Here is a 57671-nt window from a genome sequence, read left to right on the forward strand (position 1 = left end):
AAGATTTGTTCCCCGTTCATAAGTTGTAACGGAAGCGTTCCGAGTTGAATCGCCTGTTCATATCCGTTTCGAATCAAAAACAATCCTGTCATCCTATTTTCGTTCTTCTCGTTCCAAACATTCATGACATTGACTTCTTCATTCTTCAACGTCGGGGTTGAATAGAATGTCTGACGTACACGTCGCGCTTCAGTATCAAGGAAGTCCGGTGGAATCTCGAGATCATGCGTCTCTTCTAAACTAAATAAGAGACGAATCTTTTCCGGGAAATATTCTTCTTCCGTTAAGAAAAGTTCTTCCTCGGAAAAATCAAGCCAACATGGCATACTACTCATCGGTACGAACTCCGGAATATCTTCCGTCGTCAAAACCTTTCTGCCAATCAGACGATTGGCATCGTCTAACACGAGTAATGGAAGACCATCTACATGAAAACTATTTTCTAATGTATTTCGAAACAACGCGACGATTGAAATCGGCGAGGATGATAGGTCCACTTGCAGCGCTTCGACGGACAGTTGATTTAACTCCAAGTCTGGCAATTGATTAGCATGGTAACGGAAAAGATATTCATCTTCTTTCTCGATCAACATATCTTCTGTAAAAATCAATCGAGGCTTATACAGTCCTGTATTTTCTGGTGTCTCTGCTTCTAAAATGATTTGTTTTCTGCGATTAAACATCTAACTCCATCTCCTCGATTTCTTCATCTAGCATGATATATTCGGACAATCGTTGTAAGACATAGGCAACGGGATACTCGATTTCAGCAATCGTGTAGTTGAAGATTTCAAAGCCTTCCTTTTCGTACATCCGAACAGGCTGTTCTTGACCGTAACTCCGAAGATGAATGCCTTCTTTTAGCGTATTCATCGTCGTCAAATGTTCCGTCCAGTGCTCTTCGATCGATGCCAATAGCTGATCTCGGATCAGCTCGTCTACTCCAGGATTCTTTAGTTCCTCTATCCATTTTTCACGACGAGCGGAAACAATGTTCACATAATACGCTTTGACCTCTTCCGGCTGTTCTAAATCATCTGGAAGTGGTACTTCGTCGTTTAGTAATTCGTCCATCGCGAACTGGAACTCTTCCTTTGGCCACTCTTCCGGTACGAGTTCTGCAGATAGATAACGATCCACGATACGTTCGACCGTCCGTTCGACCATTGGTAGTACCATATCTTGAATGTCTTCTGCATCTAGTACTTGGTTACGGATCGCATAGATGACAAGACGGTGCTGATGAAGGACGTCATCGAGTTTAACAAGTTCCTCTCGAATCGAATAACCTGTCCCCTCGCATGTTTCTTGCGCATAGCTCAATAACGCTTGTGCTTCTTTTAACGTAACCGGTTCATGCTGACTCGTCTTCATTTTTTTCAAGACTTTCTCGAGTCGATCCTTTGCAAAACGCCGGACGAGGTCATCTTCGAGTGACACGATGAATTGACTTTTACCTGGATCTCCTTGACGTCCTGAACGTCCTCTTAGCTGGTTATCAATCCGAACCGACTCATGACGCTCGGTACCGATGACAAACAACCCACCTGCTTCTTTCGCAATCTCATCCAACGTAATATCTGTCCCTCGGCCTGCCATGTTCGTCGCAATCGTGATGCGTCCGTGTTGCCCGGCTTCACGAATGATGTCAGTTTCTTGGTCGACCGTCTTTGCATTCAGGATTTGATACGGTAACTGATGTGTATCTAAAGCTTCAGCTACAGCAAATGATTGTTCGATGGACGTCGTTCCGATCAATACGGGTTGCCGTCTTGCATGTGCTTCCTTCGTCGCACGCGCCACAGCTTCATATTTCTCCTCTTTCGTCGCGTAAATGATGTCAGAAGCATCTTCACGGAGTTTCGGGCGATTGGTCGGGACTTGTACGACATCCATTCCGTATGTCTTTAGAAGCTCTTGTCGTGAAGTTTGTGCCGTACCTGTCATGCCTGAAACGAGCTCATACATCCGGAAATAATGTTGGATCGTAACTTGGGCCGTCGTTTTATTTTCTTCCGTAATGTCAATGCCTTCTTTTGCTTCAATGGCTTGATGGAGCCCATCCGACAAACTTCGTCCTTCCATGATGCGTCCTGTAAATAAATCAACCAACTCGATTTTCCCATCTTTTACGATGTAATCAACGTCTCGTTTCATGACGATGTGAGCACGCAAGGCTTGAACCATGTAATGATAAAGTACTTGATGCTCAGCTGCGAAAAGATTATCGATGGCGAAGTTCTCTTCGATGATCGAAATTCCTTTATCCGTAAGCGAAACTGCTTTGATCTCTTCGTCGTATTCGTATGCATCCGCAGGAAACTTTGATACGATCAGCTTCGCGACGGTTTGTAATCCTTCATGCACCGAACCCTTACCTGCCATGATGAGTGGTGTTTTCGCTTCGTCGATTAAAATACTATCGACTTCATCGATGATGGCAAAGTGATGTTTTCGTTGTACACGGTCTTCCTTCCGATTGACGAGATGATCGCGCAAGTAGTCGAAGCCAAATTCTGTACCGACTCCATATGTAATATCTGCGCCATAGGCAGCACGTTTCTCATCAGGTGACAGATCGGTAACATTTAGTCCTACTGTTAAACCAAGAAAACGGTGAATTTCTCCGATCTGATCCACGTCTCGTCGTGCCAAGTAGTCATTGACGGTGATGACATGAACCCCTTTACCACTTAAGGCTTTTGTAAAACTCGGTAACGACGCGACTAATGTTTTTCCTTCCCCCGTCGCCATTTCTGCGATATGACCGTCTAGTAACGCAAGACCACCAATCAATTGAACATCGTAATGACGCATGCCTAACGTACGAACACTTGCCTCTCGGACAAGAGCAAATGCCTCCGTCTTCAGTTGATCAATCGTCTCACCGGCTTCGATGCGTTCTTTTAGGTGGATTGTTTGATTTTTTAATTCATCATCCGTCATCGCTTGATAACGACTTTCTAACGCATTGATTTCTTTTACGATTTTCATATAGTTCTTCAGTCGCTTAGACTGTTCGTTGAATGTATTTTTTACGAGTTGAAGCACTGTTTTTCTCCTCTCCCCACGTCCACGTGACGTCAGGTCCGACAATTTTTTCATCTACGTATCCATTATATCAGTTAAAAAATGGAACAGAAGAGATAAAAACCATTTTTAAGAAAATCATTTACTTATTTTAAAAATAAATCTTTATTTTGGAATTCATTCAACAAAAAAAACGCCTTTCTTTAAAAAAGAAACGACGTTTTTTGAAAAAACTACATAAAAATCGGAACTTCTGCCGATGAATCATATGTATAGATTCCACGACCCACTTTTTGAATCGCCGGGTTTGCCTGTTCAACTTTCGCCATAAGCTGATAAATGTTACTGATTTGGTGACGATAACGAAGTTCGAGTTCCATCTGAATATCTCGTGCTGACATCGACTCGCGTTCGCGCATCAAATCACTGATTTGGTGTACGTAAACTTCCAGTGGATATCGCTGATTCACTCTTCGTTGTTTCAATGGACGCTCTAGTGCAACAGAAACTTCCTGTGCATGATCTTGATTCGTTCGACTTAATTCAGCTACTAAGTACTCTGCTCTTCGTTGAAGACGGCGATATTCTTCTTCGATTTCCATCAGCTCTCTGTAAATATGTTCATTCGGATCCATACTTTTTACCTTCTTTCTTGTATTGATGACACAATAATATTTCAATTATGTTTCAATTGCATGTTTTTTGAAAAAATATTACCATTTATTTACCTTTTTGTTATATGATTTCTATGTTATTTTAATTTTTTTGTAATATTGGCAATTTTTTATCTGTTGCTGATTTCCATTTTTATCTTAACAGAAAGGAGCGAACCTAGAACATAAAATTATTGTTTTTAATATATAATTTTAAATCTTTCTTCATTTTGTCATTTTTATATCCTGTTTTACAATACTAAATTTAAAAGGAGAGCACACTATGCCTACTAAAACTTCCGTCTTGATCGCAAGTATTGCTTCGGCCGTACTTTTCACGGTAGCCGCCCCAACACCCGAGGCATCTGCTGCTTCTATCACGAAAGCTACTTATCAAACAACAGATGCATTGAATCTTCGCGCTTCTGCTACTACTTCCTCTAAAAAATTGTTGACGATCCCTAAAGGAAAATCAGTCGTTTCTTCGTATAAAACAGGGAACTGGTACAAAGTCTCTTACAGTTCTAAGACGGGTTATGTCTCGGGAAGTTACTTGAAGAAGAAAGCGGCCGTTAAAGCTAGTACTGTCGGTACATCCTTTACGAAGACGAACTACACGACGACGGATTCGTTGAGCCTTCGTAAGTCTGATTCTGCTGCTTCGACTAAATTATTGACGATTCCTAAAGGAACAACACTTTCCTCTTCTTACAAGAAGGGAAGCTGGTATAAAGTATCTTACAAATCAAAAACCGGTTATGTTGCTGGTTCTTACTTGAAAAAGAAAGCGGTCGTCACAGCAAGTGCTACCGGTACGACATTCGCGAAAACGAACTACATTACGTTGGACGCTTTGAATTTACGTACATCGAATTCTGCTACCTCAGCTAAACTACTAACGATTCCTAAAGGAAAGATCGTTACCTCTTCGTATCGGAAGGATAACTGGTACCAAGTGTCTTACGGTAGTAAAAAAGGCTATGTCTCAGGAAGTTACTTGAAGAAAACGACGTCTTCTTCTGCTTCTTTACCACCTGTCGGATCTGCAGCTGATTATTCAGGTACGACGATGTATGTTCTCGTTCCTTTTAATGATTCATTGACATTACGGTCTGGTGCAAGTTCGATCAGCCCTTCTATCGGTACACTGCCACGTGGTTCCGTTGTTACGGTAACGAATGCTTTACATAAGACAAAAGGATTCGTCGCTGTCAAAACATCTGATGGACGTTATGGATATGTCGAAGCGACGTATCTCTCGCTCTTCCAGCCTTCTATGTCTGCTCGTCCACTCGTCGTCTTAGATCCTGGGCATGGTGGACATGATGTTGGTGCCGCACGATACGGTATTTATGAACGTGATATCGTCATGTCAGTCGCTAAACTCGTAGCCGAGCGCCTATCTAAAACAGTCGATGTGAAGTTGACACGTTATACGAATGATTACTATCCTTCGTTAACAGATCGTAGCGTCATCTCGAACGCCCATAAGACAAACATCTTCGTCAGTATCCATATTAATGCTGCATCTTCAACAAGTGCTTATGGCGCTGAAAACTTCTATTACAGAGGTAATGCATCTGTTGCTCTATCACGAAATCTCCAAAACAATCTTGTTAACTCGATTGGATTACGTGATCGTGGTATTAAATTCGGGAACCTCGCTGTTCTTCGCGGTACGAATGCACCCGCTACATTAACGGAACTTGGTTTCCTATCCAATGCTAATGACCGGGCGAAACTTGTTTCTCCTTCTTATCAGCAACGCTATGCTGATGCAGTAGCAAACGCGATTCTTTCTTCCCTCTAACCAAAAAATAACGCTCAGCCGAATCATACGGCTGAGCGTTATTTTTTTGAAAAAGAAGAGATTCAGGGAAATCACTTCTTTTTCTGACACATAAAAGAAAAGAGAGGTTGATTGCGATTCAATCATCAGGGAATGAATGAATCTCAGTTAGCGACTAGCGAGGATTTGCTCAAGGGAAAGCAAATCTGTCGAATCGACACGATAGTCTGCCTCATGGAGCGCCGACTCCGGTCCTACGCCGACGGCATACATACCGGCAGCGTGGATGGCAGTGATGCCCGCTGTCGCATCTTCTACACCGATGCAACGGCTTGGTTCGACGTCGAGCGCTTCCGCAGCACGGAGAAACACTTCAGGGTGTGGTTTCGATTGTGCAACAGTTGCAGCATCTACGATGTCATCGAAGTAATGTCGAACCTTTAATGCCTCGACGACCATCAGCGCATTTTTAGAAGCGGACGCCATCCCGATTTTCAGCCCAGCGTTTCGGATTTCATCAAGGAATGCAGTGATTCCAGGAAGAAGATCCTGTTCAGAGATGTGCTGGATCAATGTGACATAGTGTTCGTTCTTCTTCGCAGCGAGTGCTAGCTTCTCGTCTTCCGAAAAAGCATCCTGTTTTCCACCAAGCGCAAGGATACGCTCGAGTGAATCCATCCGGCTGACACCTTTTAATGTCTCATTGAATTCCCGGTCGAACGGGATATCCAAATCCTCTCCTAATTGTTTCCACGCTAAGTAGTGATACTCTGCTGTATCCGTGATTACGCCGTCTAAATCAAAAATGACCGCTTCGATCGTTGGTGCCATCCGACATCCATCCTTTCATACATCGTCCATGAAAGGCAAGAAATCGAATGACACGTTGTGCAAACGATTGCACTTGCCTCACAAACAATTTTACTAATTCTCTCATCTCTTTGCAAGCGTTATCAAATGTTTTACTTAAAAAGAAAAACACCTTGCGATTTCAGCAAAGTGTTTTTCGTCCTGTTATCCTTTTAAGAGACCAATCACTCGGACGTTGATTGCTTTCGGTTGGAACGCGAGCATGTTCTCCATGTCTTGCGCAATCCGTTCCTGCACTTTCCCCGCCGTCTTGATGATCGACATTCCGTACTTGATATGAACAGACAAACTGATCGTAATCTCGCCGCCGACATCCTCGACCTTCACGAGTTTAACCATCTGTTTCTCTTGCAGTTTTGAATCATCTGCTGTGAAGGCGATCCCTTCCGTTTCTTGAACGGCTACGCCTGCGATGACCTCGATGACTTGTTGCGAGACGTTCACGACACCGTCTGCGTTATTTAAATTATATGACATTCCTTCCACGCCCTTCGTCTTGTAATCCATCTATCTTAAAGTGTAAAGCATTCCGTCTTATTTTGAAAGGTCTTCCCGTTTCTCGACGATTGGACGAATATCAATCTCAATCAAAGGACGGAGAACACGAACGACGAGCGGGTGTATGATGATACCGAGGATCAGCAAGGCAACGCCAATCATGATCAGTAACGCTAGCCACGGTTGCGGTACGAATGCTTCCGTCACATACTGGCGCCACGCCATGACGAAAAAGACGTGAAGCAAATAGACATAGAGGCTGAGTTCCCCCGCCCGTGTGATGAGCGGAAGGCGACGCATCGGAATCAACATCATGAAACCAAGGGAAGCCGCAATTGACAAGAAATAAATGACACTATGTTTGATGACACCTAACCAGGCATCGCTATCGTATTGATCAACATAAGGGAAACGATGCTTGAAGGCATTCGCGAAATCAACGATCTCTTGTGGTGTGTCACGCCACGCTTCAAATAACAAAAAGCCCATGACGGCCACAAATGTGATCCCACCGATTAAGCGGACGTTCATCCGTCGTTTAAAGTTTTTCGGCATTTCAAAGATCCGGATGAATTCGTGTTCTGATAAATAGTTTCCGAGTAAGAAGTACGGATAGAACATGATCAACTTACGAAGTGCTAAGAAGCCTGTATTCTCAAGCTCAAAACCATATAATAGAGCGAACGCGAGACCGAACCAGACGTAGCCGCGTAAATGGACGACATAAGGCGTCACGATATACCAGACGACCATGACGAATAAATACCAAAGTGCCCAGTATGGCCGTAATAGATGCGTTCCAATGTTTTCTCCTGAGAAAATCGGGTTTCCTTCCCCGAGTGTCGCCCAAGATCCGATCAAGATCTGCCAGACACAATACACCGCGAAAAGCTGGATGACACGTAAATACTTGTTTTCGCGGAAGAAATAACCGCTTAAAATAATGAATAATGGCATATGAAACGAATAAATCAATAGATAGACCGTTTCGAGTAATTTTCCATCATAATCAAACCGTAAATCTGTCAGCATGTGACCGATGACGACGAAAATGACAAGAAAACCTTTAATATTATCAAACCACGGATTCCGATTCATGTTACACTACCCCTTATACTCCCTCGAAAGGAACGAATGTTTATGAAAAAGACACTCCTGATTCTATCCATCGTCTTGAACGTCGTTCTCCTTGCATTGTTACTGGGACGTAAACCGCTCGAACTGTTCGAAAGCGTCTTACCTGCAACGAGTACGACTCCAGTCACGACATTCCAATACGATAAGAATCCGAACTATGTCCGTTTGAATAGTCTATTCCATACTTATCAATACCCAAAATCAGCGAACGCTGTCATGTTAGGTGACTCGATGACAAATTTTGCCGATTGGCGCATCTTGATGGATGATCCGACAATTATTAATTTCGGGATTCCTGGCGATACGACAGAAGGCTTTTTGACTCGTCTCGACCTGATTCTCGAGATGAAACCAAAACGCGTCTTCCTGATGGGTGGTATCAATGATATCCGTCACTATACGCCGATTCCACAAATTACCGAGAACATGACGACGATCGTGACGACACTTCGAAAAAATAACATTGACGTCGTCGTTCAGTCAACCGTTCCTGTGGCACCGAAGTATTCAGACTCCGTCCGAATCAACCGTGATGTCGAAGCGTTGAACCGGAATTTACAAAATCTCGCTCAATCGCTTAAGGTTCCATTCGTCGACTTACGACCTGTCTTGACGAATAAACAAGGATATCTTCAGAATCGCTTGACGTATGATGGATTACATCTCGTCGGTGGCGGTTATCTACGCTGGAGCGATGCCCTGAAACCTTATGCATTGCAAGCAGATATAACAGCAAACAAATAATCGATGGCACATCAAAAAAACGGCTCATCCCGATGATCAGGATGAGCCGTTTTTCGATTCTTAATCTTCTTGGTTCTTGACACCCATGTACGCTGCGACACTCGATGCTGAGAAAACCGCAACGGCAACGATACCGACAGCAATCCAAATCACTTGATCCATCATTTCTTTATATCCCCCTTTATGTAACCGCTCACTTCTACATTTAGCGTACACGAATTTCGTCAAGAAAGAAACACATTTTCCATGTCTAATGACTAGACGATTCGGGAAAAAGTAACTATAGTAAAAGGACAACTACAAATTGTCAGAAAATTCGATTATTTAACAAGGAGGTGTTTCTGATGGCCACTTCATTGCTTACGCCGAAAGTGACGTTACGACATCGAAGTACTCTCAACTTTGGATATTGGCTTGTCATCGGATGCATAGGATGGGGGATGCTTGCCCTCGTCACGAATGTTGGTACCGTTATTAGTCGTCTTCCTTTATATGAAAGCATTCCCCTCGCCATCCTTGTACTTGGCCTCACAGGTATCGTACTAAAAATGGCGCGTGACGAGTGGTGGATTCGTTATCTCGAACGTCAGACCCAGTATTACATCGGACACGAGACCGTGACCGGTTGGTGTACGACGATTGATAGCATGTGGCTGATCCGTAAGACGATGCGCCGTGAACTTCGCTTGCTATACCGACAACTTGCCAAGACGAAAGCATCGGAAGAAGTGAAGCAGACGCTCGCCCTCCAGCTCGTCGAACGTGGTGTGCTCATCGTCTATTCTCGACCAAAAAGTGATCATCCTGCTTGAAACGAAAAGAGGACTGCCCCATCATCTTCTATGAAAGAAGAAGATGGGACAGCCCTTTTTTTTACTATTTCAGCCAATCCGTTGCTGCTTCAATCGTTGGCATGACGAGTTGGTGACCATAATTCGACCACGTGACGTCGACTGATGCACCAGCTTGTTTCAAGAGTGCTGATAACTCTTCCGTTTCCTGAGCCGGACAGATCGGATCATTACTACCTGCACCGATGAAGACGCGCACGTCCGATAGGTCAGGTAACGTCACACCACGACGTGGTACCATCGGATGCAACAGAATCGCTTGTTTGAACAAAGCTTCTTCGAACAACATGTTCGCCGCGATGTTCGCCCCGTTCGAGTATCCGACCGGAATCAGACGATCGAGATCAAAACTACGCTCTGCTGCTTGATCACGTAAAAACTGAATTAAACGTGCTGTCCGTAAAGCGAGGTCTTCTTCATCGAAGATGCCTTCCGCGAGTCGTTTGAAGAATCGTGGCATCCCGTTTTCCGAGACTTCTCCGCGGACGGACAAGTAGCCCGCTTCCGAATCGAGCAACGAGACGAGTCCGACGAGATCTTGTTCCGTTCCACCTGTGCCATGTAAGAATAAAAAGATCGGTGCGTCTGCTGTTTTTGGTGCTTGGTATAAATGAATCATACGAGTCTCCCCTTCGGTACAGTAATAGGTGTTACATGATTTGTGATCGCCGTGCGATGTGCTTCGAATTGTTCCGGCAACTTCAAGTCTTCTCCGAGCATCTCAAACTCTTCATCGATTGCGAATCCTGGATTGTCGGTCGCAATTTCATGGAGGATCCGACCGCGGTCATGGAAATAGATTGATGTGAAGTAATTGCGGTCCTTCACTTCAGTCGTCAGCAAACCGAACGCGTTGATGGCGTTCATCCAGTCGAGTTGTTCCTTTTGATCCGTTGCCCGCCACGCGATATGGTGAACCGTTCCCGTTCCCGGACGACCGACTGGCATTTGACCATGAACGACGTCAACGACATTCCCGAACTCGCCTTCTGCGATATATCGGTCAACGGTTTCCGTCCGTTTGCTAAGTGTCAGCCCGAATGTGTCTGTCAGTAATTTTGCTGTGTCTGATGGATCCCGCGACAGTAACGTCGCTCCGGCGAATCCTTTGATCGCAACCTCACGCGTGATGCCATCGATTTCATAGCGACTGTCTGATCCCGCCTCGCGTTCGACGAGTTCAATTTGGAGACCATGTGGATCTTCGAAGGCGATCTGCTGCTCTCCGAAACGAACCGTTTCTACAAACGAGACGTTTTTTTCTGCCAGCCGCGCTTTCCAAAAATCTGCTGCACCGACCGGAATCGCGTACGCTGTCGTTCCGACTTGTCCGGCACCGACTTTCCCTTTTGCCATGCCTTTAAACGGAAAGAACGTGATGATCGTTCCCGGTGCTCCGGATTCGTTTCCAAAATAGAAGTGGTATGTTCCTGGATCATCAAAGTTGACCGTTTTTTTGACGAATCGTAGTCCGAGAATGGTTCCGTAAAAATCGAGATTTTCTTGTGGATCGCCGACCATTGCTGAGATATGATGGATACCTTGCGTTTTCATATGATGCGTTCCTCCTTCAGTCGTATCTATTAACACAATAATAGTAACTAAAGAACAAAAAGTAAACTAATAAGCCTTTCCTCGTTTTTTCTGGAACCTTTATCCAATTTAAATCGTAGGACACTAGGTAACAATGGTACACTTGTCGTGCAACAGACGTCTTTAAAGGAGGTTCATATGTTAGAAATCAAACACATCACGAAGCGTTTCGGCGATTTTACAGCCGTAGATGCTCTGACGATTGAGGTGCCACGCGGGCAAATCTTTGGTTTGCTTGGTGCGAACGGTGCCGGGAAGACGACGACCTTCCGGATGCTGCTCGGTCTACTGCAACCAACTGAAGGCTCAATCACCTGGAACGGAGAGCGCATCCCGACTTCAAAGATCGGATACCTTCCGGAAGAACGAGGTCTGTATCCAAAAATCCGCGTCGACGAACAACTTTTGTTCCTCGCAGAACTCCGCGATATGAAACGGAAGGATGCGAAACGAGCGTTGACGGAATGGCTCGAGTATTTCCAAATTCCGCAGTATGAAAAAATGCGCGTCGAACAACTCTCAAAAGGAAATCAACAAAAGATTCAGTTGATCTCTGCCGTCCTACATAAACCTGAACTGCTGATTTTAGATGAACCATTCAGCGGACTCGACCCGGTCAATGCGGAACAATTAAAACGTGCTGTCAAAAAGTTAACCGTCGACGGAACGACGATCGTCTTCTCAAGTCACCGGATGGATCATGTCGAAGAACTCTGCGAACACGTCGCGATCCTCGATCACGGAAAACCCGTCGTTGCTGGCTATCTCCCTGACATCAAGGCGGGATACGGAAAAACACGTGTCCTCTTGACGACAGATGCCCCGCCACTCCTGTGGGATAGCTTGCCAGGTGTTCTACAAGTCGAGTCAGACAATAATGGACATATCGTCCAAGTCTCTTCAAAAGAAACGGCTGATCAACTTCTTCAACATATCGTCAGCCATGGACACCATGTCGATCGTTTCGTCTGGGATCAGTTATCCCTGCAGGATATCTTCATCGAGGAGGTCGGCAAACGTTATGAACCGTAAATTCCTGACTTTATATCGCTTCAATCTATTACAAAAATTACGTGCTAAAAGCTTTTTGATTTCGACGGTCCTGATGGTCCTGTTCCTTGTCGGCTTTGGCAATATCGAACGGATTCTCGACTGGTTTTCGGGTGACGATCCGAAAGTTGCTCTCGTCAGCGAACTATCGACCGATCTTCGTCCGGCCTTGAAGAAAGCTGGTGTCACTTCAGACATCACGACGAAGGAATATACGGTCGCACAAGCACGAAAGGCCGTCGACCGCGGTACATTCGATGCCGTGGCAATCGTTCAGGATTCGTATGACGTGACACTCGTCAGTGCTAGTCCTGAGTCTGAATTACAGACACAGGTCGCAACGGTCGTCAAACAAGTCCGTGACCAAGCCGTCATCACGGATGCTGAAATCGATCCGAACGTCCTTGCTTCGCTCGCTGAACCTGTTCCTGTCAAACAGGAGTTGACGTCGACGGGTGGAAAAAGTGAGGATGAACTCTTTGCTGCCTCGGCGCTCGTCTATGTGTTGCTGTTCTTGATGTACTTCACGATTGCGATTTACGGTGGGATGATCGTCACGGAAATCGCGAACGAAAAATCATCACGCGTCATGGAGTTACTGATTTCAGCAGCGAGTCCGATTCAACATATGCTGGCGAAGATCCTCTCGATCGCGACGGTCAGTCTCGTACAATTATCGATCCTCGTCGGTGTCGGCTACTACAGTGCTCAAAACAGCAGTTTATTCGATCAGTTATCACTCGATTCCTTGAGTGCTCGGACGATCATTTATCTGTTCGTCTTCTTCCTGCTCGGATACTTCCTGTATGCGACGCTCCTCGCGGCACTCGGTTCACTCGTCAGCCGGGTCGAGGATGCGCAGCAAGTGACGTTACCAGTCATCTTGCTGATCGTCGCAGCTTTCATGATTTCGATGTTTAGTCTGAATGCACCGACGAACCAAGCTGTCGTCGTCCTGTCGTTCGTGCCGTTCTTTACACCGATGGTCATGTTCCTGCGCGTCATGTTGACCGATGTACCGCTATGGCAAGTGTCGATTTCGCTCATCTTGATGCTGATCAGCATCTCGCTTGCCTTATTCGTCGGAACGAAATTCTACCGGGGTGGTGTTCTGTTCTATGGATCGAATCCACTCAAACAGTTGCGCCGGATCTTAAGCGGTCGCCGGTAACAGTTTACAAGACGAATCGTTTCCGCTATCGTTAGGTGAGAAAAAGCCTTTAGGAGGAACTACGTTATGCGGTCTCGTTTTTGGGCAGCGATTCTTTTCACAGCTGCTGCCATGGTCTCGTCACTTGTCATGTTCACGAAATTTCCGCAGGCGAGTGCGACATGGGAACTCGTCCTTGCTTACGGTGGGATGACGTTCGTCGCCAGTCTATTTTGCTGGTCCTTCGTTGCGGTTCGCCGTCAGTCTTCTCGCTTATACGGAAGCTGGGTTGGTGTCTTCATCGCTGGATTGACGGTTTTACTTGTCTGTATCGCACGCTTCGTCTTGCGTGGTGATTTGATGATGATTTTCAAATGGCAAGCGATGCTCGGTAGCTTAACCCTCAATTTCGGCTATGTCGGTTGGGTACTCGTCATCGCGAATGCAATCATTGGATTCATCATCGGTCGGACACGTATTAAGAATCCACGTTTACGTCAGATGTCACAAAACAATACACGTTAAAAAAAGTCGCTGTCTTCTGAACGTCAATCAGAAGACAGCGACTTTTTTATTTTCGATGATAACGTGAACGGCTTTTCCAGTCACTATAATCCGCGTAATATGTCGAACGAGCTAACGATACACCATCTGTCATTCGGTCGAGATACTCGTCGAGTTGCATCATGGCTGGAAGTTTATCCTCAAATAGTTCAAACGTCTCTTCTGCTTGATCGCGTCGTAACTCTCCTGCTTCCATCACAGCATCGACCAGTTCATGAAAGATGCGTTGCTCGGTTGCGCTCATCGTCTGCTCGATCCGTTTGACATCTTCGTCGTACATCAGGTCAAACAGGCGCATTCGCTCTTCAAGCTGCTCTTCGACCCATGTCCCGTCTTGTCCGAGCGTCTGCTCATAAGCAAGTTTCATCTCTTCAAGTGGCGTCTTCTGTTGCATGATGAACTTCAATGATTCTCCTGTCCAGATGTGACGAGCCAAGTAACTCGCATCGATGTTCAAAGCGTCAGCCAGTGCCTCGATGTACGCTTTTGTTGGATAGACTTCGCTAAGTTCCGTTCGACGAATGAAGTACGGTGCGACACCGAGTCGTTCTGCCAGCTGTTCGATCGTAATCCCGGCACGCTCTCGTAAAATACGAATCCGGTCACCGTAACCTCGATATGGTGAATGGTCTAGCATACGTTTCCCTCCCTTGTTCCTATGGTATCATCATACCCTTGAATTTGGTGTTGGATACATCGAACTTTCAGATGATTTCCGGAACAGATGGCGCGGGTACCGTAGCCAAATCGGTAAGACACTTAAGAAGTATCCAACGGTGACGATACTGATCCAAAACACAGTGAGATTAAGAAAAGGTTTCATCTCCAGTCCCGCCTGTGTCACGACGACTTGGAACAACAAAAAGGCATGAAAAACGGAAATCAGATACGGAATGAGTAAGACCGCACCATATTTCATAAGCAAGTAGCGACGGATGTTTCCGGATCCAAATCCGAGCGCAAACAATGTCTTCATCCGTTTTTGTTCCTGTTCCGCCGTCATCTGCATCCATACATGCAGGAAACTCGCATTGATGACGAACAACCAGATCGTCAGAAGGATGACGACGAACGTGACGAGTCGTACGATCCGGATTCCGTCGATCTCATCTTCCGTCTCATTGATCAACTGATAGGGAACCGGTTGCTTCTCATCCAGCTTGGCTGCGGATTGAATATTGCGAACGATCTTCATCCACTGCTTCCAGTCCCTCGTTCCATAATCATGATACGCCGGCGTATCGAAGACGACGATTTGCCGAACAGGTTTTTTAAGTGTCGGGAAGACAGCATCGCTGACGACGAATATCGTCTCGATCTGATAGTTATAGCCAAACACTAAATCATGGGAAGACGGCGAGAGCAGCTTAAACCCTTCTCGTTTCATCGCCTGTTCTGCCTTCTTCATCGTTGGTGTATTCTCTTCGAGTTGCACCGGTCGCGCGGGTACGAAGAAACTCTGTCGACCGGTCGCCTTCCGCTCCTCAAGGTGCAATTGACGCATCATCTTGTTGTAGGCAGAAATCGGTAAAAAGATACGCTTCCCTTCTGCCTTCACTTCAATATCTTGCTGATAGCGATCCGGAAATGCGTCCGTCATCGTCTGTTTAATATCCTTCAATCGCTTCGTCGGCTGAGCGGATTCTTCATAATAGACGAGACCAAATTGATTTTGGGACGAGAGATCGAGTCCGATCAATTGAAACAAGAAGACAAGTCCGACTGCCGTCAGCGCACATGACGTCAAGATCGTCCCGAGGGCAATCAGCGTACTATTCGTTCGTAACTGATTGGCGATCTCCGAAACGATCAGTTTCCGAAGAGACAACCGACATGGACGATATAGCTGGATCAACCACGGTAAGATATAGCGGCAAATGAAAAAGGAACCGATGAAGATGACAAGCGGGAATAACATATAAAATCCATACATTCGAACGAACGCAAGGACATATCCGTAAATCAAGAGCAATAAAGCGAGGACTTGTGTCAGAATCCAAACTCTTCTTCGAAAAAGTGAACGGGAACGGACCGGTCGATCCGGACGAAAACGGTAAATCGCCAGAACGGTCGCGATCAGTAAAACAAGGAAGGCGCCACCAATCAAGGCAAGAATCGCATAAAACGACAGCTCAAACTCGATCGGTGGCAAGAACATGATTTTGACGACAGAAAGTAACAGCATCTTCGTCAAGACATTTCCAAGTATCATCCCTGCCGTGATCGCTAATCCGCCAACGATCAGAACCTCAATCAAAAAATACTTCAAGAAGTGCGATAATCCACTACCGAGCGTCCGCATCGTCCGGAGATCGTTCTTCCGGTGCTCAAGCATCGTGTATGTCGTCGAATAGATGAACAGGATACTAAAAAATAGGATGATCAGTTCTGCGATGAAGACGAACAAGATCGTCATCTCGATGACTTGGTTCAATTGGCTGAGTATCTTGGCGACGTTTTGAAACGATCCGTTCGTCAGCAAGTTCCAGTAACTCGTCACGATCGTCATCGCGATGATGATCGTCAAGGCATACCCATAGTACAACCGCTGGTAGCGCCGGATATTACGTAGGGCGTATTGCAGATAATTGATGCTCATCCCCTCCTAACAACGATAACGACTCAATGACACGTTGAAAGAAGATCCGTCGTGGCTCATCACGGAATAACTCGGTTTGCACGCTACCGTCCTTTAAAAACAAGACATGATTACAATACGAAGCGACTTGCGGATCATGCGTCACGATGACCATCGTCATCCCCGTCGCGTTCAGTTCTGCTAATACATCCATGACATGTTTTGTCGCTTGAAAATCAAGCGCTCCGGTCGGTTCGTCCGCAAGTATCAGACGCGGCGTATGAATCAAGGCGCGACCGATCGCTGTTCGCTGCCGTTGTCCACCACTTACTTCGTCCACCTGCTTATCGAGCAAATCATCAATCTGAAGGCGACGAGCCAACTGCTCCATCTCTTCACGCGCCAGTTTTGCTTTTTTCCCAGACAACATCAATGGAACGAGCATGTTCTCACCGAGCGTCAAGGAGTCGAGTAAGTTGAATTCCTGAAAGATGATCCCAAGTGTCTCGCGTCGGAAGCGTGTCATCTCTTTTCGCTTAAACGTCGCTGTATCGACGCCATCAATCAGAATCGATCCCCAACTTGGCTCGTCGAGTGTCGCAAGCAAGTTGATCAGGGTCGATTTGCCACTACCGGACGGTCCCATGACTGCGACCATCTCGCCTTCTTCAACTCGGAAGTTCACATCCGTCAACGGCTGTTCCGTCACCTTTCCGGGATAGACCTTTCCTAATTGTTTCACCTCAATCATGTGCGCGACCTCCTACTAAACGAATCCGACATGTCGTCCCGATGCCTTCCTCGCTCTCAAGTTCAATCTCGTGTCCGAGTTTCATCGAGACCTGCTGGACGAAATACAGTCCCATTCCGGTCGATTCCCCGTAACGTCGTCCATTCTCACCGGTAAAGAACGCATTAAAGACGCGTGGGACATCTCGTCTTGGAATCCCGACGCCGTCGTCTCGAATCGACAAAACGACCTGCCCATTTATCTCCTCCGCCTTCAAGACGACTTCTCTACCATGCCCTGTCGTATATTTAATCGCATTCGTCACAAGCTGTAAGACGAGGAATCGAAACCACTTCGCATCCGTATAGACGTACATATCCTCCGCGATATCGAGTTTCGGAAAAACCTGATTTTTGACGAATAGTCGTTTTTCCTGATTAATGATACCGGTAATAAGTGGCTTTAAGGATAACTGCTCTGCCTTCAGATCCGTCTCGATCGCTTCTAGACGTGACGAATAGAGCATCTGGTCGAGTCCACTGCGCAGCCGATCGACCTCTTGGCGCAAATCAGCTTGATAGTGCTCCCCCGGATGTTCGAGAATCAGTTCGATGACGGATAACGGCGTCTTCATTTGATGAATCCACTGGTCGACATACCGATGCCGCTCTTTTTCCTTCCGTCGCTCAGCAAACAGACTGTTTCGAAACAAGGTCTGTTGCCGTTCTAAAAATTGTTCGACAGCGACGGAAATCGGTTCTTCACTATCACTGCGAATCGGTTCTGCGACCGATTGGACCGGCTGTTGCATCCGTCGCAGCAACGGAAGCATGCTGAAGAAACGATAACTGAGATAAATCAAGAGACCGATACTGTTCAAGAGCACGATATAAAAGAAGGCTGCTGGGCGATAAAGATCGTAGAGCCATAAGACGGCATATAAAATCAGCATTTGTCCAGTAAAGAAGATGATACCTGGTATCGCGTTCCGTAAAAAGAGCTTCATGGTTCAAGAACCAGTTTATAACCGACACCTCGCACCGTCTCAAGTCCAGCGACACCGATTTCGGCAAGCCGTTTGCGGACACGCGTGATATTGACGTTCAACGTATTCTCATCGACGAATGCTTCGTCATCCCAAATCCGTTCAAGTAGATCGCCCCGACTGACGATTCGTGGACTTGCCGTCAGCAACATCTCAAGGATCAGTCCCTCTTTTTTTGACAGCTCGATCGACTGTTCCCCGTACTCGACGATATAACGGTCTAAGTACAGCGTGACCCCTTCTTTCGTCACCGTCCGCTCATCCGTCTCGTTTGAAAGCGTGCCATAGGCCCGGCGAATCTGACTTTTAATCTTCGCGATGACGACCGCTCCTTGGAACGGCTTGACGATGTAATCATCCGCTCCGTATTCAAGCGCCATGACTTGATCCATCTCCCCGACCCGTGCTGAGATGAACAGGATGGGTGCCCGTGTCTTCATCCGCAATTGTCGACACCAATAGAAACCGTCAAACTTCGGTAAATTGACATCTAATAGAATGACGTCTGGATTCGTCTCTTCATAGACGGCGACGACATCTCCTCGTCCATCTTCAACGACGACTCTAAAATCATAGCGTTCGAGTAGTTCTTTCAATAATGTGGCAATCTTCATGTCATCTTCGACTAATAAAATCGTATGCATCGTTCCTATCAACTCCTTCTCCCTTTATCATAACGAACTCAAAAAGGACTGGAAACGATTATTCCGTTTCCAGTTCTGTGTACCCCTATTTAGTTCATCACGTGACGATGCGGCGGTACGCACGGACCGTGACGATATAGTAGATCAGATAGACGATCGTATAACAAACAATCGCAAGTAATGTCGGACGAACGATGTTGTAGTTCAACAGTTTCTGCAAGACTTGCATCGCAACTAAACTATGAACAAGTCCGAGCGCGTACGGTAAGGAGAAGACGAATCCGACAAGGCGACGGATGATGCCCGTCTGTTCTTTCTCATCGACACCGATTTTCTGGATGATGGCAAACCGTTGTTTCGATTCTTCTGCTTCCGCGAGCATCTTGAAGTAGATGATTGAACCCGTCGCAAGCAAGAAGACGAGACCAAGGAAGCCGGCAGCAAACGCGAGTAAGCCTGTCGTTGCCGTCGTCATCGTATAGACAGGATAGTACGCCGCCATCTCCGTGTCCGCTTGTTTTCCATATAGTTGTGTCAACTGTTTCATCAATCCATCGTCATGACGTTCATCTGAGAACTGATAATTCGTCAGCGTGAAGCCTTTTTCCGGCATCTTCGCGAACGCATCATCGTTTACGACGAAGGCGAGACGCTGTTTCTCATAAAGTTGAGCGATTGGTAGATTCGTCGCAGCGGTGATGCGAAAGGACTCATGAACGTCCTTGATTTCAACACCGACCGGCGATTTGACTTTCATCTTCAACAAATCGTTTCCTTTGAATGTCTCAAGGACGATTGCTTCGCCTTGTTTCGGTTCTTTGATGACCGTTTTCCCGTTCGCTTTCGCGAGCTTGACGTAGTCCGAATAGTTGACGTAGCTGAATTGTCCCGGCTGGTCTTCATACGCATACGTCGCGTAGTAGCGCGTGAACGTCAGCGGGTTCGGCAGATCGGTCATCTGATGGTCGACGTTCTTGACGTTGACCATCGTCCGGCTGTCGATCTTTTGGTCAGACTTTGCAATCAGTTGTTCCGCTTCAGATTGTTTACTCGCAATCGATAGACTGTACGGAACTTGCTCCTCGACGGTCTGATCGATGAAATAATAAATCGATGTCGCTGTACCGACTGTCGTCAATGTGACGGCAGTGATGACTGTGATCGTCGACAGCATGACGGCATTCGATTTGATTCGTGACAACAATTGCCCGTGCAGAATCAAATTCGTTCCTTTGAAGTGTCGCGCTTGGTTACTTAAGACGCGCAATAAGAAGATCGTGAAGTAACTCATCGTTCCGAACGTTCCGAGAATGACGCAGAGCATCAAGAGTGGGGCAACGATCGTAAAGTGATCCATCAACGGTTGTCCGGTCAAATAGTACCCAACACCGATCAAGACGACCGAAAGCACGGCTAGGATCGGATGGACTTTCGGAAGCGATTCCGCTTGTTGTTCTGCCTTGAACAGTTCGATTAATGTAAAACGATAAATCGTTCGAGCCGAACGTAAAGCGATGATCAGAAAGATTAAAAGGAAAACACCGATCGTCTGCAAGACGGAAGCTCCGCTGATCGTAAAGGTCGCATCGACTTGCATCGCCATGACGGAAGCGAGCAACTGCACGAAGTATTTCGAAGCGACGGTACCGATCGCAATTCCGAGGATCAGACCAATCACTCCGTACCCCATCGTCTCAAGGAAAATCAGGCGAGCAATCTGCCCTCGTTCTAAACCGAGTAATGCATAAAGCCCGATTTCCTTCTTACGACGACGTAAGAAGAAGTCACTTGAATACCAGATGAAGATAGCAGAGAAAAGCGCTAGAATGACACTTGCTCCCGTAAAGACCGTTCCCAGTTTGCCGTACAATTCGTTCGCCTGAAGCATCGCTTCATTCGATCGAATCGCGAGGAACGTGTAGTAAATGAGAATCGCAAACGTGACCGCACCGAGGTACATCACGTTTTGACGGATGTTCTTCAAATTTTGAAACGCCAGTTTAGACAAGCTCACGGACGGCACCTCCGAGTTCACGCTGGACTTCCATGATCTGTTCGAAGAATTCCTTCTGCGAACCAAAGCGATGGACTTCCTTGAACAGCTCTCCGTCCTTGACGAACAAAATTCGTTCCGCATAAGACGCTGTCATCGGATCATGCGTTACCATTAAAATCGTCGCGCCTTCGTTGTTGAGCGACTGCATCGCTTCGAGTAACCCGGTCGCTGACTTCGAATCCAGCGCACCTGTCGGCTCGTCGGCTAAAATGAGCGACGGATCATGAATGATGGCGCGAGCGGCAGCTGTCCGTTGTTTTTGTCCGCCCGATAGTTCAACGGGACGTTTATCGAGTAAGTCATAGATACCGAGTTGACGTGCCACACGATCGACACGTTCTAAGATCATCTTTTTATCGACGTTCGCGAGTGATAGCGGTAAGGCGATGTTTTCCCGGACCGTCATCGTATCGAGGAGATTGAAATCCTGGAAGATGAAGCCGAGTTGTTCCCGGCGGAAACGTGCTAATTGTTTTTCCTTCATCGCCGTCACGTCTGCTCCGTTGATTAAAATCGATCCGTCCGTCGGCTGATCGATCGTCGATAATAAATTGAGTAACGTCGATTTCCCGGCACCGGATGGACCCATGATACTGACGAACTCTCCTTCGTGAACACGGAGCGTCGTCGGACGCAGTGCTTCGTGGCGCGCTGTCTTCGTTTGATACGTTTTTGAAATCTGTTCTGCTTGTAAGATTGCTTTCATCTGTAATGCCTCCTGTGTTTGATTCGTTACACTCAGTCTAGTCCTTCCATACTTTTCTCAAAATGGACTTTGCTTTCACTTCTCTTACAAAACGGTAAGGCACGGGAGGAGACGACAAAAAAGCCCCCATCCGCAAGGAATGGAGGCGTGTCGTATCTTATTTATGTGTTGCTTTGAAGAGCTCTGTGTCGCCTGCGACAACAGAAGTTCCTTCAGCTGGTACAGCTGAAAGCGTGAATTGATCGTGGTTCGTCACGATGATCGGTGTGATCGTCGATGGTGCATTCGCACGGATGTAGTCAAGGTCGAACTCGACGAGGACGTCTCCTGCTTTGACTTTGTCACCTGACTGGACGTGAGCCGTGAAGCCTTCACCTTTAAGGTTAACTGTATCAAGACCAACGTGGATCAAAAGTTCAAGACCATCTTCACCTTTTAGACCGATTGCGTGTTTCGTTGGGAAGATCGTTTCAACCGTTGCGTTGATCGGCGAGACGACTTTACCTTCAGTCGGTTCGATTGCGACACCGTCGCCCATCATTTTTTGAGAGAAAACTTGATCGGGTACGTTCTCGATGTTGACGATTTTACCTGTAAGTGCAGAAGCGATTTTCGCGTTTCCTGCGTCGTTACCACCAAACAATTTTTTTAAGAATCCCATGATACTATCCCTCTACTTTCTCGATCGTTTTTCTTCCGAATGGAAGTTTCGATTTTTTATAGGAGTAAGCTGTCAGACAGCTCGCTCACGTTCTCACAAAAAGCATACGTTTGTCCCTCTGGTTTTGCAAGTATTTTTGTGTGATAATAGTTAGAAATCATAAGGAGGCGCTTACATGTTACCATTTTCAGAAATTACATATGTCCGTCCTGACCTTGCCTTGCTTGAAACATCAATGAATCAAGCGATTGCTCGACTGACGGAAGCCACACAGGTAGATGAAGCAAACGCAGCCATCACTGAGATTAATACCCTCAGAAATCAATTTGAAACGGCAAGCCAGCTCGTCGAGATCCGTCACACGATCGATACACGCGATACGTTCTACGAAACGGAACAAGGATTCTTTGATGAAGCGAGTGCGATCTATCAAGGATATGTCTCAAGCTATTATCAAGCGTTGACGACGCATCCACTCCGCAGTGAACTCGAACAGACGCACGGCAAACAGTTATTCCTGATTGCGGAAGCGAGCCTGAAGACGTTCTCGGAAGAGATCATTCCGAAACTCCAAGAAGAGAACCGTCTCTCGAGTGAATATACGAAACTGATGTCTTCTGCTCAAATCGAGTTCGATGGCAAGACGTTGAACTTATCGCAGTTCGGTCCATATCTTCAATCACCTGATCGTGATGTCCGTAAAGCAGCTTCTGAAGCACGCTATGGCTACTTAAACGAGCATGGTGAAGCAATCGATACGATCTACGACAAACTCGTTCGCATCCGGACAGACATCGCGAAGACACTTGGTTTTCCATCGTTCGTCGAGCTCGGATACGCACGGATGCTCCGCGTCGATTATAACCAATCGATGGTCGAACAGTACCGCGAACAAATCCGTGAGACGATCGTTCCGCTCGCGACACAACTTAAAGAACGCCAGCAACGACGCATCGGTGTCGATCACTTGTACTACTACGATGAAGGATTTGCCTTCAAGTCTGGTAATGCGACACCGAAAGGCGAAGAGTCGTTCATCATTGAAGGTGGCAAAAAGATGTACGCAGAGATGTCACCGGAGACGAACGAGTTCTTCAACTACATGCTCGACCGGGAAGCACTCGATTTAACAGCGAAGCCTGGGAAAGCCGGCGGTGGGTATTGTACCTACATCGCAGACGAAAAACTCCCGTTCATCTTCTCGAACTTCAATGGAACGGCAGGCGACATCGATGTCCTGACGCACGAAGTCGGTCATGCGTTCCAGGTTTATGAGAGCCGTCACCTGACAGCTCCAGAGAGTGCTTTCCCGACGTATGAAGCGTGTGAGATCCACTCGATGTCGATGGAATTCTTCGCTTATCCGTGGATGGAAGAGTTCTTCGGTGAAGAGACAGCGAAATACAAATTCAATCACCTCGCGGGTAGCGTCACATTCCTTCCGTACGGCGTTGCGATTGATGAGTTCCAACACGTCATCTACAACCAACCGGAATTGACACCAGCAGAACGTCGTGAAGCATGGCGGACGATCGAGAAGAAATACCTGCCGCATCGCGATTACGAAGCGAACGATTATCTCGATTCAGGTGCATGGTGGCATCAACAAGGACACGTCTTCGGTAGTCCGTTCTACTATATCGATTACACGCTCGCTCAAGTCTGTGCCTTCCAGTTCTATGCATGGATGGAACAAGACCGGGAAGCGGCTTGGAAGTCATATCTCGATCTTTGTCGTGCCGGCGGCTCGGAAAGCTTCCTTACGCTCGTCGAACGTGCTGGATTGAAGTCTCCGTTCGCACCAGGTACGGTCGAGGCAGCAGTCGCACCGGTCAAAGCGTATCTCGAACAAGCGGACGACCTCGTACTCGATCGCGTCTAATTATTCGATTTCCTCAATTTATCCATTGAAAAAGGTGAGTTTCCGTCCGGAAACTCACCTTTTCTATTTTAAGAGACCTCAATCTTTAGACTGTAACTAGTGATTCATTCAGATAAAAGCGTTTCATGATACTTTCCGTACCAGACGCGGAACTCGTCTGCCGGGATTGGTCTTGAATAATAAAAACCCTGTGCATACTCGCAATCTAGCTGTTGCAGATGATTCGCCTGCTCCAGTTCCTCGATGCCTTCGGCGACAACATCATATTTCAATGTATGCGCCAGTTTAATGATCGTCTCGATGAGCGGTGCGTTCGAACAGGCATCCGGACCGCTGATGAACGAGCGATCGATTTTCAGTCGCTGAATAGGCAATCGACTCAAGTAGGACAAAGACGAATAACCAGTACCAAAGTCATCGATCGCCAGACGATAACCCATTTGGTGTAACGTCTGAAGCGCCTCGAAGACACGTCCGTCCGAAAAGACACCGAAAGATTCCGTGATTTCGAGTTCCATCCGGTCTTCAATTCCAGGATGAATTTCTCGGACGCCCGTCAGGTAATCCACAATCCGACCAGAGACGAGCTCTTTTACGGATAAGTTAGCAGAGACGCGAAGCGATCCGAGCTCCGTTTCTTTCCACGCCTCTACTTGGCGAACCGTTTCAGCGACGACCCACATCCCAATTTCTTCGATGAGCATCGATCGCTCGGCAATCGGAATGAAGACTGCCGGACTGATCATGCCACGTTCTGGATGGAACCAGCGCAAGAGCGCCTCACAACCATCCACCTGCCGTGTCGCAAGGTTGATTTGCGGTTGGTAGAACAATTGTAACTCGTTCTTTTCAATCGCATCCCGTAACTCCCCTTCCAATACGACCGATTCCAGATATTCCGCGCTCATCCAAGGTTCGAACCAGACCGGTCCACCTTCTGTCTGTTGTTTCGCATGTTGCATCGCGATATCGACAGAGGATAATAACGAAGTGACAGCTACTGCATCGTCCGGATAGCGGACCATACTCATACTGATGCTGACGTTCACGAATTCTCCGTTAATTTCATAAACATGTTCGATGACTTGCTTTAATTTCTCGTAATCAACGATATCCTGTTGCGCGACTAATACAGCGAATTCATCTCCACCAATACGTGCTGCTTGTCCCGTTCCGATGAAATGATGCTTCAGTCGATTCGCGAGATCCTTTAAAATCTGATCTCCTGCCCCATGACCGTAAATATCATTGATTCGACGGAATTGACGAATGCTGATAGTGACGAGCTCGCCTGTTTGTGGTGCTCTCAGTGCATCCTGCATCTTTTGTTCAAATCCATTTCGGTTCAGTAACCCCGTCAACATATCAAAAAGCGCAAGTTGTGTAATGCGTTCTTCTCGCCGAAACTGATCTGTCTCATCATGACAAGAGAGATATAAGGCAACACCTGTTTCATCCTCTTTGTTCGGAACGTGAATGATGTTGACGAACATATTTAAAATATCTTCGTCAAATAACATTTTACAGCGAATCGTCTGACTGTTCCCTTCGATCGCTTGTTGAAGTGCTCGTCGCATTCGATTCAAATCAGCTGGATGCACCAATTCTTCAATCGTCCAACCCGAAGTGGCATGCGTTAACTGTCGAAAACGATCATTTCCATTTAAAATCGTATAGTCCGACGATAAAGCAAGAATTGGATCTGTATTTTGAGAAAAGAGAGATTCGATTTCGGCTTTCTTCTGCTTAATCTCTTTTGTATTCGCATCACTATGATCGAGTAATCCAGCTATGATTGCTGTCATCGTCCGAAAGGCTTGAACGACTGGTTTGAAGTCATTTCTTTCGTGTACATGATACCCAGATTGCCGTCGATCCTCAGCAAACGTATTCGCTTCGTTTTGTAGTAAGGAAATATCTTTTCGAAAAGCACGTAATAATAACCAATTCAATATTAATAATGCCGCAATGACAAGAATGATTGTTGCAAATAACAACCAAGCATTTTGAATGATCTGCGATCCTCGGTGCTGCATTTCTTGTTGTACCTGTTTTAACTTTTGATCATATATCTGGTACATGCTTGTTTCATATTGTTTAGACTGATTAGCTAGTTTCGCATAGTTTTGATCGTTTGATGTACTCAACAGTTCATCTAGCGTTTCTGTGTAATTTCGCATCTGACTTCTCATGTTTGCAATTTCTTGGCGCCCTGTATCGTCTTGTAACGAAACTACCTCGTACAAGGCATTCATGAGCGATTGTTGTCGAATGGGCAAGTCGATCCGCATTTGTTGGATGCGTAATCGATCAATCGAACTAATTTCGTTGTCCCGACGTGCTTCTCGTAGAATCTGTGCCGATTTCCCAAGTTGCTCTTCCATCATGATAAGATGCGAGAACACATCGTAATAGGAACCAGTCTCTTTACTTAAGACGAGTTGATTAAAAATCACTTCACTTTTAAAATTCGTAGAGGCTGTGAAAAAGCGATGATTGGACTCGTATCCTTGACGCTCTAATTTCGTGAGTTCTTCCAACAACTCTTTACGTGCTGGGCCAGTCGCTTGCTCTTCCTTTAGCTGTTCATATAAGTGGAAGAGGGAGGTTTCTGCTTGTTTTGTTACTTGTGGTTCTTCAACCTGTTTCTCTAAGGAAGCAAGATAATAAGATGTTAAATCTTGAGTTGCATGATTTGCTGGGATCACGATGTCAATCGCTTTTGCCGCCTCTTCGAAACGTTTTCCTTCTTCAAGTGTTTTGTTCAATTGGTGTAACGCAACGATAATCGCAAGTAGACCGATGACTGCAATCATCCACGAGAACGTTTTATAGTAGGATCGTCTTCGAAAAGCTTCTTCGATGAAGACTGGTGATAAACGTCGCAACACATCGTCCTCCCTAAAATGTCATTATGCTTCTATATCGTCTCTTTTTGCTGTATGTTGAAGTCGATTTAAGTCAATAAAAAGCACTTCTTCTCACATTTCGTGAAAATAAGTGCTTTCTTTACTAGTTTTATATTTTTTAGTAACTGACATTTTCGCGCGCTACTTTTTTCGCGAAATAATCGATGATATCCCGACGACGAATGATTCCGATAAAGTGCTTTCCATCATCGATGACAGGAACGAAGTTTTGGTCCGTGATGACCTCAATCATCTCTTCCATTTGCGCAGTAATCGAGACTGGTTTATAACGAACACGTTGTTTAATATCCGTTAACCGTGTTTGCAAGACGTGATCGTAGTCTGCATGCTCTAGATTAGCCTCGAGCGCCCACAAGACATCCCCTTCCGTTAATGTCCCTGCGTATTTACCTTTATTATCGACGAGCGGAACGGACGTAAATCGATGATGTTTCATCTTTTCTAATGCCTGTCTGACCGTCGATTCAGGATCTAAATATTTCACCTCATCTTTTGGTAGTAAGAAAAAAGCAATGTTCATTTCTGTTCCTCCCTAGCCACTCTGTGACACCTTCTTCATTTTATCACGAAGCCTCACTGGATTCATTTCTCAAATGATGAAAATCTCTACATAATTCCTTCATATTTATCCGTACCCTTCCGATAGTCAGAATAGACAGATTTTAAAGACTATTTAGGATAGGAGAATTCATCATGCGCCTCCCGATCACCCGTCGTTTGTTCATCGGGCTTATTTTGTTGCCTGCTCTTACTCTCGGTGTTTCCACTTGGTTTTCGTATGACCAAACAAGCCGAACTGTCGATCAACTGGTCGACTCGACATCCCAAACTGCTTTAAAGCAACTCGAACAATCGTTTTCCCGCATCATCGATGATACTAAAAAAGATACAACACTCCTTGCCGGACTCCCTTCCAACCGTGAAGACGGTATTCTACCGAACTACATAGATACAACCAAACAACCCGATGCTTCGGAGGCTCCTTCTCAAAAAGCAACAGATATCTATAATGTCCTTGAGAAATATGGCTCCTCAAAAATCGAAAATTCATTTATCCAATACGCTGATACGAAAGGCGGCTATCTTAACTGGCCAAAACAAGACGTCGCACCTGGATACGATCCTCGAAAAGAGATTTGGTATAAACAAGCGCTGGAGAATTCAAGCACTGTCGCCATGAGCGAGCCTTACTATGATAGCGCGACGAAATTATCCATCATCGGTTTCTCTAAGGCGACACTAGATGCTCAAGCGAACATCAAAGGTGTATTGTCTGTTTATAAAAGCATCAATCGTCTTGCTGAAGATATGAAACGGATTGAAATCGGACAAAAAGGATTTGTTTTCAGCTACACACAAGACGGTAAGGTCGTCACGCACCCGAACCGAAATTATTTCTTCAAAAAAATCAATCAACTACGTGAAGACGGAAAAGCATATTTCTCTGCTCCAAAGTCCATGTTAGAACAAGAATCCGGTACGAAGATCATGGACGTCGCCGGAAAAAAATCGGTCGTCATTTGGCAAACTTCTTCGAAAACAGGATTCAAACTAGCCGTCGTACTGGATTACGCTTCCTTGTATGCGCCTAAAGAAGCCATGCTCAATCAGTCATTGATCAATTTCGTCGTTGCGATCGCCCTCGCGACATTGATCGCTTGGTTGATCGGGCGTTCGATAAATCGCCCGCTGTCGATGCTCCGTCGTGAAGCATTAGCAATCGCATCAGGTGATTTGCGAACACAGCATCGTCCTAAACGATTCATCCGGGATGAATTAACAGACCTCAGTGCAAATTTCGACGCGATGCGCGCGCGCCTGCGACAAACGATTCTAGCGATGACTACATCCGCTACGACCGTTCGCGATGCGTCAGAAGAGCTCTCAAACAATGCGACTCATGTACAAAAGGCTTCACGTCATATCGGACAGACAATGGAAGAAATCGCTGCTGCTGGTGAAACTCAAACGAAACAAGCCGAACGTTCTTCCCATGCTGTATACGGTGTCAAGGAACGTTCTACAGCAATGCAACAGGTCGCGTCCACGACACTTTCTGAAGTCGCTTCCGTCGCTTCCGCTGCGACACGAGGAAGTGACGTGACGAAACAGACGATTTCTGATCTATTGAGCCATTCGGACTCATTGGAAAAAGAAATCGAGAACACTTCTGATTTCTTAGGCAAACGTTCTGATGAGATCGGAAAGATTCTTGGAACGCTGCAAGCCATCTCGAGTCAGACGAATTTACTCGCCCTCAACGCAGCAATCGAAGCCGCACGTGTCGGTGAACAAGGACGTGGATTTGCTGTCGTCGCGAGCGAGGTAAGAAAACTGGCCGAGGAGAGCGACGAATCCGCTAAACAAATCAAACAGCTCCTCGATAATATTCAACAAGAAACACATACTGCCATGAGTGCGATGCACCATGTCATGAGTGATTTGAAGCTGTCTCTTGAGTCTGTCAAAACGACAGGCGATGACTTCGAGCGCATCGCAGGATCCGTACATCATGTCTCGAATCGAACAGAAGTATTGACTGGTGACATCGAGGCGCTGACGCTTGCTACGGAAGAAGTATCCGATGCCATGGGAACCATTCTTGCTTTAACGGAAGAGAATGCAGCAGGTCTTGAGACAAGTGCTGCAAGTATTCAAGAAACGAACGCAACACTTGAATCCGTGACGACGGCAGCGGCTCACCTCGCTCACATCGCAGGTGATCTCCATGCGCTCACATTGGAATTCCAGTTAGACGAAACCGTATCTGACGAACATTCGGTCGAAGAACAAGAAGACGTCCTTTCATCAGAACCCGACACAAGTCATTCTGCTGACGATGCCTACGCGGTAGTCGCAAGCACAGAATTGACGGAGCACGATATCGAAACGAATGATCTTGAAGTCGAGACGGGGCACGAGGAGGATCCAACACCTGAGTCCTCTCCGTCTCCTACGAATCCATAAGCCTATCGATCCGGAGTCTTGAAGAAAGACTTCGGATTTTTTCATTCCCTACTCGACTATCGATTGCCGAGCACATACACTAGATACAATCGATGCATCATTCGAAAGGAGTCGCTTCATGAATCCCTTAAGCCCCTCAGACTTGACACAAATCGCGGAACATTTGTTTGGGATGACTGGTTTTTTTATTTCCTATCAAGATCAAGAGCATGTCTCAATCGAGTTACGTCCTTCCGCACCCAAGCATCCGGCTAATCTATTGATTGAAGATACGTGGCCTACTTTAAAAAATCATCGCCCTCTACTTCATACCTTAAAAGACGGAACGGCTTATCTGTTCGTAGACGTTCCTGACCAAGGCATGTACCGGATCGGTCCCGTTCTCTTACAGTCAGCACTTTTTCGGGCTCATATTCAAGATGAGACCTATCATCAATTTTATAAAGTTCTACCCCGAACGACGGAAAATCGTCTGATCGACTGTGCCCATTTGCTCTATCGCCTTCTACATGGTGAAGGATTGTCCTCTCGTGACATCGATCATGTTTCAGATATACAGGAAGAGGAAATTCCTTTAGTGTCTGAAGCCCCTTCGCACACAGGTGTGACCGCCTATCGAAAAGCTTGGCAACGCGAGCAACAAATCATCGACTGGATCTCATCCGGACAGAGCGAACGGTTGGCGACGACCTATTCTCTTCCCGCATACGGTGAGTTCGGAACACTCGCACGTCATCAACCACTCCGAGCAGAAAAGAATCTACTTCTAGGAACGGTTCTTCTGAGCGCACGTGCCGCTATTCGTGGGGGGCTCGAACCAGACGAAGCCTTTTCGCTCAGTGATCGGATGATTGAGACGATCGAAGCTGCGACGAGTATTGCAGAATTGCGAAATCGTCACGTTCGGATCACGGTATCTTTTGCGGAAGCCGTCAAAGAAATACAAGCATTGCGTCATTCGCCACACGTCCTAGCTGCCATTCGATACATTCAGCAGCATCTCTATGATCCTTTATCGGTCTCGTCCATCAGTCAGGCGATTCACGTATCCTCCAACTATTTATCCGTTTTATTTAAAGATGAAACGGGTTTACCGCTGGCTCGTTACGTCATTCGTGAACGGATTCGCGAAGCGAAAAGATTGCTACGTTCATCTGACGACTCGCTATTGACGATTTCAAACCGACTGCACTTTTCAAGTCAAAGTCATTTCAGTCAGGCCTTTAAACAAATCACGGGCGAGACACCTACTCATTACAGACAAAAGACAGATTTTTAGGAACACTGCTACCTTTTTCAGATTTGTGATATCCTATTCAACAGAATACAATTTTGCCGAATCGAATCTTTTTCGATTCTTTCATCAAAAGGAGAGTCAACATGAATTCAATTAGTGTGATCATTCCAGTCTATCAAACCGAATCTCAAGCAAAAGCTGCGATTCAATCCGTTCTCGACCAACACGTTTCGATTCCTGTAGAAATCGTCGTTGTCTTTGATGGACCAAGTTCTTATGTCGATGACATTCGTGCACTATATCCAACGTGTACCATCATCGAGCAATCACATCAAGGTGTGTATGCGGCTCGACGCAATGGAGTTCAAGCTGCTTCAGGAGACTATGTCATCTTTTTAGATAGTGATGATATTCTTGCTCCCCGTGCGCTTTACACATATATCAAGGCATACGAGAAGTCTCGTGGGGAAGTCATCATCGGTAAGATCTCCCCTGTTTATAATAAGAAGAAATGGCTGATGCCGATCGATGACGATCGTTACTTCTTTTACTCGCGCACGAAGTTTAATTCGCGTCACCTGACGACGATCCATGGATGGATGATCAAAAAAGAATTGCTTCAGACATTGCCTAGCCTCGAAACGACATGGTTTGCGGATACGCTCATCGCGCATACTGTCATTTCGCAGTTAACGAACATTACTTCCGTCAACTACATCGTGTACGGACGGAATTCAAGAAGTACACCACTGGATGGTCAATCGCTCTTCCAACTGCGTGACATTACGACACTCTCAGATATCTCTCGGATTTATGGCATGTTATCAGCAGAGACGAAAGATGAAGAAGTTCAAAAATTCTTAAATACATGGTATAAGCGTTTCATTTCAAAACGTGGACGTACATTACTCGAACGGAGTTCATCTAATACTCAACAAGCAGAAGTCTTCAACCATGTCGCTTACGACTTAAAGCGGATGCCATCAAAGAGTAAATATCTACAAGCTTGGTCAACGGGATCGTACGCGATGTTCAAGCTGTACATTACTGCTGTCAAAACAAAACGTTCCTTACGTACGGCGCGTCGTAAAAAAATTAAAAATGGTCTTATGCTATATCGACTATTCCAGAAGATGCCGATCAAAGACAATCTCGTCTTATTCGAAAGTTTCTTAGGGCGGAGTTACTCTGACAATCCGAAGGCACTTTACCTTCACCTAAAAGAAAAACATCCGGAACTAGAACTTGTTTGGATTTTCGCTCAAGAACCTTCTGATGAAGTGAAGGAAGCATGTCCGAATTGGGTACTTCGAAACAGCTTTACGTACTATCAATACATGGCTCGTGCGAAATACTGGATTTTCAACACGCGTCAGCCGCTCAGCTTGAAAAAACGCGAAGAAACCATCTATCTTCAAACATGGCACGGTACGCCATTAAAACGACTCGGTCTTGATATGGAAGATGTGCATATGGCTGGAACGAATGCGATTCGCTATAAAAAGAATTTCTATAACCAAGCGCAAGAATGGAACTATCTGATTTCGCCAAACGCGTACTCGAGCGAAATCTTCAAGAGCGCATTCGGGTTCCAAAATACGATGCTTGAAACGGGCTATCCTCGTAACGATCTCTTATATGCCGATAATCAAGCGGGTCTCATCAGTGAAATCAAAACACGCTTAAATATTCCGGCTGATAAAAAGATCGTCCTTTATGCACCGACATGGCGAGATGATGAGTTCATCGCGCGAGGAAAATACCGATTCGACTTGCAATTGAATTTAAATGAGATGCAAGCACGCCTCGGTGACGAGTACGTCGTCCTTTTACGGATGCACTACTTGATTGCTCAAAACATGGATATCAGTGGACACGAAGGATTCGCTTACGATGTCTCTTCATACGGTGATATCGCAGAACTCTATCTGATTAGTGACATCCTGATCACGGACTACTCATCTGTGTTCTTCGACTATGCACACTTGCAACGTCCAATGATCTTCTTTACGTACGATTTAGAGAAGTATGCTTCAACGTTGCGCGGATTCTACTTCGATTTCGAAGAAGTCGTCCCTGGACCACTTCTGAAGGAAACAGATCAAGTCATCGATTATATCGAACAAATCGATACGAAGTCCGTCGCTTACCAAGAAAAATACGATCGCTTCCTCGAACGGTTCTGTAGCTTAGATGATGGTACGGCGAGTGAACGCGTTCTTGCTGAATTGTTCCCAAGTACAGCACAATCGACGGTCGAGGACGAATCAACAGAAACGGAATGATAAATCAAAAAGTGCCTCCTTCCTTAACTGGAAAGAGGCACTTTTAATTTAGTTACGGACGAACAAGGCAACGCTCTCGACGTGTGTCGTATGCGGGAACATATCGACCGGTGTCACTTCAACGAGTGTATAACCGAGCTCCGTCAACAGCTTCGCGTCACGTGCTTGTGTCGATGCGTTACATGAGACGTAGACGATTCGCTTCGGTGCGACATCTGCCGCAGCACGCAAGAACTCTTCGTCACAGCCTTTACGTGGCGGGTCGACGACGATGACGTCCGGTTGGATACCCGCTTTAACGAGATCAGGCATGACCTTCTCAGCCGCACCATACTCAAACGTGACGTTCTCGATGCCGTTCGCTTGCGCGTTCCGACGTGCATCATCGATTGCTTGTGGTACGATCTCGATGCCGTAGACGTGCTTCGCTTGTTTCGCAAGTGACAAGGAAATCGAACCGATGCCACAGTATGCGTCGACGACTGTCTCATCGCCTGTCAACTGAGCATAATCGAGCGCTTTCGCATAGAGTTTCTCTGTTTGTAGCGGGTTGACTTGGAAGAACGAATGCGGTGAGATCTCATACGTCAATCCAGCGATTTGATCGCGGATGACGGACGGTCCGTACAAGACGACGTTCTTTTTACCGAGGATGACGTTTGTGTCATCCGGATTGATGTTGTGCTGGATTGATGTGACGTTCGGTAACGTCTTTAAGATGCCATCAACGATCTTATCGATGCCGCGAAGTTGTTTGACCTTCGTGACGAGAACGACCATCAATTCGTTCGTGTGGTAACCATGACGAGCCATGATATGACGAATGACACCTGCTTTTTTCTTCTCGTCGTATGCTGGGACTTTTAAATCAGCGAGGACTTTACGAACCGCTTGGACGGCTTCGTCGTTTTCTTTGTTTTGGATCAAGCAGTAGTCCATATCGATGATCCGGTGGCTCCGTTTTTGATAGAAGCCAGCCATCAATTTGTTCGATTGGAAGGCGACCGGTACTTGTGCTTTGTTGCGGTAACCCCAAGGATCTTCCATCCCGATCGTCTCGTGGACGGGAATTTCAAGACCTGCTAGGCGCGCGAAAGCGTCACGGACACGGTTGTGCTTGAACTTGAGTTCTGCATCGTATGACAAGTGTTGCAATTGGCAACCGCCACACTGGTTGTAAACCGGACAAGGTGGCTCGACACGATCGACACTCTTCGTCTTTTGACGGATGATACGACCGAACCCGTAAGACTTCGTCGTTTTCGTGATCTTGATCTTGACCTGCTCCGTCGGCAATGCGCCCGGGATGAAGACCGTATAGCCATCGATGCGCGCGACCCCTGATCCTTCATGTGTCAGGTCGACGATCTCGACGACGTGTTCATCGTTCTTTTGTACTGGAATCATGAATATCCTCCTTAAAAACCTCGCTTCACGCGAGGTTCGTTTCTGCTTCTTGTAGTTGTGTATTGATTTGTTCCATCTCTTCGATCCGGAACTTTGGTGTCATGACTTCGAAATGAGAGCGAAGATTCGTCATCTCGCCTTCGCAAATGCCGCCAAACTCACCATCGATGTTCAAACTCATCTCTGATGTATTCTTCATGCGGACGAATGAGGTCGTGACATGCTCGATGCAAGGGTCCGAGAAATGATCCCCTTTTAAGGCAAGACGCATGACACGAATCAGTTCGACGAGGTTACATTTCTTGAGAATGAAGAGATCGAACCGACCATCATTGAGTGACGCGTTCGGTGACAGCTTCTCGAACCCACCGACGGAGTTCGTGTTCGATGTCAAGAACAGCATGACTTCTCCTTTGAATATACCCTTTTCATGCTCCAGTTCGACATATGTCGGTCGGATTTGTGGAAGTTTCTCCATCCCTTTGACGTAGTACGCGAGCTGTCCGAGTGCCGTCTTCAGCTTCGAAGGCACTTCGTACGACAGTTCTGTCATGATGCCACCACCAGCGATGTTGATGAAGTAATGGACGCCTGCCGATCCTTCAATCTTACCGATATCGACCGGCATCGTATGTCCCGTGCAAATGACATCCATCGCCCCTTCGATCGTCAATGGAATACGCATCGCCCGACCAAAATCATTCGTCGTTCCAACAGGTAATACACCAAGCTTTGGACGTTTGTTGTAGGCAGCCATTCCGCTGATCACTTCGTTCAACGTACCATCGCCGCCTGCTGCGACGACGAGATCAAAGTCTGCTTCGCATGCTCGTGCTGCTTCATACGTCGCATCGCCGACCGCTTTCGTCGAGTAGACAGATGTCTCATAACCCGCTGCTTCGAGTCGGTCGAGGATATACGGTAAATTTCGTTTAACCATCTCTTTCCCGGAAGTCGGGTTATAAATCACGCGCGCTCTAGGTCTCATAAGATTTTCTCCTTTTTGACTCAACCGTTCATTTGATACATAACTGTTTTATTTTACATGAACTCTCGAGACATTACAAAGCCAAAAAAGACAGCGTCCGTTTCCTCGCAGAAGTAAAGGAGGAACGGACGCTGTTCGATCAGCTACTTATTTTAATTTTTCAAGCTCTTCATAGAAGAGTTGATCCAGGAGGGCAGGGTTCGCCATTCCTTTTGTTTTCTTCATGATTTGACCGATGACGAAGCCTTTCTTCCGGTCACGTCCACCGAGTAATTCCTCGACGACGGCTGGGTTCGCTTCGAACATCTCGACGATGAGACCACGTAGCAATCCTTCGTCTGAAATTTGTGCAAGACCGTTTGCTTCGACGTATGCACGTGGCTCGACACCTTCTTCGATGACGGCTGTGAAGACTTGTTTGGCGATTTTCGAAGAAATCGTACCGCTTGCGATCAAGTCGATCATCTCTGCCAGACGAGCTGGTGTCATCTTGACTGTTTCGAACGTTTCCGTCGATTTATTCAAGTGACCTTGGATCTCACCGATCGTCCAGTTGGCTGCTGCTTTTGGCTCTGCGCCTGCTGCGAGAGTCGCTTCGAAGTACTCTGCCATCTCACGTGTAACTGTCAATTGCTTCGCATCATACGCCGAAAGACCGAGTTCTTCTTGGTAACGAACGCGACGTGCATCTGGAAGTTCCGGGATACCGGCACGAATCGCTTCTTTCCAATCGTGATCAAGTACGAGCTTGACGAGGTCAGGCTCTGGGAAGTAACGGTAATCCGACGCCCCTTCTTTGACACGCATGAGGACTGTTTGTTTTTTCGTCTCATCGAAGCGAAGTGTTTCTTGACGCATCACACCACCTGCAAGCAACAACTTACGGTGACGATCTTCTTCGAACTCAAGACCTTTTAAGACGTTTCCGAATGAGTTCAAGTTTTTAAGTTCTGTTTTTGTACCGAACTTCTCTTGTCCGTATGGGCGAACGGAGATGTTACAGTCACAACGAAGTGATCCTTCTTCCATCTTGACGTCCGAGACGCCTGCATATTGCAAGACTTCCTTGAGACGTTCGAGGTAGGCGACTGCATCTTTCGGTGAACGCATGTCCGCTTCACTGACGATCTCGATGAGCGGCGCACCTGTCCGGTTGAAGTCGACGACTGAGTGATTAGCACCCGTGTGGTTCATCTTACCAGCATCTTCTTCCAGATGGACACGTTCGATTCGGAAGCGTTTCGTTTCGCCATCGACTTCCGCATCAATGTAGCCATCGAAGCCGATCGGTTGATCGAACTGTGAGATTTGATACGCTTTTGGCGTATCTGGATAGAAATAGTTCTTCCGGTCGAATTTCGTTTGATCGGCCACTTGGCAGTTGAGTGCCATGGCTGCACGCACAGCGAGCTCAACGGCTTTTTCGTTGATTTTCGGCAAGACGCCCGGATGTCCAAGACAAATCGGACACGTTTTCGTGTTCGTCTCCGCGCCGTATTCCCGCGCACAACCACAGAACATCTTCGTGTTCGTGCTCAGCTCGGCGTGGACTTCGATCCCGATGATCGTTTCAAAGTTCATGATACATTCGCTCCTTATAACTTCGGAAGCGCGAATCCACCTGTCGCAAGCTCAAACGCATGCGCAGCGCGATAGATCGTCGCCTCATCGAAATGTTTTCCAATGATTTGTAAGCCGACCGGAAGACCGTCGACGAATCCAGCTGGAACCGAGATGGCTGGGACACCTGCTAAGTTGATTGGAATCGTTAGGATGTCATTCGCATACATCGTGACGGGATCATCCAGTTGTGCACCGAGTTCGAATGCTGGTGTCGGCGCTGTTGGTCCGATGATGACGTCATAGTTCGCGAGGACATCGTCGAAGTCCTTTTTGATCAACGTTCGAGCTTGTTGTGCTTTTTTATAGTACGCATCGTAATAACCTGAGCTGAGCGCGTACGTTCCGAGCATGATCCGGCGTTTGACTTCGTCTCCGAATCCTTGTGAGCGAGAATACTTGAAGACATCTTCAAGTGCGTCCGCTTCCGCACGAACTCCGTAACGAATACCGTCAAAGCGCGCGAGGTTCGATGATGCTTCTGATGAAGCGAGTAAGTAGTACGTCGCAAGTGCATATTTCGAGTTCGGGAGTGACACTTCATCAACCGTCGCACCGAGTGCTTCGAGTTTTTGGATCGCTTCACGGATGTTGGCTTTGACGCCTTCACTGACACCTTCACCGAAGTATTCTTTCGGAACAGCGATCTTCAACCCTTTAATATCACCTGTCAACGCTTGTGTGTAATCCGTTGCGGCGACATTCGCAGACGTCGAATCCATCTCACAGTGTCCTGCGATCGCGCTCAAGAGATACGCGTTGTCTTCGACTGTTCGTGTCAACGGACCGATTTGGTCAAGCGACGACGCGAACGCCACAAGACCGAAGCGTGAGACGAGACCGTATGTCGGTTTCAACCCGACGACACCACAATAGGCAGCCGGTTGACGAATCGAACCACCTGTATCCGAACCAAGGCTGAACAAGACTTCGCCTGCTGCGACAGCTGCTGCTGAACCACCTGAAGAACCACCTGGAACGTGTTTCGTATTCCATGGATTGCGAACCGGTTTGTACGCTGAGTTCTCGTTTGAAGAACCCATCGCGAACTCATCCATGTTCAATTTCCCGATCGTGACCGCCCCTGCTTCATGCAGACGCTCGACGACCGTCGCGTCATGCGCTGGTACGAAGTTCTCGAGGAATTTCGAACCACATGTCGTCGTCATCCCTTTCGTGACGATGTTATCCTTGACACCGATTGGAAGACCAAACAATGGATTCGCTTCGTGTTTCGCGACATCATCCATTCGTTTTGCTTGCTCGAATGCTTCTTCGTTCAATGAAAGAAACGCACCGATTTTTCCATCGACGCGGTCGATTTGATCAAAGGATTCTTGGACGAGTTCAGAAACTTTGACTTCGCCATCCTGAATGAGTGTGTGTAGTGTTTTGACACCATGTTCAAAAAGTGACATCGGGTCATTTCCTCCTTATTCGAACACCGCTGGGACGCGGACTTGTCCGTCTTCCCAATCGGGTGCGAGTCGTTCTACTTCCGTACGAGGAAGTGATGGACGTACTTCGTCCTTACGTAGGACGTTCTTTAAATCGAGGACATGAGTCGTCGGTTCGACGCCTGTCGTATCGAGTTCATTTAATTGTTCAGCGAACCCAAGAATCTTCTCGAGTTGTCCTGTGAATTGTGCTACTTCTTCATCTGTCACGGCAAGGCGTGCCAAATGCGCCACGTGGCGGACTTGCTCCTCATTAATCTTTGCCATGTCATTCCACCTCCGGAACTTTTGCGATATATTTTACACTATTTCTAATCATAGCACTTTTCGTCCAGACAAAAAAGACGATGGTGCATCGGGGGGAGGTCCGCACCATCGTCCTATAGGGGTAGCAAAGCTTCCGGGCGGAAAGCTTCTAGTTATGAAATACCCGCTTTAAATCAGACGAAACAAAAATACTGAATATTCATACTAAGACATCGACAAGCAGATAGACATTGAAGATGATGACGATCGAGACGATGATCCAGGCCAACGTGTTCATGAACCGACTGTTCCGATGTTTCCCCATGTACCGTTCACTCGCTGTCGCTCGAATCAACGGAATCAGAGCGAACGGAATCCCGAACGATAAGGCGACCTGACTGAGGACAAGTGCCCGTGTCGGATCAAAACCGGAGAACAGCAACACAATCGCCGGCAACATCGTCACGGTCCGTCGAACGAACAATGGCAGTTGAAGATGAAGAAAGCCGCGCATGATCGCATCACCTGACATCGTCCCGACGCTTGAAGAAGCGAGACCCGAGACAAGTAAAGCAATCGCAAACAGATACGGTGCGCTACCACCGAGCGTGACATGAAGTCCCTCGTAGATCGCTTCAAGCGAACCCGCTTGATACTTCGTGCCATAAAAGACACTTGCCGCAATGACGAGCATCGCCCCGTTGACCGCTCCGGCAATCAGCATCGCTCCCCAGATGTCGAAGCGTTGGATGCGTAACATCGAAGCTTTATTCGCAACGTGCCCCATCCGCCGTTTCGTTAAATCGGAATGGAGATAGATCGCGTGCGGCATGACAGTTGCCCCAAGCATCCCGGCAGCGAGGACGATGCTCGATGTGCCTTCGAATCCTGGTATTAGCCCCGCTGATAAATCACGAAAGACAGGATGAACTTCAAATACTTCAATCGCAAAAGCAGCCGCGATGATCAGGACAAGAACGGCGATGACGGCTTCAAAATGCCGGAGTCCCTTTTGCTCGAAGCCGAGGATGACGAAGGACAGTACAGCTGTTAAAAGGGCCGCCATCCGTAAATCAATCGCAAACAATAAATGAAATCCGAGTGCGGCTCCGACGAACTCAGCGAGATCGGTTGCCATCGCGACAAGTTCCGCTTGTACCCAGTAGAAGAAGCGCGTGACCGGTGATAACTCTTCCCGGATTACTTCCGCTAAACTGAGATTGCTGACGATTCCGAGCTTAGCTGACAGGAACTGAATGACGACGGCCATCAAGTTCGAGGCGACGATGACCCAGAGCAGTAAGTAGCCGTACTGGGCACCTGCCGTCATGTTCGTCGCGAAGTTTCCCGGATCGAGATACGCGACGGCAGCGACGAACGCTGGTCCAAGATATGTCCGTTTTCTTGGTAAATCTTGTGTAAGTGGCTGTGTCGCCATCTCGTTCACCTCACTTTTGGTTTTTATTATACGCTCATATTGCACAAGCGCAACAAATATGTTTATGGTAAATAACAACGTATGAAGTGAATTAAAAAGGGATGTTTCCTGTAATCAGGAAACACCCCTTTTTGTTAATTAGACAATCTTCCGCTCAGGCTCCGCACCTTTTAGCTGCGCTTGCACTTGATCGAATTCATCATAGATCGCTTGACTCGGTTCCTTCGTCACGAGACTACCGACGACGAGCGCAACAGTCGAAGCGAAGAAGGCTGGAATCATCTCGTACATCTCAGAAATGTAGAATGGCAACCCTTCGACATTTTGTTTGATGAGAATCCAGGCGATGACGACGACAGATCCCGTAATCATCGAAGCAAGTGCTCCTGTCTTGTTCATCCGGCGCCAAAGCAAGCTGAACAGAACGACTGGTCCGAACGCGGCACCGAAACCAGCCCACGCATAACCAACGAGAGTCAAGATCGACTTCTGTGCACCGAACGATAAGAGAATCGCTAGAGCAGCGACGACAAGGACCATCACGCGCCCCATGACCATCAATTCACGATCAGAAGCATCACGCTTGAAGAAACGTTGATAGAAATCATTCGTTGCCGCACTCGAAGAGACGAGTAGCTGTGTCGAGATCGTCGACATGATGGCAGCAAGTAAGGCTGCAAGCAACAGTCCCGTAATGAAACCAGGGAAGAGATCGCGTGATAATTGAATGAAGACATTCTCTGGTTCTCCTAAAGGACTATTTTGTTGCGTGAAGTAGGCATATCCGATCAAACCTGTCACCATCGCTCCAACGATCGAGAACGTCATCCAGATCATCCCGACGCGACGTGCTGACTTCATCTCGTGTAAGTTCCGAATCGCCATGAAACGAACGATGATATGCGGCTGACCAAAGTAGCCGAGTCCCCATGCGAGTAGCGAGACGATTCCAATGACCGTCGTACCTTTGAATAACTCGAGCTTTGAACCGTCCGTCGACCGAATCGTTTCGAGCGTCTCGTTGATTCCACCGCTTAAAGCGAGGGCAACGCCTGGTACGATCAGCAACGCGATGACCATGATCATCCCTTGGACGACGTCCGTCCAACTGACGGCAAGGAAACCACCGAGGAAGACATAAGCGATGACGACGCCCGCTAAAATCCAAAGACCTGTCGTATAATCCAGTCCGAAAACCGCTTCGAACAAACGACCACCTGCAACAAAACCACTTGATGCGTACATTATAAAGAATATTAAGATAACTCCAGCTGAAACGGTACGCAAGACACCACTTTTATCGTGGAATCGTTTTTCAAAGTAATCGGGAATCGTGATCGCATCCCCTGCATGTGCTGTATACGCACGCAGACGCGGCGCGACGAGTAACCAGTTGGCGTAAGCACCAAGCAATAAACCAACGACGATCCATCCACTGGACAGACCAGTTGCATACATCGCACCCGGTAATCCCATCAACAACCAGCCACTCATGTCACTTGCTCCAGCAGAGAGCGCCGTGACGACGGGACCAATCGTACGTCCCCCAAGCATGTAGTCATTCATGTTCTTCGTCCGATAATACGCAATGACGCCAAGTGCGACCATCAGTCCGAGATACAACAAAATCGCAAACCACATTCCGTTCATCCTTGCTCCCCCTTTTTCCATGATATAAGAAAAACGGGCATGCAGGTCGCACACCCGTTTCATCTATTAAACACCATTTCAGAACATTTCTGAAGTTGTTTTTGCTTGAAGATGTAAAGTCAAGTAATCTGGTCCGCCCGCTTTCGAATCCGTTCCAGACATGTTGAATCCACCGAATGGTTGGTAGCCAACGATTGCGCCTGTGCACCCACGGTTGAAGTAGAGGTTACCGACGTGGAAGTTCGCACGCGCGTACTCTTGGTTCGTCCGGTCTTGCGTGATGACAGCACCTGTCAATCCGTATTCCGTGTTGTTCGCGATGTCGATTGCTTCTTTGAAATCTTTCGCTTTCGTGAAGGCGACGACTGGTCCAAAGATTTCTTCTTGCATCAAACGATCCGTTGGTTGAACGTCCGCGACGACTGTCGGTGAGACGAAGAATCCTGTTGAATCATCCGCCGTACCACCTGCGACGATACGTCCTTCTTCTTTTGCGACGTCGAAGTACGACGTAATTTTCTTGAATGCTGCTGCGTCGATGACTGGTCCGACATTGTTTGAGACATCCGTCGGGTTACCGATGCTAAGTTTGTTCGTGTTCGCGACGACTTTTTCGAGCAACTCGTCATAGACAGAGTCGAGTGCGACGACACGTGAACAAGCTGAACATTTTTGACCCGAGAATCCGAATGCCGCTTTCGTGATCATGTCCGCTGCGTAATCGAGGTCGGCCGACTCATCGATGACCATCGTATCTTTTCCGCCCATTTCCGCGATGACGCGTTTGAGCCAGATTTGACCTTCGTTTAGTTTCGATGCCCGCTCGTTGATGCGAAGACCGACATCACGTGATCCCGTGAAGCTGATGAAACGTGTTTTCGGGTGATCGACGAGGTAGTCACCGACTTCTGCCCCTGAACCTGGTACGAAGTTCAAGACGCCTGCCGGAAGACCAGCCTGCTCCATCACTTCGACGAATTTCGCTGCGACGACCGGTGTCGTCGATGCGGGTTTCAAGAGGATCGGGTTCCCTGCCACGATTGCTGCAACAGCTGTTCCAGCCATGATCGCGAGTGGGAAGTTCCATGGTGAGATGATGACACCAACACCGAGTGGAATGTAATCGTAACGGTTGTATTCGCCTGGACGACTCTCGACTTTTTTGCCGTCTTTTAAGACGAGCATCTGACGTGCGTAGTACTCGAGGAAGTCGATCGCTTCTGCTGTATCGGCATCTGCTTCGTTCCAAGGCTTCCCTGCTTCTTTGACGAGGTAGGCAGAGAACTCATGCTTCCGCTTACGGATGATGTTCGCTGCTTTGAATAGGACGTCCGCACGTACAGACGGATTGACGAATTTCCATGTTTCGAAGGCTGTGACTGCTGCTTGCATCGCTTCTTCTGCATGTTCCTGTGTCGCTTTCGAGACATGTCCGACGATTTCTTCTTTGTTAGCCGGATTGACGGAGACGATTTTATCTTCCGTCGTCACATGTTTTCCACCGATGACGAGCGGATAATCTTTGCCGAGTTCTTGCGTGACGAGTGCAAGTGCCTCTTCGAACGCTTTCTTGTTTGCTTCTTGTGAGAAGTCCGTGAATGGTTCGTGTTTGTACGGAATCATCTCTATTCCCCCTTTAATCTCTACTTTAAATCGCTTACATTCTCCATTGTACAGAAGCATGAGTCCGCTTACAATTATTCTAGTCAAAAAAATAAAGGAGCGACGGATTTGGTCGCTCCTCAGTTCTCGATTATTCCTTCGCTTGTGAAAAGACGATTTCTTCGTGTTCAATTGAAACTTTGACGTCTTGCCCTTGGAATAACCAGTCATCTTGATCCGAAACGACGAAGTGGATGCCGTCGACGACCTCTTCGACCGCTGCCCGTTCGACTTCTTCCATATGAACGCCGACCGAGAAACCTTGTGTTAAATCCGTTGAGCCACCATATTTTGCGAAGAAGCGAATCGTATCGCCTGATTTTGCTTCCATCTCGTCTTTAAAGTATTGCAATGCCTCATCTGTAATATGAATTTTCATATCTATCACTCCCCTTTCGTTTAGTGTACCGATATCCTACTCAAAAAAGCGAATTTCCTGTATGGTAGAGACAAGATTAGCTATGGAAGCACCATGAAACACTCATCTTAGGAGGAATTCGAATGAAACGATCGCTCGTAGTGCTGCTTGCGACCAGTCTCGTACTCGTCGGTTGCGGAAACGATTCCCCGTCTTCTACAGATACCAAATCCCCGAAGACGACGGAAACAAAACAACAGAAGGCTGAACAAGCCGTTCTTGACGTCTATCAAACATACGAAAAAACGCTCGGTCAATCCGGACGAGCAGATGCAAAAGAACTTGCATCGATTGAATATACGGGTGACGAAAAACAACTTGAACCGCTTGCCGTCGGTGCGAAAAACTTGAATGTTGTTCCCGGTAAGGTCGTCAAGTCGTTCCAAAAGGGCGACGTTGCCTATATCATCCACGAATTCAAGGATGCGAAAGGATCGATACTCCCAAACCGGGGATCGAAACTGTTATTGAAGAAAGACGATGAGTGGAAAATCGTCCTGACACCGACGACATTCGATCCGTCCGTCTTCTCGACGCTTGGCGACATGTTCACTGGATTTAACGCTGATGAATATGGTGTCAATGCGAAGGCGGCTGATGAGATCGGAAAAACCGATGAAAAAGAGCAGGATGCCGTCTTCTCTCGTGTCAATGCGCAAACCGATTATATGGCGCTTGAGATGAACAGTAACATCCTGATGATTTACGGTGAGGCGCTCAAGAACGAAGGAAATCCTGAAACGCTCGTTGATTACTATCAAGACTACGCAGACTGGTATGAAGAAGAACAGCCACTCCTCATGAAGACAGCGAAAGCCGGTTCGGATTATGAGAAGTACTTGATTGCCCTCGATCCATTAAAAGAGAGTCTTCAAAAGAAGCTTGAGAAATATGCGGATCAATTAAACATGGAATTAGGATAAGGAGGAATTTTCATGCAAGCACCAACATTCACCCTTCCGAACGCACAAGGAGAACCGATTTCCCTCGAGGATTATCGCGGAAAAAAAGTCATACTTTATTTCTATCCGAAGGATTCAACGCCTGGTTGTACGACCGAGGCACGTGATTTCCGTGATGCGACGCAAGCGTTCGAAGAAAATAACACCGTCATTCTCGGTGTTTCTGCTGATAGTCAGAAACGGCATCAAAACTTTATCGCAAAATACGAATTACCGTTCCAATTGTTATCAGATATCGAGCATGAAGTGTGTGAGCAATATGGCGTCTGGCAACTGAAAAAGAACTACGGTAAGGAATATTTTGGAATTGTTCGTTCAACTTTCCTAATTGATGAGTCTGGTGAAATCGTCAAGGAATGGCGCAGTGTGAAAGTAAAAGATCACGTCGCAGAAGCACTTCAGTACGTCCAAGAGCAGAAATGAGTTCAAGAACCAGTTGTTTTATACAACTGGTTCTTTTTGTATTAAACCCTTTTAAAAACTCCTAATTTTATCCTTCAACAAAAATAATTTAATAAAAAAACCATTGGTATTACACACAAATTTAATGATTTTGAAATAATCTGAAAATATTCTATTGATTTTTCTGAATATTGTATTTATTATTGATAACAAGTTGATCCGGTGCTTTCCACAGCTTAAGAATAAAAGGCGATGACCCCTCTTATTTTTAGTCGGACACCGGATCGCTATCCTATCGGTTCTTATCGTTTCACCAGATATATCTATTTCTTTTGGGAGGGATTTACTTTATGAAGAAGAAAAAGGCACTTGCACTCGTTGGAGCACTGACAATCGCTGGATCAAGTCTTGCGGCATGTTCGACGACAGATGAAGGTAAAAAAGAAAGCGGTTCGACATCTGGAGAGAAATCTTCAGACAAACAAATCTTAAATTTAACGAGTGGTTCAGATATTCCAGCACTTAGCCCAACCGTCGCAACAGACTCTGTTTCTTTCACAGTGTTAAACAACGTCCAAGAAGGTCTATTCCGTCTTGATGACAAACAAGAAGCTACACCTGGTGTTGCTGAAAGTGTTGATGTTTCGGAAGATGGACTTACATACACGTTCAAGCTTCGTGATTCGAAATGGTCGGATGGCAGTGATGTCACAGCAAAAGACTTCGAGTATGCATGGAAACGTGTTCTTGATCCGAAAAGTGGTTCGCAATATGCGTATATCATGTATCTCATCGATGGCGCAGAAGCGTATAACACAGGAAAAGGAAAAGCTGACGATGTTGCAGTCAAAGCTGTTGACGACAAAACGCTCGAAGTTAAGCTGACACAACCGGCTGAATACTTCAAATCATTAACTGGTTTCGGTTCATTCATGCCACTGAAACAAGAGTTCGTCGAAAAACAAGGGAAAAACTTCGCGACGAAACCAGATACATTCCTTTACAACGGACCATTCGTCCTATCAGACTGGAAAACAGAAGTCGGTTGGAGCTACAAGAAAAACGATCAGTACTGGGATAAAGATAACGTTAAACTCGAAGAGATCAACTACAAAGTCGTTAAGGAAACATCGACTGCAGTTAACCTTTACGAAAAAGGTGATATCGACCAAGTTGGTCTGACAAGCGAATTCGTTGATCAGTATAAAGATAACGAAGACTTTGATACACGCCTTGATGCATCGATGTACTATATCCAAATGAACTTCAAGAATGAACTCTTGAAAAATAAAGACATCCGTAAAGCAATCGACTCTGGATACGATAAAGAGCAGATGGCAAAAGTTCTCTTAAACAACGGTTCAATCCCAGCTTATTACTATGTCCCGAAAGAATTCGCAAAAGGTCCAGACGGTAAAGACTTCCGTGATGGTAACGAAGGCTTCGGTTCATACGATGCTTCTTCTGCAAAAGCATCGTTCGAAAAAGGATTGAAAGATATCGGTAAAAAATCAGTCAAACTCGAGCTTCTTTCATACGATGATGATAACTCGAAGAAAATCTCTGAATACCTTAAAGGCGAGTGGGAGAAAAACCTTCCAGGTCTTGAAGTCACGATCAAACAACAGCCGTTCAAGAACAAACTTGAGCTAGAATCAAAAGGTGAGTTCGAACTATCATTCGCAGGATGGGGACCTGACTACCAGGATCCGATGACGTTCCTCGATATGTGGGTAACAGGTGGACCATACAACCGAGGTAAGTACTCAAGCGATAAATATGATTCACTCATCAAATCAGCTCAAAAAGAAGTAGATGCTGAGAAACGTTGGCAGGCACTGAAAGACGCTGAGAAAACTCTCCTTGAGGACGATCAAGCGATCTCTGTTATGTATCAGCGCGGAGCTTCCTTCTTACGTAAGCCGTATGTCAAAGGAATCGTCAACCATAAAGTAGGTGCCGATACTTCATACAAATGGGCATCAATCGAAGGAAAATAAGTTACACCAAAAGACCAGATTCGCTGACGAGCGTGTCTGGTCTTTTTTTCCACCTGTGTCATTTGTCCTATTTTTCTGAATAGCATTAAAATTTCGTGTCATTCTGTTTTCATTTTTATATCTTCGTTTTATACTATCAAAGAATCCGATTCACTATATTTACAATAATTCATTAAAATTATTCATAATTAATGGAAATGAACCGATATATTTACCACAGAGGACTTTTGCCTCAATACTCTACTTCACTAGGAAGGAGGACTCACTCATGAAGCAACGCGTACTTACAAATCAAAAGAGTTATACGGAAGAACAACTCGAGATGATCGAAGCGATTCGCGCAGTCGGTGAACTCATCCAGGATCGTCCAAGGCGTACAGTCTACCGTCGTTATGCGCTCGTCAATGACTGGCCACAGCCAGAGAATATCGTTCGTCAATTCGGGTCTTGGCCTGAAGCTTTATCTGCAGCAGGTTACGAATGGAATGTAGATCAGCAACCCGAAGAACTCGAGCGGGCGCCGAAGTATACAAAAGATGAGATTTTAAAATCGTTTCATCGCTATGCGCAGGATGTCGGATCGACAATCACCTTGAAAAAGTATCAAATGTGGCGAAAATCCGTTCACCACGCGCCGAGTCACTATCACATCGTTAAGATGTTCGGATCATGGCATGATGCCTGTACGGCAGCAGGTCTTGAAGCCAGCGTGACCTATTCTAAAGCAGAGCTCGCTGCATCGCTTCGTCAAGCCATCGAAGAAGTCGGATTTTCTCTTTCATTTGAAGCCTATCGAGAATGGGCGAAACGGAACAATAAACCCTCGACGAAAGCTCTATTACACCGATACGGCTCTTGGTCGGCTGCGATTCATGCGATTGAAAATGAGATCCGTCTCAACAAACAACAAGCTCAATGAACTCATCCATTCTTCAGTCCTTTCCGATCTTCGAGACGGAAAGGCTTTTTTTCATCAAAAAAAAGATGACGTTTCCGCCATCTTTTTTTGGTGTGATTCAAATGACTTTCTCTTTCCATTCATGATACGCTGCGACACGATCGCGTCCTTGGAACTTCGCACCGACATACATCGCACGGTCCGCGTTTCGGATCAAACTGGCTAGATCGCCCAGTTCCTTCAGCGTATCTATCCCTATGCTCGCTGTAATCTCAAGAGTATGACCCTCGACTACAATCGGATTAGCATGCAACGTCTCACGAATTCGTTCTGCCACGATGCGGGCGGACTCTAGATCCGTATTCGGAAGCAAGATGACGAATTCTTCCCCACCATACCGAGCCACGAGATCCGTGATTCGCGTCGCTTGCATCAGCAACTTAGCTACTTCAAATAGGACGACATCGCCGATTTCATGACCGTACGTATCATTGATTTGCTTAAAGTGATCGAGATCGATCATCAATGCGGAGAAAGGATACAGATCGCGTTGTTTGATTCGACGATCCCCCCACTCTTGTAACGCGCGATAATTGGGTAATTTCGTCATCGCATCCGTCCGGCTATCAATCAGCAATCTCTCTCGTTCATGTGCGCGCTCTACAGCCCATGACAGGACACGCAACGCGCGATACAACTCGTACCCAAAGTCTTTCGTAAACTCTCCACTGGCTTCAGAGGCAAGTAAGAGTGAGCAATTGATCGTCTCCGTTGCTTCAGGCTGTATGAATAAGACGGATTGAATTTCCTCTGGTAAACAATCATACAATCGAATATCCCACTCCTGTTGCATACCATAGAGTAAAACTTCCTCTTTTTCAATGATTTCCTCTATGACCTTCCCTTCTACATGGTCCGCCTTTAATTTACGCCCATCCTTTAAGGAATAATAGACACTTTGTTGTCCCTCTTCGAAATCGAATTTAATCCATGCAATATCCGGTTTGACGAATTGATTGAGTTGTCGCAGGTATCGTTCGATGATAAATTGCGCGTCACCGTCTTTCCACGCCGCTTCTTTTAAACGTTCAATTTGTTCCCAATGCTCAATTCGGTCCGATGCTTGGACCGAACTACCGAGAGAACGCTTGATGATGAAAAGTGCAAACGCTGCCATTACAAGCCCGCTATTCCCGTTTCCTTGCACGACAAGTGTACTGAAAATACCATAGAGTAGTTCTGCCGTGATGACGACTGCTTCGAAGCGTAGCAGCTGAAACATGACATCACTTGGAATATTTTCACCCAAAAGAAATCGTGAAAGTTGGTATTGCAGCAATAAGACAATCCATAAAATAACGACCATCGCAAGCAACGGGATGATGTTGTCAGTTAATTGAAAGGCATCACCATGCGTCCCACCTAAGAGATTATAAGCTAGACCTGCTGGTACGATTAAGAAAAGTTCTAGCGCCACATTAAACGGATAGTTATGTAGCATCCGTCGTCTTCCGACTGGTGTATGAATCGTACGTAATTGATAAATCAACATGGTGACCTGTCCTACACAAATAGCAGAAAGCATGCCATACGTTAAAAATGTGAACAATACAAAACCAAAATGAAACGTGAAGCTCATATGTCGTCGGCGAACCGGATCGACGACAAAAATAGTGGATAATGCGGCAATCAATAAAAACGTGAACAAGTCGACGCTGAGGCTATAATCCTTAGACTTCGCAAAAAGATCGATGCCAATCACGATTAAGAAAAATACGACCCAGCTTCGAAGGAGATATTGTTGAAAACGGCGCACTCGAACTTCCCCTTCCTGTTTAATCTATTTTTAAAAATTGTAATAAATTGTTAATTCTATTATTCAATTTTTTGAGCAAAATGTCGAACTTGAATCGTTTCATTTGATACACTCATTAAAGAGGTGATCTTTCATGACAAATACGTTTACTCAATATGCTTTTGACACGTTTCACATTGATGGTCTTGATTCACGAATGCATGCCATTCGCGAGCGCATCCAACCGATTTTTCGCGATATCGGACAAGAAATCACGCCCGACTTGACCGTCGCGATCGAAGAGGACATGCACGTCCATATCGCACAACATGCTAGACGCAAAGTAAATCCGCCACAGGATACATGGATGGCTTTTTCACCAGATAAACGCGGCTATAAAAAGCATCCTCACTTCCAAGTCGGACTGTTTGATGACCATCTGTTCATTTGGCTCGCCTATATCTATGAGTTGCCGAACAAACAACACTATGCCTCAAAATTACTAAATCATACGGATTTACTAACCACACTCCCTGAAGACTTCGTCATTTCATATGATCATATGAAAAAAGATGCTGTTCCCGTACACGAGACCGACATCCATTCAGGGTTAGAACGCTTCCATGATGTCAAAAAAGCAGAATTCCTCGTCGGTCGTCACATTTCAGCACAACAAGTGAGCGAATTGACACGCGAGGAGTTATTAGATGTGATTCGAAATACCTATTCGCATCTCGTACCACTCTATAAAACGATTAAATAAAAAGGATGGCCGAATCGGTCATCCTTTTCATTAGTTATATTTTACTAGAATTGACATGACTTGTGTACGGTCAGAGTTTAAATTTAGATAAATGTTGACCTGTTTTGAGGAAACGGTCATGACATTGAACGTTTTATCGAGTTTTGCTGTCGGATAGGCTTGTTTGACTTCCTTGACTGTAACCGTCCGTTTGACTTGTTTCGGATCATAAACGATGGCACTGACTTTCGCTTTTGCATCCTTCACACCATACGTTGAACAGTAGTGAAGGGCACGATCTGCTGAAGCAAGACCATTTCCACTTTGACACCAGTTCGAGCTCTTTTCGCCTTTGTACGCTTTATGTACTTGCGCAAGTGTCGTTTTTTCAAGAACAACTTTTCCATCGAGGGAATGTGCTTGTTTTGCTTGCGTCTGAATTTCTTGAAGCCATTTTACATCAGTTTGTTTTGTTGCTTCGACCGATTGATTATATGAAGTGCCTGACACGATGCTGACAGTGAGTGCGGCAGTTAAGATGATTCCTAAGACTTGTTTCATGCTAATGTCCTCCTCGGCGCCTATATAAAGCGTTGATAATAAACTGATTCCCCTATTTCAAAAAATTATTCAGTTTTTATAGTTTTTTTATGGAAGTTTATTTTTATTTTTTATACATGCAAACAAAAAGAACCTAGTGTCGGCGGGACACTAGGTTCTTCCTCATTTCTTATGCATCTTAAACTCTAGGAACAACTCATTGTAATGTGCGAGCATCTTCTTCCCGAGGTTCTCATAAACTTCAAGTGTATCGGTGACTTGTTTATCAGGATAGAATCGCTCATCGGTCCGAACCGATTTGTCGAGCAGTTTTAAGCCTTCTTTGTTTGGTGTCGAATAACCGACGTAATCCGCATTTTTCGCTGAAACATCTGGACGCAGCATGAAGTTGATGAACTCATGTGCCCCCTCGACGTTTTTCGCGGTCTTCGGAATGACGACATTATCGAACCAGACGTTTGATCCTTCTTTTGGAATGACGTAGTCAAGATTTTCATTCTCGCTCATGATCTCGTTTGCATCACCTGACCAGACGACACCGAGCCCCGCTTCTTCATTCGCGAGCAATAACTTAATCTCGTCTCCGACGATTGCCTTGACGTTTGGTGTCAGGCGCATCAAGTTCGCTTTTGCTTCCTGTAGTTTCGACTCATCCGTTTCATTTAACGAATAACCGAGACTATTCAAGCTCATCCCCATCACTTCACGGGCACCGTCAGCGAGTAGAATCTGATTCTTTAGCTTCGGATCCCAGAGATCCTTCCAGCTCGTCGGTTTCTTCCCATCAATCAAGTCTTTATTGTAGACGATACCGACAGTTCCCCAGAAATACGGAATCGAGTACTTGTTGTTCGGATCGAACGATAAATCTAAAAAGCGCGAATCGATGTTTTTGAGATTCGGGATTTTTTGATGATCGATCGGAACGACGAGCTTCTCATCGATCATCTTCGCAATCGCATAGTCGGACGGAACAGCGATATCGTACGTCGTTCCTCCCTGTTCGATCTTCGTCAGCATTGCTTCGTTTGAATCGAACGTCTGATAGACGACTTTGATGCCGCTCTCCTTCTCAAACTGTTTGATCAGTGCTGGGTCGATGTAATCGCCCCAGTTGTAGATGTTCAGGACATTTTTCCCCGAATACCCTTGTGTCTCATTTAACTGATTCAAGGTGAATAAAATGACACCCGAGATCAGGAAAATCGCGGCAAATAATTGAATCAATTTTTTCAACGGTCATTTCACCTCCGGTCGCGAAAGCTTCGTAGCAGCTCGTTGGTTCAAGAAGTAGTAGCCGATGACGAGTAAGAACGTAAACAAGAAGATGACGGTCGACAAGGCGTTGATCTTCATCGAAATCCCTTGACGGGCAAGTGAGTAGATCTCAACGGACAACGTCGTAAAGCCGTTTCCTGTCACGAAGAACGTCACCGCAAAATCATCCAGTGAGTACGTCAATGCCGTAAAGAAGCCAGCGAAGATACCGGGTGTGATATACGGCAAGATGACTTTCGTCAAAACATCCCAACGGCTTGCGCCTAAGTCGCGCGCTGCATCAACGAGCGTTGGACTCATCTCCTGCAACTTCGGCAGGACGAGAATGACGACGATCGGTACCGAAAACGCGATGTGGGACAGTAGGACTGACGTAAAGCCGAGTTGGATGCCAAGTAGCGTGAAGAAGATCAAGAACGATGCCCCAATGATGACATCCGGACTGACGATCAAGATGCTGTTGAGCGTCAACAACGACGTCTCGACCCGTTTCTTACGGACGGCTTGAATCCCGATCGCTCCGAATACGCCAAGGATCGTCGAGATTGCGGCTGATAACAAGGCGATGACGAGTGTGTTCAAGACGATGATCAACAAACGTGAATCTTGGAAGACTTCCTTGTACCAATCCCACGTGAACGAATCAAAGTTCGTCATATTGTCAGCGCTGTTGAACGAATAGAATGCCAAGTAGAAGATCGGAGCATACAAAATGATGAAGACTCCGATTAGATAAAGATTTGCTAGTTTCAGACGTTTCATCAAGTCGTCGCTCCTTTCTTCCGTTTCGTACTCGTCAAGGCAAGGATGATCGCCATTGCGATGATGAGGAAGACGGCAATCGTCGCTCCCATGCCCCAGTTTTGTGTCACGAGGAACTGCTGTTCAATCGCTGTACCGAGCGTGATGACGCGGTTTCCGGCAATCAGACGTGTAATCATGAACAGCGATAATGCCGGAATGAAAACGAGCTGACAGCCTGACTTCACACCATCGAGTGTCAACGGGAAGACGACACGCCGGAACGTCGTGAAGTTCGACGCCCCAAGATCACGTGCAGCAAAGACAAGTGACGGACTCAGTTTTTCAATCGCGTTGAAGATCGGTAGGATCATGAACGGAATGAAGATGTAGACCGAGACGAAGACGAAACTGAAATCGGTAAAGAGAATCTGTTGTCGTCCAATCCCAATTGCTTCAAGCGTTTGGTTCGCAAGACCATACGTACTGAACAACCCGATGAAGGCATAAGCTTTCAACAACAAGTTGATCCACGTCGGTAAGATGATCAAAAGTAGCCACAGCTGTTTATGCTTCGTTTTCGTCAACAAGTAAGCGGTCGGATAACCGATCAAGAGCGAAAACACTGTAATCAAAAACGCATACCAGAACGAGCTGAGTGTCATCGTCAAATAGGTCGACGTAAAGAAGTTCTGGTAGTTCTCAAATGAGAAGTTGCCGTCCAAATCAAGGAATGAATAGTAGACGACGAGTACGATCGGTGCGATGACGAACAAGGCAATCCAGAATAGATACGGGATGAGATACCAGTTACGTGATTTTTGCATCATAACACCCCGTCGTAGGATTCCAGGCGCTTATCGAATTCTTCTTCCGTCTCGTTCAGTCGCATGACGTGAATCGCTTCCGGATCAAATGTCAGTCCGATCTGCTCACCAACCGTCGCTTTTTTCGTACTGTGGACGAGCCATTCGTTACCGACTTCATCCATACAAGCGATCTCGTAGTGCACGCCACGGAAAAGTTGCGAATCGACGGTGACTTGTAGTTTCCCTTGGGTCACGTTCGTGATTTCGAGATCCTCCGGACGGATGACGATCTCGACCGGTTCGTTCAATTCAAGACCACGGTCGACACATTCGAATTCCTTTTCTGCGAACCAGACCCGATAGTCTTCCACCATGCGCCCTGGAATGATGTTCGACTCACCGATGAAGTCCGCGACGAAGCGGTTGATCGGTTCATCATAGATATCCGTCGGTGTGCCCGATTGTTGAATGACACCGTGATTGAGGACGAAGATTTCATCTGACATCGCCAGTGCCTCTTCTTGGTCGTGCGTGACGAAGATGAACGTGATGCCAAGACGACGTTGCAAGTCGCGGAGCTCATACTGCATCTCTGTCCGTAATTTCAAGTCGAGCGCTGACAGTGGCTCATCGAGCAAGATGACTTCCGGCTCATTGACGATTGCCCGAGCAATCGCGACACGTTGCCGCTGTCCACCTGACATCTCGGTGATTTCTCGTTTCTCATAACCGGACAAGTTGACGAACTTCAACGCGTCCGTCACACGTTTAGCGATTTCTGCTTCTTTCACCTTCTTGATGCGAAGACCGAAGGCGATATTCTCGAAGACGTTCAAGTGCGGGAAGAGTGCATAGTCTTGGAAGACCGTATTGACTTGACGTTTGTTCGCCGGTACATCGTTGATCCGTTTTCCGTTGAAGATGATGTCCCCTTCTGTTGCTTCCGAAAAGCCAGCAATCAGTCGTAAGATCGTCGTTTTCCCACAACCCGATGGTCCGAGTAACGTATAGAACTTCCCGCGTTCGATTTCGAAGCTGACTTGGTCGAGGACGGTCTGATCGTCGTATCGTTTCGTAACGTCCTTGAATTGAATGATCGTAGTATCTGCCAATCTAGTTCCTCCTTTATAAGTATGAGTCAGTCGCAGTCACGAGGACCTTCGTCTCTTGTGTTGACTCATTGCGTAGTTGATGGATTTCTGAAGCCTTATAGTAAAGTGTCTCTCCTTGTTTCGCTACAAAAGACTGACGTCCGAGCGTCAGCGTGACGTTTCCTGCGAGCACATAGACGAACGTCTCGGCACCTGATGGTTCATACGTCTTGAATGCTCCCCCTGGCGCGAGTGTGAGCAGGACCGGTTCCATCTCTTTTTCATTCGATTCCGGAATGAGCCACGTGACATGATACCCCTGTTCCTCATCGGCATATGTCGTGACATCCTCTTCCCCATAGACGACTTTTTGATTGAGTGTATCCTCATCAAAGAAATCCTTCGGCGAGATGCCAAGGACTTCGAGGAGATGAAACAGCGTCTCGATCGACGGTGAACTGATTTCCCGTTCGAGTTGCGAGATGTACCCTTTACTCAGGTCTGTTCTTTCCCCTAGTTCCTCTTGCGTCAATCCCTTTTGAAGACGGAGGTTCTTGATTTTTTGACCGATTGAGTACAATCGACGTCCTCCTCTCATCGGCTTAGTTTAGTATAAGATGACTAAAAGTTTACTAATCACGTACCGATTATAGCGTATTTCATTATTTAATCAACTAAAACGTTCGATATTTTTTAATGTTCATTTGACAGCGAGAACGCTTACACCTACAATTAATATCAGGTACTAATTTAAGGAGGAACTTGTTATGCGGATCGCTTGGATCACTGATAGTACAACGATTTTACCGGATACGATCGCTCAGCGCGATGATCTTTCGGTCGTCCCTTTACTTGTCATGAAGGATGGAGAAAGTTTCGTCGATGGTGTCGACGTTGATGCGGAGACCGTCTATAGCTGGATTGACTCAAAACACAAGGTAATGACGAGCCAACCTTCAATCGGAAGCTTCACCGAGCATTATGAACGGTTGAAAGAGGATTACGACGTCGGCTTCGCTGTTCACTTATCGAGCGAACTGAGCGGAACGTACAACGCCTCCGTTCAAGGGGCAGAGATTGCTGGCTTTCGTCTGATTGCGATTGATTCCCGTTGTGGCATTTACCCGGCTGGTCAACTCCTAGCAGAAGCGATCGAACTCGTCGAAGCGGGACACTCGATCGAATCCGTCGAACAGATCATTCTCGAGCGTCGTTTCGATCATTACATTGAATTCACGGTCGCAAACCTCGATCAATTACAAGCAGGTGGACGGATCTCTTCGACGAAGGCATTCGTCGGTAACTTGTTGCAACTTCGTCCGTTGTTCCACTTCGAGGAAGGAAAGATCGTTCCTTATCAAACCGTCCGGACGTTCAAAAAAGCGCATTCGAAGATTTTTGATCACCTTGTCGCAATCATTGAACGGGGACAGGTCACGGATATTTCACTATTCCACGCGACAGCGTATGACCTGGCACTCGAGTGGAAACAACGACTCGAATCGCAATATGATGTGCGTGTCCGCATCGATGACTTGACGCCGGTTCTCGGTTCGCATACAGGAAATCCAGCGATCGGAATGTCCTTTTTGAACCCGACGCGCCGACCGTGATGACTAATGAAAATGAATTTTGGGTAAACCTTCTTTAGAGAATAAAGGAGGTTTTTTGTTTGAAAAATAATAAATGGATTTGGCTCAACTGGGTCGGCTTTATCTTCACGATTGCCGTGAACGCCCTCGATGGTGGAAAGACAGGACGAATTTCTGATTCGATCATCACATTGTTCAAACCGGCTGGGTATGCATTCTCGATTTGGGGATTAATTTATGCGATTTTACTTGTCTGGTTGATTT

General features: G+C 46.4%; 51 protein-coding genes (2 of these 51 only partly in view). 17 read left to right on the forward strand and 34 right to left on the reverse strand.

Annotated features, from left to right (window positions below; translation table 11 throughout):
- The 3 genes from KNQ12_RS06125 to KNQ12_RS06135 form a co-directional block, all read right to left on the reverse strand.
- Positions 1 to 683 carry the 5' portion of an SLAP domain-containing protein gene (locus KNQ12_RS06125; RefSeq protein WP_214746817.1) on the reverse strand. It extends 127 nt beyond the left edge of the window, so the window shows 683 of its 810 coding nt (coding positions 1-683); its start codon is at positions 681 to 683; its stop codon lies beyond the left edge, outside the window.
- Entirely contained in the window at positions 676 to 3051 is a 2376-nt protein-coding gene (gene secA2 / locus KNQ12_RS06130; RefSeq protein ID WP_214746820.1) for an accessory Sec system translocase SecA2, read from the reverse strand. The genes KNQ12_RS06125 and secA2 overlap by 8 nt, the downstream gene beginning before the upstream one ends.
- Positions 3052 to 3263: 212 nt before the next feature.
- Positions 3264 to 3632: a Rok-like winged helix domain-containing protein gene (locus KNQ12_RS06135; RefSeq protein WP_235147597.1), complete on the reverse strand. Its 369-nt coding sequence runs from the start codon at positions 3630 to 3632 to the stop codon at positions 3264 to 3266.
- Positions 3633 to 3966: 334 nt separating this feature from the next.
- Here KNQ12_RS06135 and KNQ12_RS06140 point away from each other — a divergent pair, with 334 nt between their 5' ends.
- Positions 3967 to 5493 (forward strand): N-acetylmuramoyl-L-alanine amidase, encoded by a 1527-nt coding sequence (locus tag KNQ12_RS06140; RefSeq protein WP_041255198.1) that lies wholly within the window; start codon positions 3967 to 3969, stop codon positions 5491 to 5493.
- A gap of 147 nt (positions 5494 to 5640) precedes the next feature.
- On the opposite strand, the gene pgmB is transcribed toward KNQ12_RS06140, so the two are convergent.
- The 3 genes from pgmB to KNQ12_RS06155 all read right to left on the reverse strand — a co-directional run bounded on the left by pgmB (position 5641) and on the right by KNQ12_RS06155 (position 7938).
- Positions 5641 to 6303, reverse strand: a complete 663-nt coding sequence (gene pgmB, locus KNQ12_RS06145; protein WP_023469308.1) for a beta-phosphoglucomutase — start codon at positions 6301 to 6303, stop codon at positions 5641 to 5643.
- Positions 6304 to 6486: 183 nt separating this feature from the next.
- Positions 6487 to 6819, reverse strand: coding sequence for an Asp23/Gls24 family envelope stress response protein (locus KNQ12_RS06150; protein ID WP_035396186.1), 333 nt, complete (start codon positions 6817 to 6819; stop codon positions 6487 to 6489).
- A gap of 57 nt (positions 6820 to 6876) precedes the next feature.
- Entirely contained in the window at positions 6877 to 7938 is a 1062-nt protein-coding gene (locus KNQ12_RS06155; RefSeq protein WP_214746823.1) for an acyltransferase family protein, read from the reverse strand.
- A gap of 42 nt (positions 7939 to 7980) precedes the next feature.
- Here KNQ12_RS06155 and KNQ12_RS06160 point away from each other — a divergent pair, with 42 nt between their 5' ends.
- Complete coding sequence (locus KNQ12_RS06160; protein ID WP_023469311.1) at positions 7981 to 8721, forward strand: SGNH/GDSL hydrolase family protein; 741 nt, start codon at positions 7981 to 7983, stop codon at positions 8719 to 8721.
- A 344-nt stretch (positions 8722 to 9065) separates the two neighbouring features.
- Positions 9066 to 9533, forward strand: a complete 468-nt coding sequence (locus tag KNQ12_RS06165) for a hypothetical protein (protein WP_214746825.1) — start codon at positions 9066 to 9068, stop codon at positions 9531 to 9533.
- A 64-nt stretch (positions 9534 to 9597) separates the two neighbouring features.
- On the opposite strand, the gene KNQ12_RS06170 is transcribed toward KNQ12_RS06165, so the two are convergent.
- Entirely contained in the window at positions 9598 to 10191 is a 594-nt protein-coding gene (locus tag KNQ12_RS06170; RefSeq protein WP_023469314.1) for an alpha/beta hydrolase, read from the reverse strand.
- Positions 10188 to 11126, reverse strand: coding sequence for a VOC family protein (locus KNQ12_RS06175; RefSeq protein ID WP_214746827.1), 939 nt, complete (start codon positions 11124 to 11126; stop codon positions 10188 to 10190). Before KNQ12_RS06175 ends, KNQ12_RS06170 begins: the two co-directional genes overlap by 4 nt.
- Positions 11127 to 11303: 177 nt before the next feature.
- Here KNQ12_RS06175 and KNQ12_RS06180 point away from each other — a divergent pair, with 177 nt between their 5' ends.
- The 3 genes from KNQ12_RS06180 (at position 11304) to KNQ12_RS06190 (ending at position 13890) form a co-directional block, all read left to right on the forward strand.
- Entirely contained in the window at positions 11304 to 12197 is an 894-nt protein-coding gene (locus tag KNQ12_RS06180) for an ABC transporter ATP-binding protein (protein WP_214746829.1), read from the forward strand.
- Positions 12187 to 13386: an ABC transporter permease gene (locus tag KNQ12_RS06185; RefSeq protein ID WP_023469317.1), complete on the forward strand. Its 1200-nt coding sequence runs from the start codon at positions 12187 to 12189 to the stop codon at positions 13384 to 13386. The genes KNQ12_RS06180 and KNQ12_RS06185 overlap by 11 nt, the downstream gene beginning before the upstream one ends.
- Before the next feature lie 66 nt (positions 13387 to 13452).
- Positions 13453 to 13890, forward strand: coding sequence for a hypothetical protein (locus KNQ12_RS06190; protein ID WP_023469318.1), 438 nt, complete (start codon positions 13453 to 13455; stop codon positions 13888 to 13890).
- A 46-nt stretch (positions 13891 to 13936) separates the two neighbouring features.
- Here the strand turns inward: KNQ12_RS06190 and KNQ12_RS06195 are convergent, their stop codons facing one another.
- From KNQ12_RS06195 to KNQ12_RS06230, 8 genes are all read right to left on the reverse strand, one after another.
- Complete coding sequence (locus KNQ12_RS06195; protein ID WP_214746831.1) at positions 13937 to 14566, reverse strand: helix-turn-helix domain-containing protein; 630 nt, start codon at positions 14564 to 14566, stop codon at positions 13937 to 13939.
- Between the two features lie 30 nt (positions 14567 to 14596).
- Positions 14597 to 16528 (reverse strand): ABC transporter permease, encoded by a 1932-nt coding sequence (locus tag KNQ12_RS06200; protein WP_214746833.1) that lies wholly within the window; start codon positions 16526 to 16528, stop codon positions 14597 to 14599.
- Positions 16494 to 17258, reverse strand: a complete 765-nt coding sequence (locus KNQ12_RS06205) for an ABC transporter ATP-binding protein (protein WP_023469321.1) — start codon at positions 17256 to 17258, stop codon at positions 16494 to 16496. Before KNQ12_RS06205 ends, KNQ12_RS06200 begins: the two co-directional genes overlap by 35 nt.
- Complete coding sequence (locus KNQ12_RS06210) at positions 17251 to 18243, reverse strand: sensor histidine kinase (protein WP_214746836.1); 993 nt, start codon at positions 18241 to 18243, stop codon at positions 17251 to 17253. The genes KNQ12_RS06205 and KNQ12_RS06210 overlap by 8 nt, the downstream gene beginning before the upstream one ends.
- A complete protein-coding gene (locus KNQ12_RS06215; protein ID WP_047393119.1) occupies positions 18240 to 18926 on the reverse strand; it encodes a response regulator transcription factor in 687 nt (228 codons plus the stop codon). The genes KNQ12_RS06210 and KNQ12_RS06215 overlap by 4 nt, the downstream gene beginning before the upstream one ends.
- A gap of 97 nt (positions 18927 to 19023) precedes the next feature.
- Positions 19024 to 20940, reverse strand: coding sequence for an ABC transporter permease (locus KNQ12_RS06220; RefSeq protein ID WP_214746839.1), 1917 nt, complete (start codon positions 20938 to 20940; stop codon positions 19024 to 19026).
- Complete coding sequence (locus tag KNQ12_RS06225) at positions 20927 to 21688, reverse strand: ABC transporter ATP-binding protein (RefSeq protein WP_035396163.1); 762 nt, start codon at positions 21686 to 21688, stop codon at positions 20927 to 20929. Before KNQ12_RS06225 ends, KNQ12_RS06220 begins: the two co-directional genes overlap by 14 nt.
- Before the next feature lie 157 nt (positions 21689 to 21845).
- Positions 21846 to 22349 (reverse strand): PTS sugar transporter subunit IIA, encoded by a 504-nt coding sequence (locus KNQ12_RS06230; protein ID WP_035396161.1) that lies wholly within the window; start codon positions 22347 to 22349, stop codon positions 21846 to 21848.
- A gap of 175 nt (positions 22350 to 22524) precedes the next feature.
- On the opposite strand from KNQ12_RS06230, the gene KNQ12_RS06235 reads away from it, so the two are divergent.
- Positions 22525 to 24231 carry a M3 family oligoendopeptidase gene (locus KNQ12_RS06235; RefSeq protein ID WP_214746842.1) on the forward strand — a complete coding sequence of 569 codons (1707 nt, stop codon included), beginning with the start codon at positions 22525 to 22527 and terminating at the stop codon, positions 24229 to 24231.
- Positions 24232 to 24335: 104 nt separating this feature from the next.
- On the opposite strand, the gene KNQ12_RS06240 is transcribed toward KNQ12_RS06235, so the two are convergent.
- Both KNQ12_RS06240 and KNQ12_RS06245 read right to left on the reverse strand, forming a co-directional pair.
- The gene (locus KNQ12_RS06240) at positions 24336 to 27122 is read right to left on the reverse strand and encodes a putative bifunctional diguanylate cyclase/phosphodiesterase (protein ID WP_214746846.1); all 2787 of its coding nucleotides are present in this window, start codon (positions 27120 to 27122) and stop codon (positions 24336 to 24338) included.
- A 136-nt stretch (positions 27123 to 27258) separates the two neighbouring features.
- Positions 27259 to 27681, reverse strand: coding sequence for a CBS domain-containing protein (locus KNQ12_RS06245; protein WP_023469329.1), 423 nt, complete (start codon positions 27679 to 27681; stop codon positions 27259 to 27261).
- Positions 27682 to 27854: 173 nt separating this feature from the next.
- Between KNQ12_RS06245 and KNQ12_RS06250 the strand changes: the two genes are divergently transcribed.
- The 3 genes from KNQ12_RS06250 to KNQ12_RS06260 all read left to right on the forward strand — a co-directional run bounded on the left by KNQ12_RS06250 (position 27855) and on the right by KNQ12_RS06260 (position 33650).
- On the forward strand, positions 27855 to 30128 hold the full coding sequence (locus tag KNQ12_RS06250) for a methyl-accepting chemotaxis protein (protein ID WP_214746850.1): 2274 nt from the start codon (positions 27855 to 27857) through the stop codon (positions 30126 to 30128).
- Positions 30129 to 30270: 142 nt separating this feature from the next.
- The gene (locus KNQ12_RS06255) at positions 30271 to 31407 is read left to right on the forward strand and encodes a helix-turn-helix domain-containing protein (RefSeq protein ID WP_235147598.1); all 1137 of its coding nucleotides are present in this window, start codon (positions 30271 to 30273) and stop codon (positions 31405 to 31407) included.
- Between the two features lie 101 nt (positions 31408 to 31508).
- A complete protein-coding gene (locus tag KNQ12_RS06260) occupies positions 31509 to 33650 on the forward strand; it encodes a bifunctional glycosyltransferase/CDP-glycerol:glycerophosphate glycerophosphotransferase (protein WP_214746853.1) in 2142 nt (713 codons plus the stop codon).
- Between the two features lie 48 nt (positions 33651 to 33698).
- Here the strand turns inward: KNQ12_RS06260 and rlmD are convergent, their stop codons facing one another.
- The 9 genes from rlmD to KNQ12_RS06305 all read right to left on the reverse strand — a co-directional run bounded on the left by rlmD (position 33699) and on the right by KNQ12_RS06305 (position 44497).
- The gene (rlmD, locus tag KNQ12_RS06265; protein WP_214746858.1) at positions 33699 to 35057 is read right to left on the reverse strand and encodes a 23S rRNA (uracil(1939)-C(5))-methyltransferase RlmD; all 1359 of its coding nucleotides are present in this window, start codon (positions 35055 to 35057) and stop codon (positions 33699 to 33701) included.
- 25 nt (positions 35058 to 35082) lie between these two features.
- Positions 35083 to 36045: a diacylglycerol kinase gene (locus KNQ12_RS06270; RefSeq protein WP_023469333.1), complete on the reverse strand. Its 963-nt coding sequence runs from the start codon at positions 36043 to 36045 to the stop codon at positions 35083 to 35085.
- A 147-nt stretch (positions 36046 to 36192) separates the two neighbouring features.
- Positions 36193 to 37626, reverse strand: a complete 1434-nt coding sequence (gene gatB / locus KNQ12_RS06275; RefSeq protein ID WP_035396151.1) for an Asp-tRNA(Asn)/Glu-tRNA(Gln) amidotransferase subunit GatB — start codon at positions 37624 to 37626, stop codon at positions 36193 to 36195.
- Between the two features lie 14 nt (positions 37627 to 37640).
- On the reverse strand, positions 37641 to 39083 hold the full coding sequence (gatA, locus tag KNQ12_RS06280) for an Asp-tRNA(Asn)/Glu-tRNA(Gln) amidotransferase subunit GatA (RefSeq protein WP_023469335.1): 1443 nt from the start codon (positions 39081 to 39083) through the stop codon (positions 37641 to 37643).
- 15 nt (positions 39084 to 39098) lie between these two features.
- A complete protein-coding gene (gene gatC / locus KNQ12_RS06285) occupies positions 39099 to 39389 on the reverse strand; it encodes an Asp-tRNA(Asn)/Glu-tRNA(Gln) amidotransferase subunit GatC (protein WP_023469336.1) in 291 nt (96 codons plus the stop codon).
- A gap of 199 nt (positions 39390 to 39588) precedes the next feature.
- Positions 39589 to 40851, reverse strand: a complete 1263-nt coding sequence (locus KNQ12_RS06290; protein WP_353047607.1) for an Nramp family divalent metal transporter — start codon at positions 40849 to 40851, stop codon at positions 39589 to 39591.
- A gap of 93 nt (positions 40852 to 40944) precedes the next feature.
- A complete protein-coding gene (gene putP, locus KNQ12_RS06295; protein WP_133207737.1) occupies positions 40945 to 42456 on the reverse strand; it encodes a sodium/proline symporter PutP in 1512 nt (503 codons plus the stop codon).
- A gap of 78 nt (positions 42457 to 42534) precedes the next feature.
- Positions 42535 to 44079 carry an L-glutamate gamma-semialdehyde dehydrogenase gene (gene pruA / locus KNQ12_RS06300; protein WP_214746864.1) on the reverse strand — a complete coding sequence of 515 codons (1545 nt, stop codon included), beginning with the start codon at positions 44077 to 44079 and terminating at the stop codon, positions 42535 to 42537.
- A 130-nt stretch (positions 44080 to 44209) separates the two neighbouring features.
- Positions 44210 to 44497 (reverse strand): HesB/YadR/YfhF family protein, encoded by a 288-nt coding sequence (locus KNQ12_RS06305; RefSeq protein ID WP_023469340.1) that lies wholly within the window; start codon positions 44495 to 44497, stop codon positions 44210 to 44212.
- Between the two features lie 122 nt (positions 44498 to 44619).
- On the opposite strand from KNQ12_RS06305, the gene KNQ12_RS06310 reads away from it, so the two are divergent.
- The 4 genes from KNQ12_RS06310 to KNQ12_RS06325 all read left to right on the forward strand — a co-directional run bounded on the left by KNQ12_RS06310 (position 44620) and on the right by KNQ12_RS06325 (position 48819).
- Positions 44620 to 45459: a hypothetical protein gene (locus KNQ12_RS06310; RefSeq protein WP_214746867.1), complete on the forward strand. Its 840-nt coding sequence runs from the start codon at positions 44620 to 44622 to the stop codon at positions 45457 to 45459.
- Positions 45460 to 45471: 12 nt separating this feature from the next.
- Positions 45472 to 45921: a thioredoxin-dependent thiol peroxidase gene (gene bcp / locus KNQ12_RS06315; RefSeq protein ID WP_214746870.1), complete on the forward strand. Its 450-nt coding sequence runs from the start codon at positions 45472 to 45474 to the stop codon at positions 45919 to 45921.
- A 329-nt stretch (positions 45922 to 46250) separates the two neighbouring features.
- Positions 46251 to 47900 carry a peptide ABC transporter substrate-binding protein gene (locus tag KNQ12_RS06320; protein ID WP_214746873.1) on the forward strand — a complete coding sequence of 550 codons (1650 nt, stop codon included), beginning with the start codon at positions 46251 to 46253 and terminating at the stop codon, positions 47898 to 47900.
- 268 nt (positions 47901 to 48168) lie between these two features.
- The gene (locus KNQ12_RS06325) at positions 48169 to 48819 is read left to right on the forward strand and encodes a homing endonuclease associated repeat-containing protein (protein ID WP_023469344.1); all 651 of its coding nucleotides are present in this window, start codon (positions 48169 to 48171) and stop codon (positions 48817 to 48819) included.
- Positions 48820 to 48916: 97 nt separating this feature from the next.
- Here the strand turns inward: KNQ12_RS06325 and KNQ12_RS17205 are convergent, their stop codons facing one another.
- Positions 48917 to 50614: a GGDEF domain-containing protein gene (locus tag KNQ12_RS17205; protein ID WP_055969073.1), complete on the reverse strand. Its 1698-nt coding sequence runs from the start codon at positions 50612 to 50614 to the stop codon at positions 48917 to 48919.
- A 133-nt stretch (positions 50615 to 50747) separates the two neighbouring features.
- Between KNQ12_RS17205 and KNQ12_RS06335 the strand changes: the two genes are divergently transcribed.
- Entirely contained in the window at positions 50748 to 51356 is a 609-nt protein-coding gene (locus tag KNQ12_RS06335) for a YktB family protein (RefSeq protein ID WP_058714075.1), read from the forward strand.
- Between the two features lie 30 nt (positions 51357 to 51386).
- On the opposite strand, the gene KNQ12_RS06340 is transcribed toward KNQ12_RS06335, so the two are convergent.
- The 6 genes from KNQ12_RS06340 to KNQ12_RS06365 all read right to left on the reverse strand — a co-directional run bounded on the left by KNQ12_RS06340 (position 51387) and on the right by KNQ12_RS06365 (position 56395).
- Positions 51387 to 51896 carry a hypothetical protein gene (locus KNQ12_RS06340; protein WP_023469347.1) on the reverse strand — a complete coding sequence of 170 codons (510 nt, stop codon included), beginning with the start codon at positions 51894 to 51896 and terminating at the stop codon, positions 51387 to 51389.
- Positions 51897 to 52058: 162 nt separating this feature from the next.
- On the reverse strand, positions 52059 to 53132 hold the full coding sequence (locus KNQ12_RS06345) for an ABC transporter substrate-binding protein (RefSeq protein WP_023469348.1): 1074 nt from the start codon (positions 53130 to 53132) through the stop codon (positions 52059 to 52061).
- A 3-nt stretch (positions 53133 to 53135) separates the two neighbouring features.
- Complete coding sequence (locus KNQ12_RS06350; protein WP_029342587.1) at positions 53136 to 53936, reverse strand: ABC transporter permease; 801 nt, start codon at positions 53934 to 53936, stop codon at positions 53136 to 53138.
- Positions 53936 to 54745, reverse strand: a complete 810-nt coding sequence (locus KNQ12_RS06355) for an ABC transporter permease (protein WP_029342588.1) — start codon at positions 54743 to 54745, stop codon at positions 53936 to 53938. The genes KNQ12_RS06350 and KNQ12_RS06355 overlap by 1 nt, the downstream gene beginning before the upstream one ends.
- Positions 54742 to 55836 carry an ABC transporter ATP-binding protein gene (locus KNQ12_RS06360; RefSeq protein ID WP_023469351.1) on the reverse strand — a complete coding sequence of 365 codons (1095 nt, stop codon included), beginning with the start codon at positions 55834 to 55836 and terminating at the stop codon, positions 54742 to 54744. Before KNQ12_RS06360 ends, KNQ12_RS06355 begins: the two co-directional genes overlap by 4 nt.
- A gap of 13 nt (positions 55837 to 55849) precedes the next feature.
- Positions 55850 to 56395, reverse strand: coding sequence for a helix-turn-helix domain-containing protein (locus KNQ12_RS06365; RefSeq protein WP_023469352.1), 546 nt, complete (start codon positions 56393 to 56395; stop codon positions 55850 to 55852).
- Between the two features lie 187 nt (positions 56396 to 56582).
- Between KNQ12_RS06365 and KNQ12_RS06370 the strand changes: the two genes are divergently transcribed.
- Both KNQ12_RS06370 and KNQ12_RS06375 read left to right on the forward strand, forming a co-directional pair.
- Positions 56583 to 57428 (forward strand): DegV family protein, encoded by an 846-nt coding sequence (locus KNQ12_RS06370; protein WP_214746876.1) that lies wholly within the window; start codon positions 56583 to 56585, stop codon positions 57426 to 57428.
- A 59-nt stretch (positions 57429 to 57487) separates the two neighbouring features.
- On the forward strand, positions 57488 to 57671 hold the 5' end (the start) of the coding sequence (locus KNQ12_RS06375; protein WP_214746879.1) for a tryptophan-rich sensory protein. The gene runs 548 nt beyond the window's last position; 184 of the gene's 732 nt are visible here — the first part of the coding sequence; the start codon lies at positions 57488 to 57490; its stop codon lies off the right edge, out of view.

Source organism: Exiguobacterium sp. s11 (genome assembly GCF_018619015.1).
Taxonomy (GTDB): Bacteria; Bacillota; Bacilli; order Exiguobacteriales; family Exiguobacteriaceae; genus Exiguobacterium_A; species Exiguobacterium_A indicum.

Coding starts and splice junctions, on each gene's coding strand:
- KNQ12_RS06245 (WP_023469329.1), bottom strand. CDS start 27,681: ATGAACATTGCTTTTTTCTTACTACCAAAAGATGAGGTGAAATATTTA.
- pruA (WP_214746864.1), bottom strand. CDS start 44,079: ATGATTCCGTACAAACACGAACCATTCACGGACTTCTCACAAGAAGCA.
- rlmD (WP_214746858.1), bottom strand. CDS start 35,057: ATGATTCCAGTACAAAAGAACGATGAACACGTCGTCGAGATCGTCGAC.
- pgmB (WP_023469308.1), bottom strand. CDS start 6,303: ATGGCACCAACGATCGAAGCGGTCATTTTTGATTTAGACGGCGTAATC.
- KNQ12_RS06340 (WP_023469347.1), bottom strand. CDS start 51,896: ATGAAACAAGTCTTAGGAATCATCTTAACTGCCGCACTCACTGTCAGC.
- bcp (WP_214746870.1), top strand. CDS start 45,472: ATGCAAGCACCAACATTCACCCTTCCGAACGCACAAGGAGAACCGATT.
- KNQ12_RS06370 (WP_214746876.1), top strand. CDS start 56,583: ATGCGGATCGCTTGGATCACTGATAGTACAACGATTTTACCGGATACG.
- KNQ12_RS06350 (WP_029342587.1), bottom strand. CDS start 53,936: ATGAAACGTCTGAAACTAGCAAATCTTTATCTAATCGGAGTCTTCATC.
- KNQ12_RS06155 (WP_214746823.1), bottom strand. CDS start 7,938: ATGAATCGGAATCCGTGGTTTGATAATATTAAAGGTTTTCTTGTCATT.
- KNQ12_RS06305 (WP_023469340.1), bottom strand. CDS start 44,497: ATGAAAATTCATATTACAGATGAGGCATTGCAATACTTTAAAGACGAG.
- KNQ12_RS06320 (WP_214746873.1), top strand. CDS start 46,251: ATGAAGAAGAAAAAGGCACTTGCACTCGTTGGAGCACTGACAATCGCT.
- KNQ12_RS06175 (WP_214746827.1), bottom strand. CDS start 11,126: ATGAAAACGCAAGGTATCCATCATATCTCAGCAATGGTCGGCGATCCA.
- gatB (WP_035396151.1), bottom strand. CDS start 37,626: ATGAACTTTGAAACGATCATCGGGATCGAAGTCCACGCCGAGCTGAGC.
- KNQ12_RS06150 (WP_035396186.1), bottom strand. CDS start 6,819: ATGTCATATAATTTAAATAACGCAGACGGTGTCGTGAACGTCTCGCAA.
- KNQ12_RS06355 (WP_029342588.1), bottom strand. CDS start 54,745: ATGATGCAAAAATCACGTAACTGGTATCTCATCCCGTATCTATTCTGG.
- KNQ12_RS06185 (WP_023469317.1), top strand. CDS start 12,187: ATGAACCGTAAATTCCTGACTTTATATCGCTTCAATCTATTACAAAAA.
- KNQ12_RS06235 (WP_214746842.1), top strand. CDS start 22,525: ATGTTACCATTTTCAGAAATTACATATGTCCGTCCTGACCTTGCCTTG.
- putP (WP_133207737.1), bottom strand. CDS start 42,456: ATGAACGGAATGTGGTTTGCGATTTTGTTGTATCTCGGACTGATGGTC.
- KNQ12_RS06205 (WP_023469321.1), bottom strand. CDS start 17,258: ATGATTGAGGTGAAACAATTAGGAAAGGTCTATCCCGGAAAGGTGACG.
- KNQ12_RS06225 (WP_035396163.1), bottom strand. CDS start 21,688: ATGAAAGCAATCTTACAAGCAGAACAGATTTCAAAAACGTATCAAACG.
- KNQ12_RS06250 (WP_214746850.1), top strand. CDS start 27,855: ATGCGCCTCCCGATCACCCGTCGTTTGTTCATCGGGCTTATTTTGTTG.
- KNQ12_RS06325 (WP_023469344.1), top strand. CDS start 48,169: ATGAAGCAACGCGTACTTACAAATCAAAAGAGTTATACGGAAGAACAA.
- KNQ12_RS06200 (WP_214746833.1), bottom strand. CDS start 16,528: ATGAGCATCAATTATCTGCAATACGCCCTACGTAATATCCGGCGCTAC.
- gatC (WP_023469336.1), bottom strand. CDS start 39,389: ATGGCAAAGATTAATGAGGAGCAAGTCCGCCACGTGGCGCATTTGGCA.
- KNQ12_RS06140 (WP_041255198.1), top strand. CDS start 3,967: ATGCCTACTAAAACTTCCGTCTTGATCGCAAGTATTGCTTCGGCCGTA.
- KNQ12_RS06165 (WP_214746825.1), top strand. CDS start 9,066: ATGGCCACTTCATTGCTTACGCCGAAAGTGACGTTACGACATCGAAGT.
- KNQ12_RS06335 (WP_058714075.1), top strand. CDS start 50,748: ATGACAAATACGTTTACTCAATATGCTTTTGACACGTTTCACATTGAT.
- KNQ12_RS06190 (WP_023469318.1), top strand. CDS start 13,453: ATGCGGTCTCGTTTTTGGGCAGCGATTCTTTTCACAGCTGCTGCCATG.
- KNQ12_RS06180 (WP_214746829.1), top strand. CDS start 11,304: ATGTTAGAAATCAAACACATCACGAAGCGTTTCGGCGATTTTACAGCC.
- KNQ12_RS06210 (WP_214746836.1), bottom strand. CDS start 18,243: ATGAAGCTCTTTTTACGGAACGCGATACCAGGTATCATCTTCTTTACT.
- KNQ12_RS06135 (WP_235147597.1), bottom strand. CDS start 3,632: ATGGAAATCGAAGAAGAATATCGCCGTCTTCAACGAAGAGCAGAGTAC.
- gatA (WP_023469335.1), bottom strand. CDS start 39,083: ATGTCACTTTTTGAACATGGTGTCAAAACACTACACACACTCATTCAG.
- KNQ12_RS06270 (WP_023469333.1), bottom strand. CDS start 36,045: ATGAGACCTAGAGCGCGCGTGATTTATAACCCGACTTCCGGGAAAGAG.
- KNQ12_RS06230 (WP_035396161.1), bottom strand. CDS start 22,349: ATGGGATTCTTAAAAAAATTGTTTGGTGGTAACGACGCAGGAAACGCG.
- KNQ12_RS06310 (WP_214746867.1), top strand. CDS start 44,620: ATGAAACGATCGCTCGTAGTGCTGCTTGCGACCAGTCTCGTACTCGTC.
- KNQ12_RS06170 (WP_023469314.1), bottom strand. CDS start 10,191: ATGATTCATTTATACCAAGCACCAAAAACAGCAGACGCACCGATCTTT.
- KNQ12_RS06215 (WP_047393119.1), bottom strand. CDS start 18,926: ATGCATACGATTTTATTAGTCGAAGATGACATGAAGATTGCCACATTA.
- KNQ12_RS06260 (WP_214746853.1), top strand. CDS start 31,509: ATGAATTCAATTAGTGTGATCATTCCAGTCTATCAAACCGAATCTCAA.
- KNQ12_RS06195 (WP_214746831.1), bottom strand. CDS start 14,566: ATGCTAGACCATTCACCATATCGAGGTTACGGTGACCGGATTCGTATT.
- KNQ12_RS06160 (WP_023469311.1), top strand. CDS start 7,981: ATGAAAAAGACACTCCTGATTCTATCCATCGTCTTGAACGTCGTTCTC.